Origin of the sequence: Fictibacillus phosphorivorans (assembly GCF_001619875.1) — a bacterium.
GTDB lineage: Bacteria > Bacillota > Bacilli > Bacillales > Fictibacillaceae > Fictibacillus > Fictibacillus phosphorivorans_B.
This window is the reverse complement of the sequence record NZ_LRFC01000016.1, coordinates 1-42,805: the sequence shown is the minus strand read 5'-3', so window position 1 is coordinate 42,805 and position 42,805 is coordinate 1. Positions and strand designations below refer to the sequence as shown.

The 42,805-nt window shown below is 38.4% G+C and carries 42 protein-coding genes; 29 read left to right on the top strand and 13 right to left on the bottom strand.

Annotated elements, in window-relative coordinates; all coding sequences use genetic code 11:
* Window positions 1–2,573 (bottom strand): Tn3 family transposase (locus AWM68_RS09260; RefSeq protein WP_066240349.1); only part of this gene is annotated, 2,573 nt, incomplete at its 3' end.
* Window positions 2,574–2,724: 151 nt separating this feature from the next.
* Here AWM68_RS09260 and AWM68_RS09255 point away from each other — a divergent pair.
* The 6 genes from AWM68_RS09255 to AWM68_RS22125 all read left to right on the top strand — a co-directional run bounded on the left by AWM68_RS09255 (window position 2,725) and on the right by AWM68_RS22125 (window position 8,718).
* Window positions 2,725–3,300, top strand: a complete 576-nt coding sequence (locus AWM68_RS09255; RefSeq protein WP_066240336.1) for a recombinase family protein — start codon at window positions 2,725–2,727, stop codon at window positions 3,298–3,300.
* A 113-nt stretch (window positions 3,301–3,413) separates the two neighbouring features.
* On the top strand, window positions 3,414–4,259 hold the full coding sequence (locus tag AWM68_RS09250) for an AraC family transcriptional regulator (RefSeq protein WP_066240331.1): 846 nt from the start codon (window positions 3,414–3,416) through the stop codon (window positions 4,257–4,259).
* Window positions 4,260–4,580: 321 nt separating this feature from the next.
* Entirely contained in the window at window positions 4,581–5,660 is a 1,080-nt protein-coding gene (locus AWM68_RS09245; protein WP_066240329.1) for a GerAB/ArcD/ProY family transporter, read from the top strand.
* Window positions 5,661–5,663: 3 nt separating this feature from the next.
* The gene (locus tag AWM68_RS09240) at window positions 5,664–7,199 is read left to right on the top strand and encodes a spore germination protein (protein ID WP_066240326.1); all 1,536 of its coding nucleotides are present in this window, start codon (window positions 5,664–5,666) and stop codon (window positions 7,197–7,199) included.
* On the top strand, window positions 7,196–8,350 hold the full coding sequence (locus AWM68_RS09235) for a Ger(x)C family spore germination protein (protein ID WP_082820651.1): 1,155 nt from the start codon (window positions 7,196–7,198) through the stop codon (window positions 8,348–8,350). The genes AWM68_RS09240 and AWM68_RS09235 overlap by 4 nt, the downstream gene beginning before the upstream one ends.
* Before the next feature lie 98 nt (window positions 8,351–8,448).
* Window positions 8,449–8,718, top strand: coding sequence for a restriction endonuclease (locus AWM68_RS22125; RefSeq protein ID WP_082820652.1), 270 nt, complete (start codon window positions 8,449–8,451; stop codon window positions 8,716–8,718).
* Between the two features lie 109 nt (window positions 8,719–8,827).
* Here AWM68_RS22125 and AWM68_RS09230 read toward each other — a convergent pair whose 3' ends face one another.
* From AWM68_RS09230 to AWM68_RS09205, 6 genes are all read right to left on the bottom strand, one after another.
* A complete protein-coding gene (locus tag AWM68_RS09230; protein WP_066240322.1) occupies window positions 8,828–9,121 on the bottom strand; it encodes a GIY-YIG nuclease family protein in 294 nt (97 codons plus the stop codon).
* A 73-nt stretch (window positions 9,122–9,194) separates the two neighbouring features.
* The gene (locus AWM68_RS09225; RefSeq protein ID WP_066240319.1) at window positions 9,195–9,749 is read right to left on the bottom strand and encodes a recombinase family protein; all 555 of its coding nucleotides are present in this window, start codon (window positions 9,747–9,749) and stop codon (window positions 9,195–9,197) included.
* A gap of 248 nt (window positions 9,750–9,997) precedes the next feature.
* The gene (locus tag AWM68_RS09220) at window positions 9,998–11,221 is read right to left on the bottom strand and encodes a restriction endonuclease subunit S (protein WP_066240315.1); all 1,224 of its coding nucleotides are present in this window, start codon (window positions 11,219–11,221) and stop codon (window positions 9,998–10,000) included.
* A 2-nt stretch (window positions 11,222–11,223) separates the two neighbouring features.
* Window positions 11,224–12,777, bottom strand: coding sequence for a type I restriction-modification system subunit M (locus tag AWM68_RS09215; protein WP_066240311.1), 1,554 nt, complete (start codon window positions 12,775–12,777; stop codon window positions 11,224–11,226).
* Window positions 12,774–13,376, bottom strand: coding sequence for a restriction endonuclease subunit S (locus tag AWM68_RS09210; protein ID WP_066240308.1), 603 nt, complete (start codon window positions 13,374–13,376; stop codon window positions 12,774–12,776). Before AWM68_RS09210 ends, AWM68_RS09215 begins: the two co-directional genes overlap by 4 nt.
* A 122-nt stretch (window positions 13,377–13,498) precedes the next feature.
* Window positions 13,499–16,246: a type I restriction endonuclease subunit R, EcoR124 family gene (locus AWM68_RS09205; RefSeq protein ID WP_066240305.1), complete on the bottom strand. Its 2,748-nt coding sequence runs from the start codon at window positions 16,244–16,246 to the stop codon at window positions 13,499–13,501.
* 258 nt (window positions 16,247–16,504) lie between these two features.
* On the opposite strand from AWM68_RS09205, the gene AWM68_RS09200 reads away from it, so the two are divergent.
* The 9 genes from AWM68_RS09200 (at window position 16,505) to AWM68_RS09165 (ending at window position 22,698) form a co-directional block, all read left to right on the top strand.
* Window positions 16,505–16,834 carry a hypothetical protein gene (locus tag AWM68_RS09200; RefSeq protein ID WP_066240302.1) on the top strand — a complete coding sequence of 110 codons (330 nt, stop codon included), beginning with the start codon at window positions 16,505–16,507 and terminating at the stop codon, window positions 16,832–16,834.
* Window positions 16,835–17,020: 186 nt separating this feature from the next.
* Window positions 17,021–17,464 carry a JAB domain-containing protein gene (locus tag AWM68_RS09195; RefSeq protein ID WP_082820650.1) on the top strand — a complete coding sequence of 148 codons (444 nt, stop codon included), beginning with the start codon at window positions 17,021–17,023 and terminating at the stop codon, window positions 17,462–17,464.
* A 181-nt stretch (window positions 17,465–17,645) separates the two neighbouring features.
* The gene (locus AWM68_RS21385) at window positions 17,646–17,819 is read left to right on the top strand and encodes a hypothetical protein (RefSeq protein ID WP_156488365.1); all 174 of its coding nucleotides are present in this window, start codon (window positions 17,646–17,648) and stop codon (window positions 17,817–17,819) included.
* 646 nt (window positions 17,820–18,465) lie between these two features.
* Window positions 18,466–18,984, top strand: a complete 519-nt coding sequence (locus AWM68_RS09185; protein ID WP_066240297.1) for a hypothetical protein — start codon at window positions 18,466–18,468, stop codon at window positions 18,982–18,984.
* The gene (locus AWM68_RS09180; RefSeq protein WP_066240294.1) at window positions 18,981–19,187 is read left to right on the top strand and encodes a hypothetical protein; all 207 of its coding nucleotides are present in this window, start codon (window positions 18,981–18,983) and stop codon (window positions 19,185–19,187) included. The genes AWM68_RS09185 and AWM68_RS09180 overlap by 4 nt, the downstream gene beginning before the upstream one ends.
* A gap of 315 nt (window positions 19,188–19,502) precedes the next feature.
* Entirely contained in the window at window positions 19,503–20,141 is a 639-nt protein-coding gene (locus AWM68_RS09175; RefSeq protein WP_066240292.1) for a hypothetical protein, read from the top strand.
* A gap of 745 nt (window positions 20,142–20,886) precedes the next feature.
* Window positions 20,887–21,723 (top strand): ArdC family protein, encoded by an 837-nt coding sequence (locus AWM68_RS09170; protein ID WP_066240288.1) that lies wholly within the window; start codon window positions 20,887–20,889, stop codon window positions 21,721–21,723.
* A 151-nt stretch (window positions 21,724–21,874) separates the two neighbouring features.
* Window positions 21,875–22,051, top strand: coding sequence for a hypothetical protein (locus AWM68_RS21380; protein ID WP_156488364.1), 177 nt, complete (start codon window positions 21,875–21,877; stop codon window positions 22,049–22,051).
* A 125-nt stretch (window positions 22,052–22,176) separates the two neighbouring features.
* Window positions 22,177–22,698 (top strand): hypothetical protein, encoded by a 522-nt coding sequence (locus AWM68_RS09165; RefSeq protein WP_066240285.1) that lies wholly within the window; start codon window positions 22,177–22,179, stop codon window positions 22,696–22,698.
* Window positions 22,699–23,026: 328 nt separating this feature from the next.
* Here the strand turns inward: AWM68_RS09165 and AWM68_RS09160 are convergent, their stop codons facing one another.
* The 3 genes from AWM68_RS09160 to AWM68_RS09150 form a co-directional block, all read right to left on the bottom strand.
* Window positions 23,027–23,455, bottom strand: a complete 429-nt coding sequence (locus AWM68_RS09160; RefSeq protein ID WP_066240282.1) for a hypothetical protein — start codon at window positions 23,453–23,455, stop codon at window positions 23,027–23,029.
* 85 nt (window positions 23,456–23,540) lie between these two features.
* Window positions 23,541–24,422 (bottom strand): Swt1 family HEPN domain-containing protein, encoded by an 882-nt coding sequence (locus AWM68_RS09155; RefSeq protein ID WP_066240277.1) that lies wholly within the window; start codon window positions 24,420–24,422, stop codon window positions 23,541–23,543.
* 32 nt (window positions 24,423–24,454) lie between these two features.
* Window positions 24,455–25,171 (bottom strand): FRG domain-containing protein, encoded by a 717-nt coding sequence (locus tag AWM68_RS09150; protein ID WP_197468153.1) that lies wholly within the window; start codon window positions 25,169–25,171, stop codon window positions 24,455–24,457.
* Window positions 25,172–25,461: 290 nt separating this feature from the next.
* Between AWM68_RS09150 and AWM68_RS09145 the strand changes: the two genes are divergently transcribed.
* Complete coding sequence (locus AWM68_RS09145) at window positions 25,462–26,088, top strand: hypothetical protein (protein WP_066240275.1); 627 nt, start codon at window positions 25,462–25,464, stop codon at window positions 26,086–26,088.
* A gap of 91 nt (window positions 26,089–26,179) precedes the next feature.
* On the opposite strand, the gene AWM68_RS09140 is transcribed toward AWM68_RS09145, so the two are convergent.
* Window positions 26,180–26,617 carry a hypothetical protein gene (locus tag AWM68_RS09140; protein WP_066240273.1) on the bottom strand — a complete coding sequence of 146 codons (438 nt, stop codon included), beginning with the start codon at window positions 26,615–26,617 and terminating at the stop codon, window positions 26,180–26,182.
* A 23-nt stretch (window positions 26,618–26,640) separates the two neighbouring features.
* Complete coding sequence (locus tag AWM68_RS09135) at window positions 26,641–27,780, bottom strand: ParM/StbA family protein (RefSeq protein WP_066240270.1); 1,140 nt, start codon at window positions 27,778–27,780, stop codon at window positions 26,641–26,643.
* A 1,995-nt stretch (window positions 27,781–29,775) separates the two neighbouring features.
* Here AWM68_RS09135 and AWM68_RS09130 point away from each other — a divergent pair.
* The 12 genes from AWM68_RS09130 to AWM68_RS09075 all read left to right on the top strand — a co-directional run bounded on the left by AWM68_RS09130 (window position 29,776) and on the right by AWM68_RS09075 (window position 41,301).
* The gene (locus AWM68_RS09130) at window positions 29,776–29,985 is read left to right on the top strand and encodes a hypothetical protein (RefSeq protein ID WP_066240267.1); all 210 of its coding nucleotides are present in this window, start codon (window positions 29,776–29,778) and stop codon (window positions 29,983–29,985) included.
* Between the two features lie 8 nt (window positions 29,986–29,993).
* A complete protein-coding gene (locus tag AWM68_RS09125) occupies window positions 29,994–30,785 on the top strand; it encodes a hypothetical protein (protein ID WP_156488363.1) in 792 nt (263 codons plus the stop codon).
* Window positions 30,751–32,721, top strand: a complete 1,971-nt coding sequence (locus AWM68_RS09120) for a type IV secretion system DNA-binding domain-containing protein (RefSeq protein WP_066240261.1) — start codon at window positions 30,751–30,753, stop codon at window positions 32,719–32,721. The genes AWM68_RS09125 and AWM68_RS09120 overlap by 35 nt, the downstream gene beginning before the upstream one ends.
* The gene (locus AWM68_RS09115; protein ID WP_066240257.1) at window positions 32,718–33,797 is read left to right on the top strand and encodes a conjugal transfer protein; all 1,080 of its coding nucleotides are present in this window, start codon (window positions 32,718–32,720) and stop codon (window positions 33,795–33,797) included. Before AWM68_RS09120 ends, AWM68_RS09115 begins: the two co-directional genes overlap by 4 nt.
* Before the next feature lie 6 nt (window positions 33,798–33,803).
* Window positions 33,804–34,034, top strand: coding sequence for a TcpD family membrane protein (locus AWM68_RS09110; protein ID WP_066240255.1), 231 nt, complete (start codon window positions 33,804–33,806; stop codon window positions 34,032–34,034).
* Window positions 34,031–34,420 carry a TcpE family conjugal transfer membrane protein gene (locus AWM68_RS09105; RefSeq protein ID WP_066240250.1) on the top strand — a complete coding sequence of 130 codons (390 nt, stop codon included), beginning with the start codon at window positions 34,031–34,033 and terminating at the stop codon, window positions 34,418–34,420. The genes AWM68_RS09110 and AWM68_RS09105 overlap by 4 nt, the downstream gene beginning before the upstream one ends.
* 12 nt (window positions 34,421–34,432) lie before the next feature.
* Complete coding sequence (locus tag AWM68_RS09100) at window positions 34,433–36,883, top strand: ATP-binding protein (RefSeq protein WP_066240247.1); 2,451 nt, start codon at window positions 34,433–34,435, stop codon at window positions 36,881–36,883.
* Entirely contained in the window at window positions 36,880–37,314 is a 435-nt protein-coding gene (locus tag AWM68_RS09095) for a hypothetical protein (protein WP_066240245.1), read from the top strand. The genes AWM68_RS09100 and AWM68_RS09095 overlap by 4 nt, the downstream gene beginning before the upstream one ends.
* Before the next feature lie 11 nt (window positions 37,315–37,325).
* Entirely contained in the window at window positions 37,326–39,326 is a 2,001-nt protein-coding gene (locus tag AWM68_RS09090) for a CD3337/EF1877 family mobilome membrane protein (protein ID WP_066240242.1), read from the top strand.
* A 93-nt stretch (window positions 39,327–39,419) separates the two neighbouring features.
* Complete coding sequence (locus AWM68_RS09085; protein ID WP_066240240.1) at window positions 39,420–40,457, top strand: bifunctional lytic transglycosylase/C40 family peptidase; 1,038 nt, start codon at window positions 39,420–39,422, stop codon at window positions 40,455–40,457.
* Between the two features lie 14 nt (window positions 40,458–40,471).
* Complete coding sequence (locus AWM68_RS09080; protein WP_066240237.1) at window positions 40,472–41,011, top strand: hypothetical protein; 540 nt, start codon at window positions 40,472–40,474, stop codon at window positions 41,009–41,011.
* Between the two features lie 17 nt (window positions 41,012–41,028).
* Window positions 41,029–41,301, top strand: a complete 273-nt coding sequence (locus tag AWM68_RS09075; RefSeq protein ID WP_066240234.1) for an AbrB/MazE/SpoVT family DNA-binding domain-containing protein — start codon at window positions 41,029–41,031, stop codon at window positions 41,299–41,301.
* A 102-nt stretch (window positions 41,302–41,403) separates the two neighbouring features.
* On the opposite strand, the gene AWM68_RS09070 is transcribed toward AWM68_RS09075, so the two are convergent.
* The gene (locus tag AWM68_RS09070) at window positions 41,404–41,742 is read right to left on the bottom strand and encodes a YolD-like family protein (protein WP_066240230.1); all 339 of its coding nucleotides are present in this window, start codon (window positions 41,740–41,742) and stop codon (window positions 41,404–41,406) included.
* A 225-nt stretch (window positions 41,743–41,967) separates the two neighbouring features.
* On the opposite strand from AWM68_RS09070, the gene AWM68_RS09065 reads away from it, so the two are divergent.
* Window positions 41,968–42,805, top strand: an 838-nt coding sequence (locus AWM68_RS09065) for an ATP-binding protein (RefSeq protein ID WP_156488362.1), incomplete at its 3' end; no start/stop codon positions are given.

Below are 42,805 nucleotides of genomic sequence, written 5' to 3'. Positions count from 1 at the left end.
ATTCGACCCATCTCACGTAAGGCTGTAGCCAAGCTGTTTTGTCTTGAATAAGAACCTAGTTTCCCCATAATAAGGGATGCTGAAACTGTTCCTTCTCTTATTGAGTGAGCTAATCGCAAAACATCCTCATAATTTTCTTTAATGACCTTTGTATTTATTTGTCCACGTAAAATGGCTTCTAATTTTGGATACTCACTTGCTTTATCTATTGTAAATAATTTTGAGTCTGCTAAATCTCTTATTCTTGGGGCAAATTTAAATCCTAATAAATGAGTCAGTCCGAATATTTGATCTGTGTAACCAGCTGTGTCTGTATAATGCTCTTCTATGTTTAAATCCGTTTCATGGTGCAACAAACCATCTAAAACATGAATCGCATCCCTTGAATTAGTATGAATAATCTTTGTGTAGTAAGAAGAGAATTGATCACTAGTAAAACGGTAGATGGTGGCTCCTTTTCCAGTTCCATAATGTGGGTTTGCATCTGCATGTAGTGATGAAACACCTAACTGCATTCTCATACCGTCTGATGAGGATGTTGTACCGTCTCCCCAATAGGAAGACAATTGTAATTTGTGATGAAAATTTACTAATACGGCTTGGGCTTTATTCATTGCATCTTCATACATGCGCCATTGAGATACATTGGCTAATTGCTTATATGTAAGTCCGGGTGTTGCTTCAGCCATCTTGCTTACACCTATATTCATTCCCATTCCTAAAAGGGCAGCCATAATAATAATCGTTTCTTCTTTATCCGGTTTTCGATTATTGGAAGCATGAGTAAATTGCTCATGAAATCCTGTTATATGAGCAACATCCATGAGTAAATCAGTTAATTTTATTCTTGGCAGCATTTGATAAAGGCTTGCACTAAACTTTTTTGCTTCTTCTGGAACATCTTTTTCTAAGCGTGCAAGTGACAGCTTTCCTTTTTCAAGAGAAACCCCGTCTAATTTGTTGGAATTGGCAGCTAACCAATTTAACCTTTCGTTAAGGCTGCTGGTTCTCTCCGACATATAATCTTCGAATGATAAACTAACTGATAATCTCGTATTTTCCTTCGTTTGATTCCATGTATCTTCTGAAAACAAATATTCCTCAAAATCTCTATATTGTCTGCTGCCAACAATGGAAACATCTCCTGCCCGAACATGCTCCCGAAGTTCTGTTAAAACAGCCATTTCATAGTAATGACGATTGATTGTTGTACCATCATCCTCGTATAAATGCTTTTTCCAACGTTGTGAAATAAAATCTACAGGCGAGTCGTCAGGCACTTTTCGCTTTCCGGATTCGTTCATTCCTCGGATAATCTCAACAGCTTGTAAAAGTGGCTCATTTGCCTTTGTAGAATGAAATTCCAATACCCTTAAAAGCGTTGGCGTATATCTTCTAAGTGAATAAAATCTTTTTTGCAGTAAGTCTAAATAATCATAGTCGGCAGGACGGGCAAGCTCTTGAGCTTCTTCCACCGAAGAGACAAAAGAATTCCATTCAATAACGGATTCTAAAACCTCAAAAACGTTTAATTTTTCCTGTTTTGCCTTGATTAAAGCTTGTCCGATGTTCGTAAAGTGTATAACTTTCTCATTCAACTTTTTACCGTTATGTTTCTGAATTTCCTCTTGAGCCTTACGGCCTTTTGATAACAAACTGAGTATTTGTCTGTCATGAATTTCAAAAGCTTTATCCGTTAACTCTTGAGTAAGATGTAATAAATAGACGGTTAATATCGAATAACGTTTATTTTCTTGGAAGTCACGGAATGCATAAGGCTCATATCTTGAACCTAAACGGGATAGCTGTAATAGGCGGTTGCGGTGCAAATGGCTAATTTTTACCGTCTCTAATTCTATTCCCCGTATGTATTCGAGTCGTTCTATTACTTTCAGAAATGTTTCGGGTGAAGGATGACCCGGTGGTTCCTTTAACCAACCCAATAACGTTTTATTGGATTCGGATGGATGCTGCGAAGTAATGATCTCTTCAAGTTTTACTTTTTGCTCAATTGTTAGAGACTGACTAACCGTATTAAATAGCTTCTTTTCAGCCATTGCTCTTGCCTCCCACACCATTCTTTCAAGTGTAGTGATAGCAGGTAGTATGATTTTGTTTTTCCTTAGAAAATCTATGCATTCATGCAGTAGATGAATGGCGTCACCATTTTCCAAAGCTAATTGATGAAGGTGCTTAAATGTCATTCGATATTCTCTCAGGGTAAAAGTTACAAAGTCGTATTCACTTCGAATTTCTTTCAAATGATCCCAAAGTGTATTTTCCCTTTGAGGATAATGACTAAGCGAGGATGGGCTGGCACCGATCTGTTTCGATATATATTGTAAGACTGAATCTGGGATGGTTTTGATATGAGTGTATGGCCAACCAGGATACCGAAGGACAGCTAATTGAACGGCAAATCCTAAACGGTTTTCTTCCCTCCTTCGCTTATTGACTATTTCTAAATCCCGTTTGGAAAAAGTGAAGTAGGTCCCCAGTATCCATTCATCTTCAGGGATTTGCATAAAAGCCTGTCTCTGTTCCGATGTAAGCAATTCCCTACCTCTCGCCATTTTCGTTCAGTATCATCTCATTTCTGTATTTTCAATTTATTAGTTCAATTATATATCAATAGAGTGTACTCTATTGATACAAGTGTTGGAGACTAATAAAATAATAGGTAAGAGCGTCTCATAAGACTTGTCTCAAAAATGAGGTGATATTTTGCGAAAAATTGGTTATATACGTGTCAGTTCAACTAGCCAGAATCTTTCAAGGCAAATTCAGCAACTGAGCGAAATCGGAATGGATATTATTTTTGAAGAAAAAGTTTCTGGAGCAACAATAGATCGAGAGCAACTTCAAAAAATGTTGGAGGATTTACAGGAGGGCGACTCTATTTATGTTACAGACTTAACTCGGATCACTCGGAGTACGCAGGACTTATTCGAATTGATTAATTTAATACGAAAGAAAAAGGCAAGCTTAAAATCACTCAAGGATACATGGCTAGATTTATCAGAGGATAATCCATACAGCCAATTCTTAATTACAGTAATGGCTGGTGTGAACCAATTAGAGCGTGATCTTATCCGTATGCGTCAACGTGAAGGGATTGAGCTAGCTAAGAAAGAAGGAAAGTTTAAAGGTCGTTTAAAGAAATATCATAAAAATCACGCAGGAATGAATTACGCAGTAAAGCTATATAAAGAAGGCGATATGACTGTAAGGCAAATCTGCGAAATTACTAATGTGTCTAGGGCATCATTATATAGGAAGCTTTCGGAAGGCAACAAATAGTTTATCATGATTCTATCAAAGAGTGTATTTTTTGTACCAACATTTTTAGGCATGAAATGTCGGCAATTATTATCTAATTTGTTTTAAAGTAAATATTGAAAGGGAGTAAGCTTATGGATTGGCTAGAAAGAATGAACAAGGCTTTAAACTATATTGAAGATAGTCTGGATGAAGAGATAGACTACAAAGAGATTGCAAAAGCAGCTAATTGTTCGGAGTTTCATTTTTCAAGAATGTTCTCTTCAATCTCAGGTATATCGCTATCAGAATATATTAGACGAAGACGGTTAACACTTGCAGCATTTGAAATTCAAAAAAGTGAAATTCGTATCATCGATGTAGCAATTAAATATGGTTATGTTTCTTCTGATACTTTCTCACGTGCTTTTCAAAAAATGCATGGAGTAACCCCTTCCACTGCTCGTAATAAAGGGGTACAGTTAAAAGCCTTTCCGAGAATTTCCTTTCAAATTTCTATTAAAGGAGATACCGAGATGGATTACAGAATTGAAAACCTTGATTTTGAATTAAGAATTGTAGGAAAAAGTAAGCCAGTAAAAACAAGCAGAGCATTTAAAACAATCCCTACACTTTGGAACAATGCGAAAAAAGATGGATTTATGCAAGAATTAATAGATATGTCTTGGGAAAATCCAAAATGCACGCTTGAAAGCCTTCTAGGGGTTTGTGGAAAAGAAGCAGCCATTACAGATGAAGAGTTTTCCTATTTCATGGGTGTAAGATATGATGGGGAATTCTCAGCAAATATGGAGACGCTTATAATTCCCGCAAGTACATGGGCAGTTTTTCCGAACATAGTAGATGCATGGAAACGATTATATTCCGAGTGGGTCCCTACCTCCGAGTACGAACTTGCAAATTTACCGTGTATAGAATGTTATTACGGGCCGAATCATAATCCAAGACATGAACTTTGGGTTCCTGTCATCCCTAAGTAATTTACATATTCAATAATAGAACTCTGTTTATGGAGTACAAAAAAGCCGAAATTTCTCCATTAAGTTGACGAGAAATAAGGCTTTTTATATTGAAATTTCCTTATTGTTGTAATCACCATTTTCCAGAAGCGCCTTCTTTAGGAGATTATCGCAAAATATTCCAAATCGTGTGGGGATGGTTTGATGCTCAAGATTATAATATGAGGTGTTTTATGGATAATTAATTAATAAATGGAAAGAATACCTTTGAGTAACCTAGAAATAAATTTTATTTTATTTGCCCATTAATTATCAAATCCTAATAAGTTAGTAGGTTTAACAATGCAATCACATAAAGCACATTTTTCACAAGTATTTGTTTTGTTTATGATGAGTATTGGCTTAATGAATCACGTAATGGTAATTCCTATGTTATTAGCGATCTCAAGGAGGGATTCGTGGATTTCTGTCCTCTTATCTGGAGGATTCATTCTCGGTTGGTTACTTTTTATTCAATTTATTATGAAAAGATTAGACCATACACATCTGTATTCATGGTTAAATAACCATTTTGGCAAAATTATTGCAAGGGGATTATGTTTTTTAATATATATATTTATCCTCTTATTTATTGGAGTTACCTTAAAGGATATGATTGTATGGACCGTTACATCCTATTTCCCACAAAGTCCTGCGCCTATATTAGCAATGCTATTTTTAGTTATCTGTTTTTTTGCTGCAACTTCTACCTTTACAACCTTATCTATTCTCTCAGGTTTTTTATTAGTATTTGTTGTTGCATTAGGCTTTTTCGTTATGAGTTTTAATTTTCCTCATAAGGATTATTCTCAATTATTCCCTATCCTTGAGAATGGATTGACACCCGTTATCAAAGGAACCGTCTATAGTTTAGGTTCTCTACTAGAAGTGACTTTAATATTTTTTATTCAACATAAATTAAAAATGAATATCAAGTCACGGAGTTTTATTATGCTCGGCTTAGTGTTGATAGGCTTAACGCTTGGACCTTTATTGGGTTCTATTGCTATTTTTGGACCTGAAGAGGCTTCTAATCAGAGGTATCCTGCTTACGAAGAATGGAGATTATTGAAGATAGGAATGTATATCGAACATGTAGATTTCTTTTCAATTTACCAATGGTTATCAGGTGGATTTATTAGGATTAGTTTTGGTTTATATATTATTGGACAATTATTTTCATTTAAAAACGAGAAAAAAAGGTATGTATTAATAGGAATCAGTTCACTAATTACATTTGTGGCTGTTCTTCTTCCTATAAGTGATATCGAATTTGTTCGTTTTTTACAAAATGTTTATTTTCATTTAACTTTTTTATTTTTACTTTCCTTTTCAATAGTATTAGGACTTTTAGTTTTTCTAAAAAGAGGAAAGGAGAGATAATCCTTGAGAAGATGGAATCAGAATACAAAAAAAGAGGGTAATGGAAAATTTTCTATCTATAAACCAAATCCAATATTAAATGAGGAAAAAATACGTTCAACATATCAAAATAGTGAGGATGTCAAAGTTGTTCTCCATAAAATTGGGAGTGAAGAAAAAGCTGTTGAGACCTTTTTCATTTATTGCGAAAGTTTAGTGGACAAAAAACAAATAAATCAGATTGTTATTCCTCAATTAGAAAAAATAGCTCAAAAACATCAATATCTTTTCTTAAAGGAAGAAATTCATAAGTATCAACAAGAGCTAGAGTGGACACCTTTAAAAGTGGGAGAAGGGTTAGAGTCTATCTCTTTGGAAATATTTAACGGAAATTTAGTTCTGTATTTTCCTAAGTCGCTTACCTTTTTTTCTGTCAATGCTTCAAATAAACCAAACCGTTCTACTGAACAGTCTAATTACGAAATATCCGTACGTGGGCCAAGAGACAATTTTATTGAAGATATTTCAACAAACGTGGCACTTATTCGTAAAAGATTAAGACATCCCACCTTGTCTTATCAAACGTTGACGTTAGGTAAACGGACCCAAACTCAAATAGGGATATTATATTTAAAAGATGTAGTTAATTTAGAGATTTTAAATAACATTCGAGAATGTCTAACTTTAATTGATATTGATGGCGTAATTAGTTCAACTCAAATTCAAGAGATGGTATCGAAACAATCTTTATCTATTTTTCCTCTTTGTGGTGATACAGCTAGACCAGATTTTGCAGTGGAATGCTTATTGCAAGGTAGAGTAGTGATTATAATTGATGGCTCCCCAATTGTTATTATCGCTCCTGTTACTATAACTTTTTTAATAAAAGCTGCAGAAGATTCCCACTTTAATTTTCTAACTGTATCATTTGCACGCTTTTATCGGTGGATAGGATTTCTTTTAGCTGTCTTCCTACCTGGATTTTGGATGGCATTACTTGCTTATCACCAAGATCAAATTCCTTTCCCTCTTCTTGCGACTGTGACTGTTGCAAGATCAGGTCTACCATTTCCAGCACCACTTGAGCTTATAATTGTTTTGTTTCTTTTTGAGATGTTCCGTGAAGCCGGTCAAAGATTACCCTCCCCCCTTGGTCAAACCCTTTCAGTGGTAGGCGGACTAATCATTGGGGATGCAGCAATCCGTTCGGGTTTTATCTCCCCATCTGTCATTGTTATTACTGCTTTATCTGCTATTGCGGGATATACCTTAGTAAACCAAATATTAGCAGCAGCAGTATCCATACTCAGAGGGTTTGTACTATTATGTTCAATTTTGATGGGGTTATATGGATTTATGCTTGCTGGATTCGTAATCGTTCTTTATATCTCAAGATTACGTTCCTTTGGAATCCCTTACTTAGCTTTAGTTTTCCCAAAATCTAGTTCAGATTTTTTCAAGGGATTGTTTCGTTTACCGTGGAGAAGTTATAGACATAGAGTTGGTTATCTCCGAACCAATGATAGTTCTAAAACGGACGAAGGAGAAGGAAAACAGTGAAGCTGCACAAAATAAAACTAATAATTATGATGCTTATCACTAGTGCAATGTTATCTGGATGTTGGAATATTAAAGAAGTTCAAGATATTTATTATGTTGCAGCTCTTGGAATAGATTTTAAAGAAGGAAAATACATAGCTTATGCTCAGTTACTTGACTTTTCTAACGTTGCTAAGTTAGAGGGGGCTCGACCTGATAAACAACCACCAGTGTGGATAGGAAAAGGTGAAGGTATAACAATTACGGAAGCATTAAATCAATTATATAAAGATGCTCAACAAAGACTTTTTTGGGGACATGTTTCTACCCTAGTTTTAAGTGAACATCTCCTAAAACAAGATATTAAAGATTCCATCGATTTTATTAATCGTTACCGAGAAATACGCTATAATATTCTCTTATACGGTACAAAGGAACCAATAGAAGATATACTTAAAACAAAAGCTTTTTTTACATTATCGGGATTGTCTACAATACTCCATGAACCCAATGAAAGTTATAAACAAAGATCTTACATACAACCTATACAGTTTTATCAATTTATTAGAGATAGTGATCCGATGGGGCAAACTGCTTATATTCCATCACTTAAAATTTCAACAGAAAATTGGAAAGAGGAATCCAAAAAACCACCATTATTAAGAAATGACGGAGCGTTCTTTGTAAGAAATAATCGCCTAGAAGGATGGCTTTCTGAGACTGATTTAAACGGTCTAAGATGGATGGATGAAAAAACCGTTCGATCTCCTGTGTGGATTGTTGAGAATGATAGCGCTGTTGTTTCAGTTGTGGTAGAGAAACCTAAGATTACAATTTCCCCTATTATGAGTAGTAAGCCCATACTTTTTAATATTAGAGTTGAAGTTCACGCTGGAATAAATGAGAAGATCAAGGAAATTAGTGATAAAGAGTTGATTACAAAAACTGAAGATATTATCAAGTTAGAAATTCTAAAATCCTTTGAAAAAGGAATAGAAATAAATGCAGATATCTACAAATTAGGTGAATCATTATATCGCCAAAACCCAAGTAAATGGAAAGAAGAAGTGAAAACAGGATCGTTTTACCTAAATGAACACAGTATAAAGAATTTAAACGTTAAAGTTAATTTAGTGAACTCCGGAAAGATGAAATATCAAGATGGATCCTAATATTAATTCCAACGGTACTTATAGTTTTTAAAAAAAGCCTAAGCTCTTGCAACACCGAGAAATTAGGCTTTTTTATATTGAATTCCTTAACGTTGTAAATCCGCATTTTCCTGACGCTACCCCGAAACGGAAAAAAGATTGCAATTCAGTGCAAGAGGCACTCCAGAAGCATTACCAACCGAGCCGTACAAGAAGTCTATGCTGCCAAAGCCTACTATAACTGCTCGGAGGCGTATGTCATTACGAATAGTGAATTTACTATACCTGCTAAAAACCTGGCAAAAAAACTGGGAGTCACGTTGTTCAATCGACATCGGCTGTTTACACTTATTCAAAAAGCAAACAAAAATTTAAAATTTACACAATAAAGCAGATAAGCCGATAAAGCTCATTTAATCCGTCTGAAAACATGTCGAATGAAACCAAATAGATATTTGGTTTCATTCAAATAAATGTACAAAAACTTTAGGAATCCTTTTAGGAAAGAATTTCGTTTTTAAATCTTGGCCATTGATTGTAACCAACCTCAGGATTGTTCGAATTATAGAATCTTATGTATTCCACTTCTTTAGCATTAACCTCTTTATCTGTTGCTAGTTCTGATTCCCATATTATCTCTTTACGAATAGTAAAATCCCTATGTTCTTCTCTTTTAAAATCCCTTTCAATCAACTTACTATTAGCACTCCCAAAATAATTTAAAGTATTAGTTAAGTCTTTTCCTATATAGATTTTCCCATTAGGATAAGTTATTTTGTAGATCACTTTCATATTTTCCCCTCCCCTTATGTTCCATTTACTTTAGTGTTCCTTCTTTAGTTAAATAAAGTCGCCTTGATGGCGACTATTGTTTTTCTTTAGAAAGTGCACGATAGAGTGTTGATGGAGAAATACCTGTTTCTTGCTGAATCTCTTTTACTGTCATTTCACGAGATTTATACAATATGATTGCCTGTCGTAACTTTTGAGTGTTTGCTTTTGGTCTTCCGCCTTTTCGTCCGCGAGCTCTTGCTGCTTTAAGTCCTGCCATCGTTCTCTCTCTAATAATGTCTCTTTCAAATTCGGCAAGAACGGAGAGCATCCCAAACATCGCTTTTCCAGCCGGTGTACTTGTATTAATATTATCTTGAAGACTTACAAACTCTATATTTCTCTCTTTTAATTCATCTGCGATCTCTATTAATCTTTTAGTTGATCGAGCAAGCCTGTCCAATTTATAGACCACAAACTTGTCCCCTGCCCTCAGCATTCTCAATGCTTGAATCAATTCTGGCCGATCATCTTTAGCCCCGGACATCTTTTCTTGAAAAATCTCCTCACAACCATATTCATTCAAGGCGTCCATCTGTAAATTTAACGATTGATCTGCTGTGCTTACCCGTGCGTATCCAACAATCACCAAAACAACCTCCTGCCGTTCGATTTTTATATAATTATCATATCATTAACGGACCTTTTTGACGTATAGTTTTTGATATGGGTTTTGGTGGAGTAATTCAATAAAGAGTGAGGGAAAATTATCTATCATTACATACTTCCATAAACGGTGGTTTTTGAATGAATGAAAATTAATGAAATTTTTAATAATATTATTTGTATATACAAAAAAGCAACGACCTGTTGAGTATTCGTTGCTTTTACTGCAAGTTAGATAAACATTTGTTGCATCAAACCTTTTTTCTGTTTTTGTAGAGTTTCCAATTTGTCTCCTTCTTTTTCGATTTTTTGATCAAATACAGACAGAAAGTTAGAGATTCTATTTTGTTCTTCTTCACAAGGAACTTTTATCTTTATTATAGCTAAATCATTTCCGTTGTATGAAGGCAAAGCTCCTACTTGAGCAAACTTTGAAAGTCGAATACTCTGAAATAAATGTTTATAAAAATATATATTTCCACTATTTTTTAATGAGAAAGCCATCATGTTGTTATCAATTAAAAAAGGTTTTTTAATGATTCTTTTCCTTTCTAAAAATATTGCTGCACCAACTTTGGCAAACACAATTGATACTTCGGTGAATGGCTTCAAATTCATCACTTTCAACATTTCTTTTGAAACAGAATGATTTGATATGGTAATTTCACGTTCATTACCAATTGTATTCATATCTGAAACTTTTATAAATGGATATTCTAAATTTTGTTGTCCTTGGTATTTTTCAGAGAACCCATATCCAGACTTAAATATGCCTATTTCACCTAGGTTAGCATTTTTCCACTCCGGAAAAGCCTTCCCACCTTCATCCTTAAACCGTAATTCCTGGCTAAATATTTTCTGCAGCAACCCTTTCTTCTGCTCTTGCAACGCTTCGACTTTCGCTTGCTGCTTTTCAACGCGACGGTCAAGGAGAGAAAGGAAATCTGCAATTTTTTGTTGTTCTTTCGCATCTGGAAGTGTTATCTCAAACTTATTAAGGCTATTGTTGTACAGATGCACAACTGATGCACCTTGAGCAAAAGTTGAAAGTTTTACTTTACGAACGCCGTTAATTTGATAACTGATAAATTTTCCGTTAACTCCATTGAGTGGTGTTAAAACATTTAAATCCCCTCCGAGGATTACTTGTTCATCAGTGTCAATCGCACTAGCACAAGCTATATCAATAGCACTTTCCCCGGAAGAAGGTATTAATATATCATTTTTTTGTCCTATTACGGGATTAATTAGCTCTCTATTTGTACGACTTATAACTTCTCTAATCACAGGTCCATACTTAGTGTATAATTCACCATACAAAATACAAGGCTTACCCTCAGAAGATATATCAGCTTTTGAAATCGACGAACCTTTTTTAAATTCTACAACCTTTCCAAGTTCAGTTAAATTCCATTTATCCTTAAATTCAGGAAAGCGAAGATTTGGTAAGCTCATTTTCACACCCCCAATTCTTTAAAATATTTCTCTAGTTCTGCATCAATCTCAGCAATTTCTTGATCGATAGTTTCAATACGAGCTGAAACAGCTTTAAGATCTATTGATTCTTCCTCCTCAAATGTGTCTACATAACGAGGGATGTTTAGGTTATAGTCGTTTTCTTTGATTTCTTCTAGTGTTGCTGCATACGAGTATTTATCGATCGTTACACGGTTAATGTATGTGCCGATGATTTTTTCTACATTTTCGTCAGTTAGATGATTCTGGTTCTTACCCTTTTCAAATTCGGCTGATGCGTCTATAAATAGTACATTCTCATCTTCCTTACGGCATTTCTTAAAGACTAAAACGCATGTTGGAATAGATGTGCCGTAGAAGATGTTTGCTGGTAGTCCAATCACTGCATCCAAATAGTTCTTTGATTCAATTAAATAACGTCGAATCGCTCCTTCTGCAGCACCACGGAATAATACACCGTGTGGAAGAACAACCGCCATTGTTCCGTTGTCATCAAGCTGATGAATCATGTGTTTGATGAAAGCGAAATCTGCTTTTGATTTTGGAGCAAGCTTTTGATATGCACTGAATCTCTCATCATCCACAAATTTTGCATCCGCACTCCATTTTGCGCTATATGGAGGGTTAGCCACAACAGCTTCGAACCTTTCATCTACATGTCTTGGATCTTCTAGTGTATCTTCATTTTGAATATCGAAACGTTGATATTCCACATCATGAAGTAACATGTTCATACGGGCCAGGTTATACGTTGTGGACGTTTTTTCTTGTCCGTAGAATTTCCACACTCTTGCTTCTTTTGCGACACGGAGAAGAAGGGAACCAGAACCACATGTTGGATCATATACGTTTTTAAGTTCTGTTTTTCCTGCTGTAACAATTTTTGCTAAGATTTTTGATACTTGTTGCGGCGTATAGAACTCGCCTGCCTTTTTTCCGGCATTCGCTGCGAATTGAGAGATCATGTACTCATAGGCATCACCTAGGACATCGATATCAACATCATCATGAAGAAACGGGATATCATTGATATTAACCATGATCTTAGCGATCAGTTTAGAGCGAGATTGTACGTCACGACCTAGTTTCGAAGAGGCCAGATCCATATCATCAAACAAATGCTGGAAATCTTCTTGACTGTCTGTCCCGATTGTTGATTCTTCAACCAAATTAACTCCTTTTTGGAGCATTTCCACGTCAAACTTTCCGTTATCCCCTTTTTTAATTTCCAAAATCATATTTGAGAATAAGTATTCCGGCTCAATTACATAACCAAGTTCCTGAATCAAATATTCGGACAAGCCTTCTCGGTATTCTGGGTTTTTCCATGCAGCCGTATATGAGATATTATCTTCTTCTAATAGTTTAGCAGCACGTGACTCTACCTTTTCTGAAAGGTAACGATAGAAAATTAAACCGAGAATGTAGTTTTTAAATTCATAGGCTTCCATTTGACCACGCAGGTCGTTTGCCATCGCCCATAGTTTTTTGTGTAGCTCTGCTTGCTGCAAGCGTTGTTTTTCAGATGTTGTCATTTGTATTCCTCCAATGATTCCATTATTTTTTGGTGAATCAAACTTCCTTCAAGATTCATTCTTTCTTCAACCAGTTGCTTTTTTTTGTGATACAGATTTGAGATACTTCCTATTCTTTGTTGAACGGATAACGGTGGTACTGAAACGTCCAGCTCTCTTAGTGTTGCAAGAGAAAGAGTCGAAACAATCGAACCCTGTGTACCTAACATAATCTGTCGGCGTATGGATGGATGTTCATTGAAATACCATTCCATAAATTTTGTATCGATGTTTTCATGGAAATCCAGTGCGACAAAGTTAGATGGTATCAAACGCCCGGTGTACTGTTGTGGTAGAAAGGCAGCCTTTTGAGACAACAAATGAACTATCAGCCGTTTTTCTTTTGTTAGAAGTTGATCTTTTAGTTTGTCTTCTTTGATGTACACCGATTGGCTTTTCTCTTGTGTCATGCGATACGACAGCCCGAGCGTTTCATTAAATTCTTTTAATGTGAGAACGTCAACCTTTATTGAATCTGAATCGTCTTTACTTGTTTCCAGCCGTGAAACATTTGCACCTTGTGTAATGATTGCGATATCTTGTAGTTTAATCGTCTTCACCTCCTAAAGGGATATCTTACAAATTTGATTTTATATGTAATTTTTAAAAATTACAAGAGTTATTTTTGTTATTTTTAAAAATAACAAAAAGAGAGGTATGTAGTACACCTCTCTTAACGGTTTTAGGCAAAGCGTTTTGTATGTTCGATGATAAACTCTCTAACCCGTTGTACGGCGGTTTTCTTCTTTAAAAAGTTACCTGACAGTTCATTATAGATGGTTGGCTGATCCATCATGTTGCTGAACTCATATACGGAGAGATGATGTTTAAGTACTTCTTCTTTCATGCCCACATCATCTGCAAATACTTTAATCTCATTCTCACGCGCTTCTTCTTCGTATTGCTGGTAAGCTTCTTCCGGAGATTGTGCACCGGAAAGATTTGGTGCAACCTTTTTTAAGAAACCTTGGATAAGATCAATCTTCAAACGAAGTTCTGGATCAGAAGCTCGGTCCACTTCTTCCGTAATGAATTTAATATCTTTCTTAAGTTTATTTTTATCAGTAACATCAAGGTTACGTATCAGATTCATAATGTAACTAACATTAATTCGATCTGTGTGCATCAACTCTAACTCAAAATCAATGTCCTGAAGAATGGAAACTTTTTCAACTTCTCGTTTGGTGCGATCAACAATCTTAAAGTATTTACTCTTATAATCCTCATACGTTTGTTCATTGATGTTTAACGTACCTTCATCAAATTCAAAGTCGGAGAAAGTTTGCAGGCGCAGAAGAAACCTTGTCATGTTTTTAAAAGCAATAACAAACTCTTTCTGTTGTTCTTCTCGTTCTAAGGAATCGACCGATTCTGGAGTTGCTGCGATTTCTTTCACTTTTGCTTGAGCTTTTAAAAAGAATTTTAAGTATTCGTCATAACTGTGCATTAGCACATCATCCACGGAATCAGTTTTAGAGAATAGGCGGATGGCTTCATCCGTATTCTCCTTCAGGTTTCGATAACAAATGACGTTACCATATGGTTTCGTCTTTTTCTCGACACGATTAGTCCGGCTGTATGCCTGCAGCAAGTCATGGTGTTTGAGCGATTTATCTACATACAAGGTATTGAGTGGTTTGCTGTCAAACCCCGTCAAGAACATTCGGACCACTAATAAGATATCAATCTGTGCGGCTTTCACACGGCGGGATACATCTGCAAAATAGCTGTCCCATACATGCGTGGAGTAGTCCGTACCATAGATCTCGTTGTAATCGGTAATCATGCGTTCTAACGCATCACGTGAGTGTTCTTCTTTTGCCTCACTGTCTTCATTTGCTCCATACGTATAGATACCAGCAATTTTTAAATTATGATCTTTCTTTTTAAACAAATCATAATAGCGAATGAGTGATGGGATAGAGTCCACCGTGAAAAGGGCTGTATATCCTTTGTTCTTTGCTCTTCGTTCATGGTTGGCTAAAACATGATCTGCGACTAACTCCAATCGTTCCTCATTATGCCATACTTCATCCGTGTCAATGGCTTGTACTTTTGTTTTGTCGTTTTCATCAACTTTTGAGTTGAAGGTTTTTATATATTCGACTGAAAAGCCCAGCACGTTTCCATCTCTAATCGCATCTTTGATCAAGTAGGAATGCAAGCACTTTTCAAACAAGTCTGCTGTTGTACGTCCATCCTGGCTTTTGTTCTCAGTAAAACGAGGTGTACCAGTAAATCCGAAATACTGAGCTTTTTGGAAATGACGAGAAATATTGGTATGCATCTTTCCAAATTGACTTCGATGGCATTCGTCAATAATGAAGATGACTCGCTCGTTTTTGTATGGCTCCATGATACTTGCATAACGGGGGTTCTTTACTGCGTTGGCCATCTTTTGAATTGTCGTCACAATAAAGTTATTCGTCATATCTTTAATCTGCTCAACTAATACATCCGTCTTGTCGGTCGTGTCGACAGAGCCTTTTTTGAACTTATTGAACTCCGCAATCGTTTGACTATCTAAGTCTTGTCGGTCGACTAAGAAAAAGACTTTTGTAATATGTTCTTCATTGGATAGGGTTTCACTCGCTTTGAATGAAGTCAGCGTTTTTCCAGATCCAGTCGTATGCCATATGTAGCCGTTATTATTGGTTTCGAGTGCTCGTTGTACGAGTTCTTCTACGGCATAGACTTGATAGGGACGCATGACCATCAGCATTTTATCGGTATCATTTAAAACCATGTAGCGAGCAACCATCTTAGCGATATGACACTTCTCTAAGAAGGCTGACGTAAAATCTTGAAGATTCGTAATGATGTTGTTTTCCTTATCAGACCAAAAGAACGTATATCCTGACAAGACCTCACCATCCGAATTCGAGAAATATTTCGTATCCATGCCGTTACTGATGACAAAAATTTGAATGAAACGCATAAGACCTTTATAAGAATGCTTTCTATAACGCTGTATTTGATTGAATGCTTCATTAAAATCTAACCCACGGCGTTTTAGTTCAACCTGGACAAGAGGTAATCCGTTTATTAAGAGGGTGACATCGTAACGGTTCGTATATTTTTCGGTTACGGTTGTTTGTGATGTAACTTGGAATATATTTTTACACCAATCTTTTTTGTTAAACAGCTCAAGATATAGCTGGGAGCCGTCTTCACGTTCAATTAATTGCTTGTCACGCAGAATCTTGGCCGAATCAAAAATGCTTTTTCCATCAATCTTATTCATAAGCCGTTCGAATTCAACATCTGTTAAGGGTTTTCCCTCTAACTTTTTTGCATTGAAGTGGTTCAGCTGTACACGAAAGTTGGCTACCAACTCGTCGTAGCTATTGATTTTAATTGGAGTGTAATCTTGTTTTTCTAATTGTTTTAACATATTTAGCTCAAGTTGAGCTTCTGATTGATATGCCATCTACTGACCCTCACTCTTTTTGTAATGCTACTATTTTACCATATATTAGTTTATTAAATAAAAGATTACTAGCAAAGGAGATACACTTCCCTATTTATTAGAACAGCCTTTAGGCTGAATTTATTTCTTCAGAAGGTGTTATTCATAAGTCAGCTTGCTTTTGGGCTTCGAACCCTCGCAAACTGATTGCAATCAAGCTGCGCTTAACATGCAATACGCAATTTTCACCCTGTTGTCTACAGGACAACAGATAATCAAATGGCTTTACATATCATTCATGCGGGCTTAAAGGGGCATCGAACCTCTTTAATCCCGACTGGATCTGGCTACGCGCCAATCCAGTTCGCTTCTTTTTCTTCTTCTGCTTTTGCAGTTTTCAGAAAAAATCGCTTTGATATAACGGCTTCGGGCATCGAACCCTTGCCGTTAGGCGGCGGCAGCTCTTTCGGTCTGCTTTTCGCCGCCCGAGGTGCGGTGCTCTTCTCCTTCCTTCGTTCTCTTCAGTGTAACAACTTCGCTTATGACAGCCGGAAGGGCGGGCGTTCGGGGAAAGAAATCGGCAAAGCCAAGTCGGCTAAACCACCGTAACCTTGCAAAGTACGCAAGCTAACGCTGGCTAAGTCATTGGGCTTCACTCGTTTTCTAACGAAAAAGTCCGTAAATCATGGCCTTTTCCTACCCCTCTCTGGCACGTTCGCTTCTTCGTGAGCGAACCCTTCCCCCTGTTTGCGCGAATTGTTCAGGTGTCCTCAAACGCGGAAGGGAGAGAGTAAAATGGAAACAATCTATGAAGTAGTGAGGATCAAACAAGTAATCAAGGAAGTTGAGGCCAACGAAAAGTTCGTTATTCGTTCGCCACAGGATGCTGCGGATGTTGCAGCTCAATTTATTGGAGATGATGATCGTGAAGTGTTCTTTGTGATGTGTCTGAACATGAAGAATCAAGTCGTTGCGGTGCATCGCTGCCATGTGGGAGGATTAAACGCCAGCATCGTTATGCCAAGAGAGGTATTCAAGGCGGCAATCCTAAACAACAGTGCCTCAATCATCGTTAGCCATCAGCATCCGAGTCAAGATGTCACACCATCTCGAGAAGACATCGAAGTGACAGCAAGGCTTGTAGAATGCGGAAAGATTCTAGGGATTGAGGTTCTAGATCATCTCATCATCAACACGAAAGCCAAATACTACAGCTTGAAAGAGCATGCTAGATTATAAGAGAGAGGGAGGAAATCCTCCCTTTTTTTGCTCGTTTCTATCATTTATGCTGAATTGGATTTTCCCTTACGGTAGTTATTTGTCGAAATCTTTTTTAAGGACTTTTAAAAAAGATTGAGCAATGTATATAGCAAGGAAAAACAGAAAGCTTTCCTTGACATTACAAAAGGGGAAATGAACGATGAAAGATCATCACTTGTTCGGAAAGAAAGTATGGGTATTAGGAAAGAGAAGAGCGTATCGGTTCAAAAAAGGAAAGATTGTAGCTGAGGGAAACAACGATTACATCATTGTGAAACTGGAGTGTGGTCGACGAGCTTGGATTAAGAAATGGAGTATTTACTTCTTGGAATAAATGTTAAGCCCTACTCTAAAAAGGACTGCCCACTGGCCAGTCCTTTTTAGAGCGATAGGTTTAGGGTCACGAGCTTTTCAGTATATAAAATCAGTAGTCATCGTCAATCCCCTGCATCGCCATCCGTGCGATCCACATTTTTTCTTCATCATATTCCATTCGATAACCTTGAATTTCATCTATTATTTTAATGTCTAATGCTGTTTTATCCGTGATTTAATTAGCTAAATCTTTTGCGATTATGGACAAATTGATGTTCTTACAATCCTTTTCTGAGACCGTATACAAACATACAGAAGCCTCTGAATCTTCATCATATAGTTGTATAAGAAAGCCAGGACCATCCCCCTCTATTAAACAATGAAAAATTCCTATCTGAGGTTTACTGAATCCTATTCGCCTATTCATGCGGTACGCTTCGGTAACGGAATTGTGAAAATCATGATCATTCTTATGTTTGGAATTTACCATCTTAATATCACCATTTCTTACTTTTTTAAATTACTTCGTTATGAAGACTTACTATTCCTTTTTCAGTTAAGCGCCAACGTTCAGCGGTATTGTGTGTGTTTTGTGATACCACTTTGTATACAATGCATACAAAATAATGTATACTTTGTATACATAGTATACAGGAGGAGAAAATATGAAAAATGCAACTCGTCGAATTGTTGAGAAGTTTCCTAAGTTCGAGGATAAATTACATGCCTATGAAAACATGCTGATGGTCGATGAAGCGCTGAAGGAAGTAGATGATGTTCAGGCAACGTTTTTACAGTTAGCGTGGTTTTTTGAAGATCCGGAAAAGGAGTCGTTTGATCTTGGTTTGCTGTATCGTCACCTTGATAATGACTGGCTTGAATTTGCTCTGGAGTTAATGACGGAATATTTCAGGAAGGATACGTATTTGATTCAGAAGCCTACGTATTCCTTGATTCGTGAGGGATCTCACTATAAAAGCATGAGTCAATTTGCGGACTACTTAAGTGAACAAGGGCTGCGGTACGATCGACAGAAGTTAAATTTATATTTTGAACGCGGGAAAGTACCCCATCCCGATCTTGTTGTAGGCGGAGTGAAGTATTGGTCCGATGAGACGGTTCAGACATATGCAGAACAAGAGATAAATCGAATGGGATTCATCGGACAGGAGGCAAAAAAATGACACTTGTTCAATACAATCAACGCTATGAAGAGATTATTCATGCCGACTGGCCACGGGATAAAAAGGACAAAAAATTGGCTGAGCTCGTGACAGAAATGGAGCAGGTGTACCAGATTCCCATGTTAAGGAATGAAGAATGGGAAAGAGAGAACAAACGAGTGATCGCTCTGTATAGAAAAGTGAGCTTATCAAGGTCCTTTTAAAAAAAATAAATCGATCTCCGGAGTGCTTAGAAGATCGAATGTTTATCAGCAGGCGGAATTACGCCTGTTTTTTCTTTTTGTTTTTGAGGGGGATGCCCCTATTTTTACTTTGTTCAATCGCTTTTTTAGCTAGTACCTGCGCTTCTTCTTTCGACATTTTCATTTCTTTTTCCCCTTTGCTAGTACTCTTAATAAAAGTATGGACGGGTTTTTGAAAATCTAAACATATCTATCCCCCATCCCCCATATATATAAAACTAAGTCTAGGACACTCTGACACTGTCCTAAGTGAAAATGCGGAAAAGAGGGGTAGGAATGGAGAGAGAAGAGGCCGTTATGACGAAGAACAGGAAGAAAAGATCAGATGCAAAACGCGACATCAAGCCGACAATTTCTAGCAATCTTAAAGATTGTATATATAGCTTGTCTTATATTACACATACACCTGTAAAGGACGTAGCCGTTCTTTTGTGTGAGAAGGGGTTAAGGTCAAGAAAAGTCATTGAACACTTATCGCAGCACTTCAGACGAGATTACCAATTCATGAGTACGGTGTTTATAGGGGAATGGGGAAGAGAATCGTTGCAGCGGAAATGCCAACCAGGAAAAAACGAACGGATCACAGCTCGCTTCTCTCAAACGTCTTATGAGGATATTTACGTTTTATCTTCTGCTTTGGATGTCACTCCGTCCAAAGCAACAGCTTTATTGTTGGATGCCAGTATACGCAATGTGAATTTATTGAACGCTTTTGTGAAAGTATCCCTTCAGGAACACCTGGACGAGGCAAGGATGAAGGAGCTTAAACATGTGCTGAAATACATCAATAAAAATAATCCTTACAGCGAGGAGATATCTTGGTTTACCTTGATGGATATGATTTTTCAAGATATGAAAGAAAAAGCAGGTGATGTGAAAGGGATGGTTTCCCACTGGTTAGAGAAATACAAATGATTGCAAAGGTTCAACGATTCGTAGGAGCTGCATCGAAGAGATCGTTTAGATGAATTTAGGTTTCTAAGGACGTATAAACTGGTGATCAGAGAGAAGGATGAATCCTTCTCTCTTTTTTGCTTGAAGCAAAAAGATTGGTTGTCATGACTGAATTCGCGTTTAGGCGGAATTTTTTTTTTGAGAAAAGGCTTTTGAAAGATTTAAAACCTTTTCTTGGGCGGCTGCACGACAACCTGTAAAAAAGCAAAGAACGTTTTTTAACAGGCTGTAACGTGTCGCTGACGGCACTAAATGGCTCGATAACCACAGCTTGTACGGCTCATCCTTCGCCTACAATCTGTAGGTTCCTGATCCATTTGCCATTCTGGCCGTACCGCACGAGCCGTAAAACCTTAAACGAATAAAACCTAAAGTGGAAAGCAGCCCTACGGCTGCTATTGAATAAGATTTTGCCCTTTGCCTTCCGAATCGTACAATCACACAATCCGAGCTAACCTTCCAGCAGGTCGAGCCTCCTAGGCTTTGCCCTCAACCTGCTGGAAGCTAAGTCGGATAGAAAACAAGTCAAGGGGCACAAAACTTTTTTATGAAACACGCTTCGCAACATAAAAAACTTTTCCGCTAAAAGCTCCCTTGACTCCTTCTCTATGCTCATTGTTCGTTTCTCCTGTCAAAGGGGCAAAATCCTTCCCTTTGGGGAAAGCTTTCGCTTCGGAAGGCAAAAATCAAAAGGAGGAAAAGCGAAATGAAAAAAAGCGTGTATGAAATCGTTACAGAGAAGGTCATGGAAGAGCTACAAAAAGGAGTTGTCCCTTGGCGCAAGCCTTGGATTAACGGGGGGGCGGTCAATTGGAAAACGCAAAAGGCGTATAGGGGGATTAACGTTTTTCTTCTAGAATCCGGAGAATATGCGACATATAAGCAAATTCAAGAAGCTGGTGGAAAGGTAAGAAAAGGCGAGAAGTCGCACATCGTGGTCTTCTGGAAGTGGTTAGAGAAAGAAGATGAAGAAAGTGGAAAAGTTGAAAAAATACCTGTCCTTCGGTACTACCGAGTATTTGAGATCAATTCCCAGGTGGAGGGGTTGGAAAGTAAAAGAACGGAAACGTCATTCGATCATGATCCAATTAAGAAAGCTGAAGAAATTTATAAAGGCTTTATCAACGCTCCTGATTATACATTTTATTCAGGAAAAGCCGTTTACTATCCAACGCTGGATAAAATTAATTGCCCGCCATTAAAGGATTTTCCGAAAGTCGAAGAATATTACAGTACCTTGTTTCATGAAATGGTGCACAGCACAGGGCATAAAAATCGGCTAGCTCGTTCAGGAGTGACCACTCAAGATGTAGCATTCGGAGATGAAATTTATTCGAAGGAAGAATTAGTGGCGGAAATGGGGGCTGCAATGCTTTGCGGTGTTGCGGGTATTGACAACAACACCATTAGTAATAGCGCCAGCTATATCCATTCATGGCTAAGATCGTTGAAAGAAGATAGTCGTCTCGTGGTTCAAGCAGCTGCACAAGCCCAAAAAGCAGCGGATTACATTCTAGGAGAAGAAGAACCTGAAGGAGAGTAAAAAGCAGTAACCTATAACATCACAAGCACAAAGGATCGGTCATCTTCCTGTCGATCCAGGAAGATGACCTTATATAAAATAAATTCAAACTACTATTATTTAATTCCCAGTATGGCCAGTGGGAATTAAAACGGAAAAAGGAGGAATGACGATGATCGTAAGAAAAGAAGGAGATTTTTCAATTCGTAAGGATGGAAGCAGTTATTACCGTGTATACCGAAAAAGAACAAGGGTAGGATCATTTCTTCATTTAAGTCGAGCAACTAACTATCTTGAAGCAAGATTACGAAGAGAACGTGAGGTGTATCCTAATAAATTGTTAAAATAGTGCCTAAATGGTGTAATTTAGTTAGAACGTTCAGAAACAGCCAAATATCACAAGAATACCGTCATAAACACCGAGCCATTAATGGGTACTTATACGTTCAAAACATTGAAGGGAGGAAAATTGATATGAAAAATCAAAGTGTGATTACTTGTCCTTATTGTGGTAGCGAACTGGTGCAGCAACTGGGGGAATACTATTGTGATTTTTGTGTAATGAACGTTCCAGAGAGGCTTGTGCAACGCAATCATGAAAGAATTTCAGTTCGTGTAAGAGATTTTGCGCTAGAAGTCTATCTTGGGAGGACAACGCCGGAATTAATAACGCTATCGACCTTCGAGTTGCTTAGTTTATTGAAATATGCAAGAGCTGAAAGAACATCGTTATATCGCTATCTGAACACTTTTTATAAGGCTCGCAAGCACGGTAATACGGATGAGTTTAAAGAGTCTGAAGAATATAGTGGAACGGAATATGAAAAAATCACGCGTAAAATGTTTGTTCTGGAAAACATTATTCGTCAGCGATTGGGGTATGTTCCGCATCGAATCACTGAAGGATATTTGGCAAAATACGTAGACTTTATGAAAAAGGATAAGCATAAACCAATGGTAATCCGCCAGCAAAGAAATGAAGAAAGGAAAGCGTGATGTTTTTTCCTTCAAAACGTAGGAGAAATTAGGTAAAGTATTCGTAAATACTCTTTGTGCTTGAGTATTGTCTGTTACTGAATAACTCCGGTTGATCCCCGGAGTTATTTGATTATATTTTGTTTAGTTTAGAGCATGTTTTTTACTTTGCCTGTAGTTGACCTTGTAAACAACTAATTCTAACACCGTTCGAGACTTCGAACGGTGTTACGCGTGTTTCAGATTTTCTCAACTTTATTATCATTTATTAAAAAATACTATTAATCTGCATTAAGACAGATTTATCGGGTTCTCTTTCTTCATACATAAATTCCATGACATACTCATTTTAATTATTCTCATTGGCTTTATTCATTGCTTCTACTAAACTATCTTCAAAAAACCTTGGTGCATTGGGTTGATTACCATAATTCCCCGATACAAATGTCATAACTAACTTCCCAGCAGCATTAATTATAAATTTTGCCTCTAGAACCATTTTATTCGAATTAGATCTAAACTGGTACACTAATTCGTTGCCGTCAATAAAAGCTTGCTCACCTTTATTAGTACTTTTAGCTATCCCATTTATCACGCTCTCTTTAAGTCCACCAAATGATTTTTCTTCATTAATTCCAGCATCAGAAGCAACTTTTGCTATATCAGGAACTAGCTTAGGTGAAATAAAAGGAATTTTCCCCTTTTTAGCACCATATCCAAGAACCGTTAGTGCTGTTGCTGCAACAAGAGACCAACCCGTCTTTTTTGACATTTTCATATACCACTCTCTCCAATTCCAATTTAGTTAGATTTCCATATGATTTTTGAAGATATAAAGGAAGGGACCAACAACGTAAAGGACGTCATCCATTTATAGCATTGAATTTTTCCTCTACTTGCTTCAAAATTGAATTGTAATAAGATTTGAGTAAATCTCTTTCAGTTTTTCCAATATAACTATTATGAGCAATCAGATTTCTACACTCAGCCATCTCGTTAATCTTAGGTAAAATAAATTCTTGTGAGTCGAAATATTCTTCGAATATATCCCAGTTGTTATTTATTAAAGTTCCAATATCCTTAAAATCTAAATAAAATAAATCATTATTACCTCTTACACTTAACCATTTTTTATTTTTAGCTTTTTCTTTTCTTCCTGATATCGTATTTTCTAGAGATTTTGTAATTTTTAGTTTGTGAAAATAATTTTCACCATATTTTTCTTTCGAAACTATCTCAATAAAAACTCTTAGTGAGTTTTCAACTGAATAAAGGTAGGTATATACTTCTGACATGTATATACCTTTTTCTCTGATATCTTCTGGAAGTATTTTTTTTAGAAGTGAATTAGTCGATTGGTTTACTTTATTTTCTAAATCTATAAGGATATCTTCTTCGTCCTCGAAATCAATAGTTAAATCAGGAGCAAATACAATTGCTTTAAGATCAAAGCCGACTTCTCCTGGTATTAAATTATTGCATATTGCGAATAAGGTATTCTTATTACTTTGAATACTAAGAGAGTCAATATTCACAGGATTCACATAAAACTTTATATTAATTCCCTGTGCATCCCACCTACCAGATCCATCAACATAATAGGAAGTCCCCAAATTATCTATTGATATACTAGAATTCTTTAAAAGATTATGTAACTGTATTTCACTTTTCCTTTTAAGCTCTCTAAGTATACCTGTAAGATATTTTTCATTAGTGAAAGGCAAAATATAAGTATAATCACTCATTTTCAATTCTCTCCAATGCATTTTTAAATTGTTTACTCAGTTATTGATTCAAGCTCTTTATCAATTTCCCCAGACCAGTAATCACTGTTTTCCATAAACCAATTAACTTGTTTAGACAAACCGTCCAAGTCTGGAAAAAGGGATAACTCATTAATTCCATAATGGGATAATTCAAATCTCAACTCCTGACGATAAGATTGATCAATAATAATTTTTTCTAATTTTTGACCCTCGTTTAAACTATTTTCTAATCTAAGTGTAGGAGGATTATGTATAGTAAAAATACCACTTTGTCTAACTATGCGTTGAGCGGCACCATTAGGTTTAATTTTAGAAACTCCTTCTTGTTCAAATGGATTTGCTTTTTCAGTTTTGTAACTGTATTGATTTAGATAAGCGTAAATAACTGCGTCGCATTTTTCATAATGTTGTACTGCAAAAAAAGCTGCAACTAATGGATTAAAAGTCCAATCTAAAAGCCGAGTAGCTAATCCATGATGTTGCGCTATTGATAATAAATCCCAGTCGTCGTTATGAACATTTAGAAATTCTACTGCTCGTCTTTTCCAAGCCTTAAAAGCATAAGAATCATCATATTTATCATAAGGATTTCTTCCAGCTTTAGGTAACAAATCCCAACTAGGATTGCTATGACCTCTAAATAACCATACATTTGTTTTTCTATATCGGCTTAGTTCTTTATGTAATTCTTCGAATTTCTTAATACGTACCTCTTTTATAGTAATCACTCCTTATTAAAAATATATATTACCATAAAAAACCAAGTGGTTGGTGAAGTAAGAGCTGTTAACTAAATACTTTATTTCATTAAAAACTCCTCCTCTCCCCACCTCTTCTAGCCTATGTCTTAGGACACAAAGACACCGTCCGAGCATATTTGTTTTAAGGCTTTAAGTTACCGCATAATTTATTCAGGCTCTATATTGTTTTTCCTGTACGCATCTCTTGGTAAATTTGCTATAGTAATAGTAAAAATATTGGCATTGTGGTGCCGATATACAGGAGAGAGGTGAACGTTATGGACGATACGAAAAAAGGATTTGAAATCCCGGATGATGTAATAGATATGCATGTCGAAATTAAAACGAGTACAATTGCGGAAAACTTAAAAATGCCAGAGAGTACAGTAAGAAAGTATGTTACTTTATTAGAAAGAGAAGGATATGAATTGCTCCGCAATGATTTGGACCATAGGGTGTACACGCAGCAAGATCAATTAGCCATTTCTCAGATGTTAAAACTTAAACGAGATAAGAAAATTGGGCCAGAAGCTGCTGCTGCTATAGTGGCGTCACATTATCGTAAGGCGACACAAAACGTAGCGGAGGTAATCCCATACGGAACAAGGGATGAGGATGTTTCAGGGCGACATGAAATATCTGTTGTGGCGGACCAAATCCGAAATATTCAAACCCAAGTTGAAGGATTGATGAGTAAGGAACAGGGGCAGTCTATCCTTCAGGCTTTACACCAAATTGCATCTGCCAACGAAGTTAGCCATCAAGAAATGCAAAAGATGAGGCGTGATTATGAAGTGATGAAAGAGAAGGTCGATAGGGTAAATGACTTTATTCAAAAACAAGAAGAAGCTGAAAGTACGGAAAAGAAAAAGAAGGGGATTATGGACCGGTTATTCGGAAGATAAAGAAAGTGTTATGTTTTAGTGAAAAACTTACATATATAAACATCAAAAAAAACGAACCTAGCTTAGCCAAGCAGGTTCGTTTTTTTGCTTCTTAATCATCATCAAAGTCCAAAAAGTTTTGTTGAGCAAAGGATTGGAGCTTCTGGTCATTCACAAAGTTCTTTTTTGGTTCTTCTTTATTGATGATTTTTTCCTCTTCAGAGGAATTTATTTTAATTTCTGCCGTTGGATCTTTGAGAAGTTGCACAAGTAATTGACCAATTATGGCCTTTGTTCGATGGTTTTGTAAATATTTTATCTCTTCAGGTGTTAGGTCTTCGGGTATTGGGATACTTAGGCTCTTATCAAACTTCTTTATGGGTTTTCCAGCTAGCTCTTCCTGCATGGTTGCTACGAACCGATCGGCAATTTCACTGCTGAATTTTCGTTGATGTTCTTCTTTTAGGTCTGTTAAAAAGTTTAGTACATCTATAGGTGTTTCATGAGGAAGGCGAAAGGACACCACCTTCCCCCCATGAAATTTTTCCATAGTAAATCCCCTTTAATCAGTCGTTATTTCGCTGCGATTGCTTCTTTTACATCAATGTTCTTCGACTCGCAGTACATAATTAAGATTTTAAAATACGCGCGTGCAATCATCCAAACGCTGTCGTCTGGTTTTACAAAACGCAACGGAAATTGCTGAGCAGCTTCATTGATTTTTTGTAGATAAGGACGTAGAACAACAGCTCCGCCACCTATTTGATAGCTTAGGCGAATATCTGGAACGCTAATCCAAAGATCTTGAATCAATTTATATTCTTCATTAGCCAAGGCCATGAGCTCATCATCTACAATATTCTTAATTGAAATTCTGTTTCCATATTTCCAAATGTAGTTTTGCTCTTCCGGATCTTCGTTGGTGATGATCTCTACTAAATCTCGACGGGTATTAATTGTATATTGGTGTTCAGCTCTTACTTTACGAATGATGCTGTCTAGATAAGTGGAAACGCCTTTTTTAATACCGTTAGAGTTGATGTTATCTACCTGAGTATCTTTTGTGATAATCGCGGAGTCCGTTGAAAGGCCTCCAATGTCATTAATTAAGATAGTCTTTCCGAATATCTCTTCATTCTTTACAGAACCATCTTTATCTGTGGTTAAATCCATATATGCTGCAAAGCCTTCTGTATTGACAAGCACTTGCTCAAATTGAATTCTGACGGTTTTCCCTTCAAATTCGGGCGTTTTTAAAAACGTAACAGAGTGCTGTCCGGATTTTAATTTTTTACGAAACTCTTTGTTTTTCTCTCGCTTTGTTTCATCTAATGGTAGTCCAGTAGATAGTAAGTACGTAGCATTAATGATATTATCTTCATCTTCTTTTATGTTCTGAACAGCATCAAAGGCTAAAGCTGTAAGCAACATCAGAATCGGTTGATCAGATTCACTTTTATCCTGATTCGGTTTCAATTCATCATTATCAGGAAATTTAGAAGCTAGTTTTCCAACAGCAATTTTTCTATTTTTTTCTTTCAAAATTGAAGAATTCACTTCAACATGTAATGCATCTAACGGATTTTTTTCCATGTCAATAATGGAACGATCCTCGGCTTTTGCGATGATGTTTGGAATATAGAGCTGCTGATCTAAAGACCCAAAGTACCCTTTTAATGCGTCATTTCCAATATCTATACTAGCTAATCTCATGTTTTTCCCTCCTGAAAAATGGATTTATTTTCTTCCCCCTTCATTGTATACAAAATTTGTTTACAAGTCAAACATTTGTATACAGAATTTGTATACAAATTGACGAAGAAAAAACCCTATTAAAATAAAGGGTTTACGGATTTTCTAAAAGAGTGTATAGTGGTTTTAAATTCTAATATTTACTAGATTCATAGAACTAAAATTAAAGACTATTCAATCCTTACATACATATTTTTCACCATAGAAAAAAGCGTTGCTGACAACAACGCCCTTTGGTGAAACAGCTAGCCCGGTCGCCAAACTAGTGCTAGCTTTATGTGCGAATCATAGATTCTTTTTTAATATGTGCTTATAATAGCAATAATTTAAAAGAATTGCAATGTTTTTTAGCTATATTTCCATGGTTTTTTATGGTACAAATAGCGACAAAACTCAAGCTGATTCTCTGCGTAAAGCAAATACTAATGGTTAAGACCGGGACGAGCTGTCTAACAGCTTGTAACGGTCTTTTTTACGTGTTCTATGCGGAGAGCAAGGGACTTACTCTCTTCGATAGAAAAAAAGATGACAGGTCAGCTGGAGCCAATTTCGGAAAGTCCAGCGTGTCGGGTTGATCGAGCTTCACGATCGGCCAGGCAGGAACGGTATGTTTTGTTCCTTTTCGCCAGTGGGGAAAAAAGATGCTTGGAGATCCATGCAAGCATAATAAAGCCACAAAGTAAAAGGAGGGTTGGACACCATAGCTATGTGTCTGTTAGGCGCATAGCGGGGTTGTGAGATGGGTTAGAAGCTTTTTCTAACTAAGCTAAGGGAATGGTGCAGTTGATATGCTCACAAGCGAAAGCAAGACTTTGAAGCGCTATACATACGGATACCATACGGATACCTGAACTCGGTACACCGAGTACGTCAACGTTCAGCGGTTTTCTCCCGGCTTCACAAGGGGGAAAACTGCAGCCAGCCGTTTCCAGCCGTTTTCCTGGCCTGATGCCCGAGTATGCCAAACCAGGAAAACAAAGGCAAGAGATTGTTGCAAACTTTTAAAAATAATTTAGGCTGAAGCTTGCTAAATAGTACTTTAAGCTGCTGGTGATTATGCTGTTTAGCGCTTCGTTACTTACTCTCGATAGGAAAGTAGGAATATGGCTAAAGAAAAGAGGCTGAGGATTGATAAGCGAGCAAGAAGATCAGGGAGGGAAAAGGATTAAATAATAGGGGATTGAGATTAAGAGAAGATCTAGTATATGCAATCAGTATTCAAATTTAGTCAATGTGTAATTCAGGATTTAAATCTAAAACTTTTAATCTATGTTAGGGAGATCAGGTGCAGAAGAAGCTAGATAGAAGTAAAGGGAGGAGGTTAAGAAAAAGGCTGGGGAGATATATAGAATTGTTATGATTAGATAGTAAAAATATCACATATATGAAATAACAAGTGAGCATATGGAACGAATTACCTTTACAATCATTGCCAAACAGGTGTACGTAAACTACACTGGTCTTAAGAGGAATTATAAGAAAATTCAATAGATTTAAATACGTAAATCAAAAGAAACTCAATTTGCATTATATTTGCGGTAGAAAATGGCCGCCAACCCCATTAAATAAAAGGTAGATTGACTCCTGTTTATTTTCGTAACCAGCAGAAGACCTCGCCTATACTACGTAAACATAGCCGAGGTCTTCTGCTACTAAATAAAGGCGGAGGTCAATCTAAAGTGTGAGTGGGGTTGGCGGAGAGGAAATGAGGAGTCTGGTGTGAAAGAGGGAGGAGGATAAGAAATAAAGTTCAAGAGTAAAAGATAAAGTTCAAGGGATAAGTACAAGGTCAAGATCAAAAGAAAAGTTCAAGGGAAAAAGGATAAAGGCAAGTTCAAGTGAAGGTTGGTAAGTGGATGTTGCTATTCAAAAGTGGAGGTGGTTGGTGGAATGTAGGTTGTAGTGAATAACGCAAAAATATTAATATAAGTGTATAAAAATTCAAGGGGGTGTTTTGTGTTCTCTATGTTGAATAGATGGCTGCAAGCGTATTTAGGTTTATTGGTTTTGTTCTATGTGTTGGCCAGCTGGTGTGCGGTGAAAATTCTTAAAGTGGTTGTGTTTGTATTTGCGGTTTGTTTTTCGATTTTGGTTTATGCAATCAGCCTGGCTTTTGGTAAACTGCTAAAAGGGAGAGTGGTTCCTATATTTGCTAGAAGAGGATGATGAAGTTGATGCTAAAGTATACTTCGCTTAAAGAGAAAGATTTGGAGTATCTTACGTTTATTTTAAGGAATGGAATGGTGACAGCCAAACAGATTCTATTAAAGTTTCAAGAACCCAATATCCACCGTGTGTACCGGAGACTTCGAAAACTTGAAGGGAAGAAATATGTCAGGCATGAGCAGATTGCTCATAAAGTAGGGGTTTACCTGGGGACGATCGATGCCAGGAACTTAACGAATGTTCATGTGACGGTCCCGACGAAAGCTTCTGTTTATACGATGCAGCATAATCTCCTGCTTAATGATCTGGTTCTCTTTTATGAGTTTCAGGCGGAGAAGCAGGGAGTTCAGTTTACGTATCGGACGGAAAGAGAGATTCGTCACTCCATGATTGGAGAGGGAGATAATCAAAGTAAATTAAAGGCGTATAACGCGAGCCGTGAACGTATTCCGGATGCGGTGTTCTTTTTCAAAAATGCGGAAGGCGTGGTCACAACTACCTGGGTAGAGCTGGAACTCAATAAGAAAGAACGGAAACGATATGATGAAAAGTTTAAGCTTTTTGAGCAATTGCTCTCTAGTAAACGCTTAGACGATCAGCCATATTCTTACGACCAAGTGATCTATTTCGCAGATGATGTGAAGATTCATAATGTGGTCAATGACGCCAAGCGACGATTAGTTAATGCAGATAAAATTTCCATACGTAAAATTCCGTCGGTCATTATTAACGAACGTTGGGAAGAGGTGATGCCAAGTGGATCCAATGGCGAAACGCCAGGACCAGACGCAACAAACTGAAATGGACCGAATGATTGGTGATGTGGTCATCTACGGTTTGATAGGAATGATCGGGATTCTCTTTTTTATTCCAGCCCTACTCGGAATGTTGATTTTTGCTGTATTGCACATGTTTAAGCGAGAATGGTTTTTCTATGTGGGTTTAGGATCTGGATTCCTGATTCTTTTATGGCAATTTCAAACCGGGATGCTGCTTACCTATTTTGGATTGATTTCAGAAATGAATATCCCGTATCTTTCAACCGGTGCAGAGTCTCTACTTAATAATGGGAATCCTATCGCGGTTTCTGCTTCATCTTATTGGGTATTAGTGGGACTTTCCTTCCTCTTTTCCTTTGGCTTTTTCATCTTCTCCAAGTTTTTTTGGAAAAGGCGAGTCAAGACCAAATCCGGAGAGGTTCAGAAGCAAAAGGCAGAACACAGGTATAAAACGTTCAGAAAGAACCGGGTGAAGTTTTTAAATAATAAACAGCAGCATTACCGCAGAAAGCCTTCACAGGAAATCTTTGTGGGCTATACCGACTTTAAAGAACGAGTTGCACTGGAAGCGAGAGAGCTCAATTATCACATGCTGGCTACAGGTGGGACAGGGACCGGAAAGACGACCTTGATTGCTTCTTTAATGGAAGCGGCGCTGCAGCAGGATAAACCCATCATCTTTGTAGATGGGAAGGGCGAGCGGAAATCCATGCTCGAATTTAAAGCGTTATGTGAGGCGTATGGCCGTAAAGTGTACCTGTTTTCAGAAATGGATAACTTGACCTACAATCCGATCAAAAATGGTACACCGACAGAAACACGCGATAAGCTCATGTCCCTCTTCAGCTTTTCGAGTGAAGGAGACGGTGCTTACTACACGGATATAGCTTCACGGTATCTACAGCTGGTGGTTAAGCTCATTGATGAAGCTCAGGTTACGAGGGATATCAAAACGATTGCGAAATTGACGAATGTAGATTCCATGAATGACTTTTTCAAGGAACACAGCATCCAGGAAGAAATTGAAGAAGACATTGAAGTGGAAGTCGAAGAAGAAGTAGCAGTTGGGAAAGCGTCAGCGTCCTCAGATGACGATCTAAGCGGTTTCGTCGCACCATCGGAATCAACGGTCGAAATCGTCAAGAAAAAGGTTGTAGAGAGGCGTAAGCGGACTGTGACAAAGCTTCAAGAAGGTATGCAACGGATTAAGACCATTTTGGATGATGAGTTCCCGGAAGAAATCGTAGTAGGCTGCTTAACTCGATTGAAAATGCAATTGGGCGAATTACTTGAGTCTGATCTGGGCCATTTATTCATCGAACGTGAAGAAGGCATCGATCTTCAAAACATTACGGATCACAACGATGTGGTAATTTTCAGTATTTCAGGGAGTCGGTATGCGGACTATATTCGGAAAATTGGGAAAATGATCATTCTTGATGTGAACAGTCTGGTCGCATACCGTCAGGCAAAGGGGCGAAAATCCATCTTCGGTGTATACGATGAGTTTTCTGCTTATGGCGACCGCCGAATCGTGGATATCGTGAACAAATCACGGTCTGCTGGCTTTGAATGTATCATTTCCACTCAAACGTTGTCCGACATAGATGCCGTGGATCCGATTATGACCGAGCAGATCATTTCCAACTGTAATGTCATTGCCACAGGACGCGTGAATTCCTCCAAAGATGCAGAGCGCATCGCTCAGGTGTTCGGAACGTTTTCCGATCGGGAAATCACGCAACAGATTGAAAAGAAATACCCCCATATCCGGTATGAAGCCGAAATGGGAACCGTTCGTGATGTGGAACGCTTTAAAGCCAATCCAAGTGAAATTAAGAATCTTCAAATCGGTGAGATTTTCATCAATCGAAAAATGGTGGAGGTGGACGGCAACGATACGTATTTCAGCCGAGTGTATGTGCGTAATGCCTTAGACTTAGGAGGGATCCAATGAGTTTTTTCAGCAAGTTGACAGGCGGTCTTAAGAAGAATGTCTCTCAAGGAAGAAAAAAAGTCTTAAAAGATGAACGACGTTTAACGACTTCTCGTTTGAATAGACGAACCGCCTTTACCGTGGTCTTTTGGGGTGTGTTGCTCGGGGTTATCTTTTTCTCCTTTCAGGCCTGGGCGCGAACCGGGTTTCTGAATGAAAAGGTAAACGGTTATCAAGATCAAGCGTCTTCGCAGATTGAAAGTCTAAATGAGGTAGGGTTCGCCAATTCACCAGCTGGTGAAACGTTTGCCAACCAATTCGTTACTACCTATATCAACGTATCCAATGATGAGAAGAAACGAGAAGAACGATCGAAAGCACTTCAAGACTTCTTGGCTGAAGGGTTACAGGTGGGAGAACTTGAAAACCTAACAGCTTTTCAAGGGAAACGAGTTTTGAAGAGTGCTAGCTTATATGATGTGAAGAACGTGAGCGAAGATGCAGCGAGTTATGTTTATCGTATAGATTATGAACTTTTCAACGTCGTCGAGAAAAAAGAGCAAGTTCCTGTTAAAAGCAAGGGGAAAGATGGAAAAGAAGCAGTCGTAAAAGAGGAAAGAATGAAGAAAATCGATGAGCCATTGGGGAAGAAAGAGCAAATGATTGTGGTCCGGCTAGGGACGGATGGAAACTCTTTTAATGTCATTGAACAACCTTACTATCAAGCGATTCCTGGAAAGTCGAGAGTCGCAGCGGTTCAAGATCAAACTGATCAATCTCAACAAAATGTCAAAGTGGAAGATGAGATGAAACAATTTGTTACACAGTTTTTCACCTCATATACAACCAATTCAGTGGATGAGATGGCTTATCTCATGGAAAAGCCAGAATCTTTGAAAGATCTTTACGAGTATAAGGGATTGGAAGATTTTGTGGTTTATGATGGTGAGCAAGAAGGACAGTACATTGTGAAGACGCTTGTGCTTCTGCAAGAGGCGAATACGGGATTGCAGACCAAACATCCTTTTACTCTTGTCGTAAGCAAAGAGAACAATAAATTTTATGTGAAACAGTTCAAACACACTTTAGGAGGATGATGGAAAATGCCGGATATTACAGGGTTAACTGATTATGTTTCAGGTCAGGTGGCGGCCGTTTTGTTCATCATTATGATTGTCATGATTGTCCGAGCGTTTATTTCTCAACGATGGGGCCAGTTTTTCTCCAGTTTTGTTTTTGCGGTTGTCTGCTATGTGATCGTAGCCAATCCTGGGGAGTTTGAAAGCATGGCTAATGCGATATGGGATCAAGTTAAAAGTGGTGGTTTAAATTGAGGACAGATGCCTACAGTTATCGGAAGTTTTTTAAATATCCCTTGAAAATCTGGAAGCTTGGAAAAGGCGAGAAATCCCTCGTCTTTTCCAAGGGGATTGAGATTCGGCAAATCATCGTGGCCGTCCTGATCTTCGGCTTTTTCTTTCTCTTTAGAGGCAGCATTAATCACATTTTGCCGACCACGCTGCAGCTTGCGTTTTATGCTGTGTTGCCTTGGTTGATTGCGGGGGCCATTTGCAAAAGCCGATTGGATGGAAAGCGATTGGACCGTTTTTTCATCGGTTATTTCCGTTATCTATTTACTAAACGTTATTCCTACAGCAGCCAAAAGAGTGTGTACCAGCCACAAATGAAGAAAGCGCAGTCTTACGAGCGATTCCAATAAGGTGGTGATTGTATGATACAGTTTCCGATTCAATCTTTTAAAGACAACGTGATCTATACACATGATATGGAAGCCTGGTCTTATTATCGTTTGCATGAAAACACCGTAGGCGTTAATGAACAAGAAGCAGAAAATCATCTTGTGAACCGTCTGCAACGGCTGGCTTGGCAGTTCTCGGCATTTGAAGAAATCGATTATAAAATCGTACCGATTCCTGTTGATATCGATAAACGGATGGATAGCCTGCAAGCTCAATATGAAGGGCAGTACGCGGATACCGGCATGTATTACGCAGAACGAGCCAAAGAGATTTTAAGAGAAGAAGCGAAACACGTGGTCGAGTATAAGTTTTTTGTTGGTGTGAAGTTAAAGCGACAGGAACTTGATGAGAATCTCATGCATTCTTTTTCCTCCTCTTTTAAAAGCATGAACCGGTACCTTCAGAAACTTGCCGGTTTTGGCGGTCAGAGCATTGATGATTTAACCGTTCGGTTATTTGAGGAATCCGAGGAGGATGCTTTCACAACGCTCAATCATTATCTAGGGGCCAATCGAGTGAAGGAAAAAGAGCTTCGCTACATCATTCGTCATCAGTTTGTCAGAGGTCAAGCGCAGCCTGACGGGGAGGGCAGTGTGTACAGTCTTACAGAAGGCATCCTAGATCCCGGAAAAGCCGGCTATGTGGGTATTCAACAACTAGAAGATGAATCTTGGTGTGCGTTTCTTCCAGTTTCCGAATTCCCCATTCAGCTAGGCTATAAAGAATGGGCGTATTTCTTTCAGTCGTATCCTTTCCCGGTTGAAGTCAACATGCGAACGATCTACAAGAACAAAAAGGAGGATGAAGGCCGTACCAATACCATCAAAAAGCGATTTCGTGATCAGGATGCCCAACTCATTGAAGCCAATGAGGATGATGACAGTTTAATTAATACAGGCCGTGAACTTCTGCACGATTTAGAAAATCAAATCAAGAATCAAGGTAAACCACTCCTCAGAACTCACATTAATTTCGTGGTCTACGGCCCAACAAAAGAAGAAGTTCGAAAACGAGCCAGAAGGCTCAAAATCGATTTTAAGGATCAGCAGATCGAACTTGTCCAACCGTTAGCCGACCAACTCCTATTATTTCATCAATCCCTGCCAGGAGCTAAAATCGTTGCGGACGATTGGGAGCAAATCCTTACTCCTGAATCTTTTGGGGAATCTCTTTTCTCCCTTACGCGGAAGATTGGCAATACCGTCGGCTTTTATCTCGGGAAAAATATCTCTTACGCGGGCGAAAGCGTTGAAAACTCTCAATCTCTTGTTTTCTTTCATCCGTTTCTCGCTCATTTGGGCTTAAAAGGTTCGAAGTATTCTTCTCCTCACGTCACGATCTCAGGACCAACGGGAATGGGGAAATCGTATTTGTTAAAAGATATCTTGTTGAATGGCGTCTTTTTCGGTGCCAAGGTGCTTATGACGGATCCTAAGGATGAAGTAGAAAAGAAATTTAAACAAGCGATCACGCCTGAAATGGAGCGAACAGCGCCTTTCTTCCGGGATTTAATTGAAAGCTTTAACTATATTACTCTATCAAGTGAAAAGAAGGACGCTGGAAAGCTCGATCCTTTGACGTTCTTGGAAGGAGAAGAGGCGCAAGATGCAGCGGTTGGTGTCCTTGAATACCTATCCGAGCTTCAATCCAATGAACGGAATGTAAAAACGGCGATCTATAAAGGGGTCCGTCACGTGCTGCAGCAAGAGAAGAAGCCAGGACTCTTAAATGTCGTTCGTCATTTACAAGAATCAGAAGATCAGGACGTCCGAAACGTCGGAGATCTTCTTTATGAGATCGGGACAAACGGCATCGCCAAGCTTATGTTTTCGGATGGGAATGTAGAAGGCATTAGTTTGCATGAACAAGTCAATATATTGCAGATTCAAAACTTGAATCTCCCAGATGAAGGCGAAAAAGCTTCGACGCGTGATGAACACATAGCTGTTGCGTTAATGCAGCCGTTGGCGAAGTTCGCCACCCGTTTTGCCCGTGATGATTCCGTGGTCAAGATGACGATCTTTGAAGAAGCCTGGATGCTCATGAACACAGGGGCCGGTGATCGGCTCATCAATGAGTTATTACGAACCGGCCGTTCCTTGCGCTCCGCGGTTTATATCATTACGCAGTCCACGTATGAATACAACAAGCCTCAAATCAAAGAGAATATCGGTACAAAATTTGCGTTTAAAGCGAAAACCACTGAAGAAGCAGCGAACATCATTGAATTTCTCGGCCTGGAGGACAACAAAGCTAACCGGGATATGCTGAAAAATCTGACCGAGGGTCAGTGTATCGTTGAAGACATGTACGGACGCACCGCCAAGATTCAAACCGATGTCCTGTTTGATGAATGGATCAGCGCCTTCAATACGAAAGAAAATGACCGAGGCAGAGCGGAAACCGAGGAGGCATTCATTTGAAGAAAACACTAGTTATCTCCCTTTTAGCGTTGGTTGCACTTTTAACCGGGTGCAATCAGGGCACTTCTTCTGAAGATATTTCAAAGGTTGCTTATGATTGGGAAAAAGCAAAATTTAATAACGAATATGATAAGCAGCAAGAGCTTGTGTTTAAGAAAGGCTCTTATGAAGTTGATAAAGGAGCTAAGAAGATTAATTCCGGTTTGAAATATAAAGATATTCGTTTTGAAGTTTACTACGACAAAGAGTCTGAATACTATTATGTTTTTACAGATTTCAAAAATCCAAATGGTGATAATACCGTTAAAGATAACATTCTGCTCCGTCAAAAATCTGATGTGTGGAAGGTAGATACGAGTAAGAGTTTGGATATTAACCGGGAGGATATCAAAGACAAGTTTGACCGACAAGCTTGTATTCACTGCGAATAAGGAGGGATTGGATGAACTTCCTAAAACGGGGGATCGGTTTAGGGATAGCGCTGCTATTTCTTCTCATGCCAGCGGCTACACTGGCCGAAGATTCTTCCCCGACTGTTCAGAAAAAAGAGGAGACCGTTGGTCGTGTGACTCTGGAAAGCAAAGAATATCCTCTCGATCATTACAAGATGGAAGCGAACATAGGGGACGGATTTAAAGATGCTGCGGATAATGCCTTGCACGCCATTAATCAAGGGATGTGGGGATTCAATAAAACCCTTGCCAGCTTTACTCTTTATTCGACCAATCAACTCATGTCATTTGATTTAATCAGCAGCATTGCAAGCGAAGCCGGAATTATGAGTGAACGGATTTATGAGATTATGTCCGGTACGTTCCTCTCGTTGTTTGTCATCTTTGTGGGTGGAGCTGCTGCGTGGCGTTATTTCGTCAATCAGCAGGTCGGTCATGCAGTAAAAGCCATCCTTGGAGCATTGGCCATCACGGTCCTGACCTTTTGGTTTTACTCCGATGCGACAGGGAATATCAAATGGCTCAATGATCGAGGGGCTGAACTTGAAGGCATCGCCAGCTCAGCAAATGTTCTTATCAGTTCGGACGAGTTTGACAGTAATGCGGCTTATAACCCTAAAGAGGGCATCGCCTTGCTTGAAAATCAACTGTTTAACCTTATGGTTAAGCGGCCGTATTTGCTTTTAAACTATGGTTCCACGAAAGAAGCTGACATCATCAAGGAAAATCCCAATCGAGTAGATAATTTATTGGCCATTAAACCCTACTCTGATGAAGGGAAAGAACAAAGAAAAAACATTGTTAATGCTGAAGTTTCAGAACTAGACAACAAGCAAATGTCTCCTGAATTCAGTGGAGAGCGGTTTGGCTATCTTATTATCACGATCATTTCCACGATTGCTTTGGCCATTCCGGTTTTGTTATTAGGTGTTTTTAAGTTTTTGCTTCAAGTCTGGTTTTTAGCTTTAGTCATTTTTACGGCCATTCCACTCATTCTTTCTCTCATCCCAGCTTACAGTGAAAGTGCATTGAATCATGGGAAAAAGATTGTGGGTGTTCTGCTTATGAAGGCAGGGCTCGTTCTCTTAATTGCGGTAATCACGGGACTGGTCACTCTCCTTTATGAATCAGTTAAAGTCACGAACGGTGTAGAAGGATATGCGTTTGTGGTCTTTCTGATTTGCATTACCATTTGGGGCTTGTTCAAATATCGTACGGAAATCTTTGAAGTCGCTTCAGCTGGTATGGTTCAAGGTCAGCAAGTGGTGGAAAGAACGACCACCAATACCCTGAATCGATTGGGAGATGCTGGAGACAGAGGAATGAAGGGGGCTAAACGGATGGTAGGTAAAGCCCATCAAAACCATAAACAGAAAAAGCGTATGGACGAATTTCAATCTGGTTTAGAGGGAGCTGGCCGGAAAGCGGCCGGAGCTAGTGGTGAACGGTCAGAGCACCGTAAAGCAGTCGGAGAGAACAAATTAGGAAGTGAAAAAAATTCAGAAAAACAGAATAAAAAAGGGATGAAAAGCGATTTAGCGGCTACAGGAACGGAGACCCCTCGATCAGCTTCACGAAATGCAGGAGCTGCGATCGTGAATTTAAATGATTACAAAAAGCAAAAAAGTGAAGGACCCAACAAAAGTGAGGAGAAAGTGCAGGCTGCTAGAACACCTTCCTCTCAACGATCCGTTTCAGAGGCTCGTAATCCTGGCTCAACAAAGTCAGAGAGAGCAACAAATAAGGAATCTAAACCAATCCAGCAACAAAAAAATGGAAGTACGACTCACCAGCCTTCCCCTCACCGTAATCCGGCAGGACGAATGGATAGTCAAAAAGAGGTGGCGGCATCGAGAGACCCAGACAAACACATCACTCAATGGGAAGCTGAGCAGCAAATCAAAAAAAGGAATGCAAATACTTCTGGTGAGACGGTCAAACGATCAGAAAGCAGGAAGTCCAAGCATGAGCAAACGAACCGACAAAAATGATGTCGGAGAGAAGCCTTCTGACGCAGTTAACTTTTGTTTTGTGGTTAACCCCTTGTCTTGTTGCGTCAAAATGGCTTTCAGAAAGGAGAGCCTATGCAAGGCGTTTTGAAGAAAGGTGCAAAAGTTGTTAAAACCGTGACCATTCTGAAAAACCCTCTTACGTGGGTGATTGCAGGGATCCTTCTTCTCCTCCTATCCATTTTCGGCATTGCTTTATTCATCTCGATTAGTCTCGGCGGAGAAAATCAATTTGACTCCGGGCTTTCAGGAGAAGGAGCTGGAGGAACAGCAGAGGTATCGGCTGAAGTCCTTCGATATGAACCCCTCATTCGGAAATATGCAGAGGAAAATGGGATTGGCGAATATGTCGGGCTGATCATGGCTCTGATCCAACAAGAAAGTGGTGGCCGACATTTAGATGTGATGCAGAGTTCTGAATCAATCGGGTTACCACCTGGGGCTATTACCGATCCTGAATACTCCATTCAGATTGGGGTGAAGTATTTTGCGGATGTGATGAAACAAGCCAAAGGAGATATTCACCTAGCCCTGCAGTCTTATAATTTTGGGAATGGATTTATCGGCTATGCCTTAGAACGGGGAGGGTATTCCAAGGAAGTCGCTATTGATTTTAGTGAGATGATGGCTGTCAAAAACGGATGGTCCCGGTATGGAGACGTCCACTATGTCGAACACGTCCTTCGCTATTATGAGGGCGGAAATGGCGGGAAGGTCGTCGTAGGAGATGGAAGCCAGTCATTTGATGTAGAGGAAGTCCATCACATTATGAAAGAATTTCTTGGCCGCCCTTACGTATGGGGAGGTCGAACGCCAGCAGCCGGCGGATTTGATTGTTCAGGATTACTCGAATATGCTTTTGCGCAGGTTGGCGTAGACATGTACGGAACAGCGCAATCTCAATACGACAAAACTGTTCCTGTTCCTGAAGATCAAATAAAACCGGGAGATTTAGTCTTTTTTTCTACCTATAAACCAGGAGCTTCTCACGTCGGCATGTATGTAGGAGATGGCCAATTCATTAATGCGAACGGCAGCAACGGCACTTCTTATTCGTCCGTTCAAGAGTGGAAAAATATTTATCCTTTCTTAGGATTTAGAAGGATTCAGTAGTGGAGGTGAAAATCATGGAACCCAGCCAAAAGAAAAATTACATTATGATTATGGGTGCTTTTATTGCAGCGGTAATCATCATCATGTACGTTTTTAGCTTACGCTCCCAGCTGCAGGAAGTTAGGTCAAATCAGCGTCATTATGAAGAACAAATTAAATCCCTAACCTCTGTTCAACAAACGGAGGCACTATCTAAAAATCGGTCGTTCCTTGAAGCGTTTTTCACTTATGAAACTACGGCTGAACGCTATCAAAAGATTCGTCCCTTAATGACCGATCGTGGATTTAAAGCGACTCATCCTTCTGGAACGAAACCACCGGAATCCAAACAATCCGTCAAATCAACCATGGTCGGGCTGAAGCCGTTTGAATATCAGTCATCGAAAACGGAGGCAGAGTTCTTTAATGAATTCAAGCTTTCGACAGAGTATAATAATGTATCGAATACAGAAACGGTAATTGTCAAAACGTCTCTTATTTATGTGAAAGAGCAAGGCTGGAAGATCGATGATGTAGAATTTGTCGGAGAATTAACCGGACGTCCCACGTCCTAAGGAAGGAAGATATTAGCATGAAAAGTACAGGTGTTGTAAGGAAGGTAGACGAGCTGGGGAGAATTGTTATTCCCATTGAGTTAAGAAGAGTCATGGAGATTGAAATTAAGGATGCAATAGAGATTTTTGTAGATGATGATAAAATCATTTTCCAAAAATATATGGCCCAGAATGCGTGTGCGATTACCGGTGAAATAACCAACGAAAACAAAACGTATGGTGATGGGAAATTTGTGTTGAGTCCTAAAGGCGCCGAAATTCTGCTTCGGGAACTAGAAGAAGCTAAATGACAAAGGAAGTAACCGATCGTTCTTTCATAAAGAGCGATTTTTTTGTGTCCAAAAATAGGGATTATAGAATCTTAATATTCAATGCAGAGGTCCATTGCTCTTTTATCGTGGATAGTGAATTCTAACGTCTACCAGGCTTTCGAGTTTTAAACGGAATGTCTCCTCATGAAAGTCCATTACTCTCAATTCTTTTCGATATGTATCTATATAATGCACTTTACCAATATACAAGTGAAAATCATCACTTTTAAAATACGTAAAACATAACTCCAAGTTTTCAGCCATCGCTTCACTGATTGTCTCTTCCATTAGTGAGAGGTGCTGTTCATCAAGTTCAGGTTTCTCTTTCTTTGTTTGATCCGAATCAAAGGCTCGTAGTGCCTTAACATGTTCTGGCAGCATCATTGCTGTCCACTTGATGTTTCCACGATCACGTATCATAGTAAATCCCTCCACATATTTTTTCTCTTCAAGTAATTATATACGAACGCTAGTTCGTTTTATAGTGTAGGATTCTACAGAAAGTAAATCTATTGAGAAAGCAGAGCTTAAAAGACCTGGGATTAGAATTCCAAAAAATAATTAATCGTACAATATTAATTCAATAACAATACATGGTAAAATTAACCTATTAAACGGTGGAATTAGCTTAAAGGAGAGGTTATTTTGTCCAAGGCAATCATAGAATATAAAAGGTTCTTAGCTGGATATCAAGATCAATTTAATGAGTATGAAAAAAAGATAGCTAGCCTGATTCTAAGTCAATTTGATAAAGTTGAGTCCGCAACAAGTGCTCGTGGTAATAGAGCTAAAATTATTGTTGAACTACTACATAAAACCGGAGACAGTGTTGTAGATATAATGTCGGAGAGTTTGGAGAATGAGACCAGTACTCAAGATATTCTTTATTTATCTAACTTAACGGTAGAGAATTTCCGGGGCTTTACAAGTGAATTAAAATTTAATTTAAATTCTACATATACATTTATATATGGACCAAATGGGACTGGAAAATCGAGTCTATGTGAAGCACTAGAATATTCTTTGTTAGGTACAATTTACGAAGCGGATAATAAAAGGATTAACATTAATCAATATATTCAAAATGCTCATACAAAACAGGGACAGTCGCCTACCTTATTAGGTATTGATACATACGGAAAAGAAATTGTTGTAATGCCAAGTTTATCAGATTATGAATTTTGCTTTATTGAAAGAAATAGAATTGAAGGATTCGCAAGAGTGTCAGCAAATACGCCTCAGAACCAGCAACAGAGGCTTTCTACATTATTCGGATTAGAAAATTTCAATAAGTTTGTGAGTAATTTCAATGATAAAATTGAAAGTTATTTTGATTGTGTAGGAAAAAAAGGGCAAGAACTAACCAGTTTAGAGAAAAAAATAGAAGGATTTAAGAGAGAATTGGCTGCAATTCCAAATAAGAAAGAAGAGCAAGAAAAGCGAATAAAGGGGTCCCGTCAGGAAAATGCGGATTTACAACGCT

What these genes read in the sequence shown, in the direction of transcription:
- AWM68_RS09230 (WP_066240322.1), bottom strand. Translation starts at nt 9,121, where the DNA reads ATGAAAGTGATCTACAAAATAACTTATCCTAATGGGAAAATCTATATA.
- AWM68_RS09155 (WP_066240277.1), bottom strand. Translation starts at nt 24,422, where the DNA reads ATGAGTGATTATACTTATATTTTGCCTTTCACTAATGAAAAATATCTT.
- AWM68_RS09090 (WP_066240242.1), top strand. Translation starts at nt 37,326, where the DNA reads ATGAACTTCCTAAAACGGGGGATCGGTTTAGGGATAGCGCTGCTATTT.
- AWM68_RS09145 (WP_066240275.1), top strand. Translation starts at nt 25,462, where the DNA reads ATGGACGATACGAAAAAAGGATTTGAAATCCCGGATGATGTAATAGAT.
- AWM68_RS09135 (WP_066240270.1), bottom strand. Translation starts at nt 27,780, where the DNA reads ATGAGATTAGCTAGTATAGATATTGGAAATGACGCATTAAAAGGGTAC.
- AWM68_RS09075 (WP_066240234.1), top strand. Translation starts at nt 41,029, where the DNA reads ATGAAAAGTACAGGTGTTGTAAGGAAGGTAGACGAGCTGGGGAGAATT.
- AWM68_RS09200 (WP_066240302.1), top strand. Translation starts at nt 16,505, where the DNA reads ATGGCTTTACATATCATTCATGCGGGCTTAAAGGGGCATCGAACCTCT.
- AWM68_RS09085 (WP_066240240.1), top strand. Translation starts at nt 39,420, where the DNA reads ATGCAAGGCGTTTTGAAGAAAGGTGCAAAAGTTGTTAAAACCGTGACC.
- AWM68_RS09185 (WP_066240297.1), top strand. Translation starts at nt 18,466, where the DNA reads ATGAAAAATGCAACTCGTCGAATTGTTGAGAAGTTTCCTAAGTTCGAG.
- AWM68_RS09160 (WP_066240282.1), bottom strand. Translation starts at nt 23,455, where the DNA reads ATGAAAATGTCAAAAAAGACGGGTTGGTCTCTTGTTGCAGCAACAGCA.
- AWM68_RS09245 (WP_066240329.1), top strand. Translation starts at nt 4,581, where the DNA reads ATGCAATCACATAAAGCACATTTTTCACAAGTATTTGTTTTGTTTATG.
- AWM68_RS09170 (WP_066240288.1), top strand. Translation starts at nt 20,887, where the DNA reads ATGAAAAAAAGCGTGTATGAAATCGTTACAGAGAAGGTCATGGAAGAG.
- AWM68_RS21380 (WP_156488364.1), top strand. Translation starts at nt 21,875, where the DNA reads ATGATCGTAAGAAAAGAAGGAGATTTTTCAATTCGTAAGGATGGAAGC.
- AWM68_RS09100 (WP_066240247.1), top strand. Translation starts at nt 34,433, where the DNA reads ATGATACAGTTTCCGATTCAATCTTTTAAAGACAACGTGATCTATACA.
- AWM68_RS09175 (WP_066240292.1), top strand. Translation starts at nt 19,503, where the DNA reads ATGGAGAGAGAAGAGGCCGTTATGACGAAGAACAGGAAGAAAAGATCA.
- AWM68_RS09205 (WP_066240305.1), bottom strand. Translation starts at nt 16,246, where the DNA reads ATGGCATATCAATCAGAAGCTCAACTTGAGCTAAATATGTTAAAACAA.
- AWM68_RS09110 (WP_066240255.1), top strand. Translation starts at nt 33,804, where the DNA reads ATGCCGGATATTACAGGGTTAACTGATTATGTTTCAGGTCAGGTGGCG.
- AWM68_RS09195 (WP_082820650.1), top strand. Translation starts at nt 17,021, where the DNA reads ATGGAAACAATCTATGAAGTAGTGAGGATCAAACAAGTAATCAAGGAA.
- AWM68_RS09180 (WP_066240294.1), top strand. Translation starts at nt 18,981, where the DNA reads ATGACACTTGTTCAATACAATCAACGCTATGAAGAGATTATTCATGCC.
- AWM68_RS09070 (WP_066240230.1), bottom strand. Translation starts at nt 41,742, where the DNA reads ATGATACGTGATCGTGGAAACATCAAGTGGACAGCAATGATGCTGCCA.
- AWM68_RS09215 (WP_066240311.1), bottom strand. Translation starts at nt 12,777, where the DNA reads ATGACAACATCTGAAAAACAACGCTTGCAGCAAGCAGAGCTACACAAA.
- AWM68_RS09220 (WP_066240315.1), bottom strand. Translation starts at nt 11,221, where the DNA reads ATGAGCTTACCAAATCTTCGCTTTCCTGAATTTAAGGATAAATGGAAT.
- AWM68_RS09140 (WP_066240273.1), bottom strand. Translation starts at nt 26,617, where the DNA reads ATGGAAAAATTTCATGGGGGGAAGGTGGTGTCCTTTCGCCTTCCTCAT.
- AWM68_RS09125 (WP_156488363.1), top strand. Translation starts at nt 29,994, where the DNA reads ATGCTAAAGTATACTTCGCTTAAAGAGAAAGATTTGGAGTATCTTACG.
- AWM68_RS09250 (WP_066240331.1), top strand. Translation starts at nt 3,414, where the DNA reads ATGGATTGGCTAGAAAGAATGAACAAGGCTTTAAACTATATTGAAGAT.
- AWM68_RS09120 (WP_066240261.1), top strand. Translation starts at nt 30,751, where the DNA reads ATGGCGAAACGCCAGGACCAGACGCAACAAACTGAAATGGACCGAATG.
- AWM68_RS09165 (WP_066240285.1), top strand. Translation starts at nt 22,177, where the DNA reads ATGAAAAATCAAAGTGTGATTACTTGTCCTTATTGTGGTAGCGAACTG.
- AWM68_RS09115 (WP_066240257.1), top strand. Translation starts at nt 32,718, where the DNA reads ATGAGTTTTTTCAGCAAGTTGACAGGCGGTCTTAAGAAGAATGTCTCT.
- AWM68_RS21385 (WP_156488365.1), top strand. Translation starts at nt 17,646, where the DNA reads ATGAAAGATCATCACTTGTTCGGAAAGAAAGTATGGGTATTAGGAAAG.
- AWM68_RS09080 (WP_066240237.1), top strand. Translation starts at nt 40,472, where the DNA reads ATGGAACCCAGCCAAAAGAAAAATTACATTATGATTATGGGTGCTTTT.